A 57671-nucleotide genomic window follows, 5' to 3' on the forward strand; every position below is an offset into this window, starting at 1 on the left:
TGGATATTTCCGTTTACACATTTCGTTGTGTACGATTGAACAGGGTTCTTTTTCGATTTAAAACGAGGTTCCCCATTTTGTTTTTTGTAATAACGTGTATAGGCATCATTCACAATTTCAACTGATTTTTGGAGAGCGATACTATCTACTTCTTTTAAAAATGGATAGTGCTTCTTTAATTCTCGAACAGCCTTAATAGATTGGTTTTTATTGAAAAATTCACCTTTCCAATTGTTCGACACAAGTTGACCATTCTGTACCATTTTGTTAACAATATACCAATAAGCATCTTTGTTTTTTTGCTTGCCAACAAAATAATTGTACACAAAACGAGAGCAACCGATGGTTTTATGAATTAATTCCACCTGTTTTTGATTTGGATAGAGTCTGAATTTATATGCTTTTTTCACCAACATTGGCCTTCACCTCCTTGCGAACTGGTGTTCTTTACCTATTTCTATTTTATAACAACCTTCGAAAAAGTTACAAAAGAAAAAACACTCAAAATGAAAAAAAGTTTAAAAAACCGATTCATCCCCCACCTACTCACTGTGTTCCTTGAGGTGGGGGTCTTCTCGGTAAGAATGATAAAAAGTGGGCCATGACTGTTTTAGTCATGGCCCACTTTTTTATTTCATTCAATTAGCGAACTTCTACCCAACCGTTCTTAATTGCCACAACAACGGCTTGTGTACGGTCGTTTACGTTCATTTTTTGAAGAATGTTACTTACATGGTTTTTAACTGTTTTCTCACTAATATATAGTGCTTCACCAATGCCACGGTTACTTTTCCCATCCGCTAACAATTGAAGAACTTCGCACTCACGACGCGTTAATAAATGAAGCGGGCGACGAATTTCAATTGGTTCATTCGGATACGATGAAGATTGGCCTTGAGATGCTAGGCGGCGATATTCTTTTACTAAGCTGTGCGTGACTTTCGGATGTAAATATGATCCGCCTTCTGTCACCACTTTTACCGCTTCAATTAAAGCATCTGCATCCATCTCTTTTAATAGGTAACCACGTGCTCCTGTTTGTAGTGCATGTGTTACGTATGTTTCATCATCATGAATCGATAAGATGATAACCTTTGTTTCTGGATTTGCCTCAACAAGTTGCTTTGTTGCTTCTACACCATTTACTGACGGCATGTTAATATCCATAATGACAACATCTGGATGATGCTGTTCAACAAGCCCTAACGCTTCGCTTCCGTCATCACCTTCTGCAACTACTTCAAAATCCTTTTCAAAGTCTAAAATACGTTTAACACCTTCACGGAACAACTGGTGGTCATCAATAATAACAATTCTTGTTTTCATTTGTTATGCCTCCCCAAATCAAACAACAAAGTGGTTAATCTATATTGACCCCTTTTACATTTCTCTCTATCTCGTATCAGGAACATGTATAATTGGTACATGTATAATGACAAGGGTTCCTTGTCCAATTTTCGAATGGACCGATATGGTTCCATCAAGTAAGTCCACTCGTTCTTTCATTCCCATGAGTCCAAACGAGTTTTCTTTTTTCTTCTCAGGATCAAAGCCTTGGCCATTATCCTTTACTATCAGAATAGCATGCTTTTCATTAAATTCAATCTTTACTTGAATTTCAGTGGATTTTGCATGCTTTAACGCATTGGTCACAGCCTCTTGCACAAGACGGAATAGTGCTACTTCTAATTTTGACGGAATTCTCTTTTCCTGTCCAATGGAAATAAACGTAATTCGTGGATTTCCGTCATTGTATTCTTCAATTGTCGCAAGATATTTTCGAAGTGTTGGATTTAATCCTAAGTCATCTAATGCCATCGGTCTCAAATCATAAATAATGCGACGAACTTCGTATAGAGCAGAACGAACCATTTTTCGTAAATCACGAATTTCTTGCATCGCTTCCTCTGGACTACGCTCACGATAAATACGTTCGACTAATTCTGAACGCATCATTACATTGGCAAGCATTTGTGCGGGTCCATCATGAATTTCACGTGATAAACGTTTCCGTTCTTCCTCTTGCGCTTCGATGATTCGAAAACCAAAGTACTCTTTTTGAATCGCATCTTCGACAATCTCACCAACTTGTTTTAGGTCACTATTTAAATAATTCAACACGACTGAAATTTGACCAACAAGGTGATCGGCACGCTGAATGGTTTCTTCAAGCGTACGCAATCTTCGTTCCAATTCATCTCGTCGATTACGAAGTTGAAGCTCTTGTTGTTGCGTCATCAGTAGCTTTGTTTGTAGAGAATGTGCTTTTTCATATGCATCTTTTACTTCTGGCTCAGAATAAATCTTAAAGTGTCGACTCACTTCAGAAAGGCGTTTACGCGCTAAGCGTGAATGCATTTCTAAGCGTTCAGCTTCTTGAATCGTTTCAATGACTTTTACCTTTAATACTTCTAACTCTTCAAGAATTTTATCATATTCTTGTCTTGCATCTTCGGCTAAATGATAAATCTCACCCTTGCTTGTATCGACAGTCAAGATAATTTTTTCTAAAATTTCATCTAACGCTTTACTTGTTAACTTATTTTTCGACATCACTTCACCTCAAAGTAAGCCCGTAAATCTAGCGTAACTCTTACTATCCACTTTATATAGTTCGTATTTCCCCTTTTATTTGTGAGGATAAAACCTATTTCTTTTTATTATTCCAGGAATATACGCTTATTAGCCAAGCTTAATAAATATCCTAGCCAAATTCAACCCGTCCATTTGCCCCATTTTTCATTTTTTAACTCATTCTTCCTTTTTCTCTCTTTTTATAAAGGAATATTCATTGAAGGCTAAGGGTTGAAGCTTTATAATAAAGAAAATAGTGATTTGTTTACAAAAAACGACAATATTTTTGACATTGTCCTTTCATAACTTGTTTAAAAAAACATCAACAAATTCATTCGAACTTAGGAGGTTTGTTCAATTGTTACCTCAATACAATACAGTAAAACAATATGGTGAACACGAAATTGTGATTCAAAAATCACGTTTTATTTGCTATGCGCAGCGTGCAACAACGGAGGAAGAAGCGCAAGCATTTATTCAAGATATTAAAAAGAAGAATTGGGATGCGACACATAACTGTTCGGCTTATCTAATTGGCGAGCGCGATCAATTTCAAAAAGCAAATGATGATGGAGAGCCAAGTGGAACGGCTGGTGTTCCAATGCTTGAAGTGTTGAAAAAGCGGGGATTGAAAGATACAGTGGTTGTGGTTACACGCTACTTTGGAGGAATTAAGCTTGGTGGAGGCGGCTTGGTTCGTGCATACGGCAAATCGGTTTCAGAAGGCTTGAATGAAATTGGCGTCGTAAAACGAACATTGATGCAAGTGATGCATACGAAGGTGGATTATACATGGCTTGGAAAGCTTGAAAATGAGCTCCGCAACTCTGTTTATCAAGTAAAAAACATTCATTACCTTGACCAAGTAGACATTGAAGTGTACGTAGAGGAAGGCCAAGTTGCTGCTTTTTCAGAATGGATGACAGAGCTAACAAATGGTCAGTGTGACCTCTCTAAAGGCGACTTAACTTATTTAGAGGAAGACGTGAACTGATTATTTACGAAAGCATTAAAAAAAGGTACAATGAATTTTAGCGCAATTACTCGAATCCTCGCTTTTTATAGCGAAAATCAGTAAATAAATGATGAACGAAAAGACAATAACCGACTGAGATTTTTATACATCATCAGAAGTTACATATACTAACCACACTACGTTAAGCTTGAATCTGTCAAAAAGGAGAAACCTTATGCAGCAATACAGACGTTTCCAAAAAAAGGTGAACAGACGAAAGAGGCGCAAGCGTCTATTTTTGTTTATTTTACTTCCTATTTTAATTGTCGGACTTAGTGCAACTGCCTATGGCTCATACTTATTTGCTAAAGCAAAATCGGTTGTGTCTAGCTCATTTGAGGAAGTTGAAAATCGAAATGCTTCACCGATGCGTGATCGTAAAATTGATCCAAAAAAAGATAACATCTCCGTTTTATTTATGGGGATTGATGACAATGATAATCGAAACTATGGAGATTCCGCCCGTACAGATGCTTTGTTACTTGCAACTCTGAACGAAAAAGATAAATCGGTGAAGGTTGTCAGCATTCCTCGTGATTCGTACGTATATATTCCAGAACGAGATCGTGAAAGTAAAATCAACCACGCTCATGCATATGGCGGAACAAAAGCAACAATTGAAACTGTCGAGCATTTGTTTGATGTACCCGTTGATTATTACGTAAAGTTAAACTTTAAAGCCTTTATTGACATTGTGGATGCATTAGGTGGCATTGAGTTTGATGTTCCTTATAATATGAAAGAAAAAGATTCAAAAGATAAACATAACGGCATCGTGTTAGAAAAAGGCGTTCAAACATTAGATGGCGAAGAAGCATTAGCTGTCGCACGCACACGAAAATACGACAATGATGTAGAACGTGGGAAACGTCAACAGCAAATTATTCAAGCAATGGTAAAAGAAGCTTCTTCGATTGGTTCTGTCACGAAATACGGTAACCTCATTGAAGCAGTCGGTGACAATATGAAAACCAACTTAACGTTTGGAGAGATGCTTTCCTTCTATGATTATGGAACACAGGGAACGAGCATTGACGTTCAAACGTTAAACCTTGAAGGTGAAGATAGTCGCCAAGACGGTGTATACTATTATGAACTAGATGATGAATCAGTGGATACCATCACTGAAACATTACGTGAACACCTTGAATTAAAAAATAACGAACACCCTAGTGAGCTAGAAGAGCAATAAAAAAGATCCCGTTACCTCCAGAACAGGTAACGGGATCTTTTTAGTTTTAGTTCATCAGCTTAAGAAAGAAAAAAACACCTCTTGTCGCTCTATCCATTCACATGATGAAAGAGATAGAGGCAAGAGATGTTTTGATGTTTATCGACTTACACGGAACCCACGTACCATGTTTAGAAGTGGGCGATACGTTTTATCAACGAGTCCAATTTTTTCAACGATGATTTCAATCGCGAATAATAAAATCGCTAGGACTAAGAATGAGCCCCACATCGTTTCTACTTGTGAGAAGATAACTGCTGCTAGACCAAAGATAGCACTCATACCATAAATAATTAAAACCGTTTGACGATGGCTATATCCTAGTCTCAATAAGCAGTGGTGTAAATGTGACTTGTCCGGTGCAGATAATGGCTGTTTCTTTACAATACGACGAATAATTGCAAAGAACGTATCTGAAATCGGTACACCTAAAATGATAACCGGTACGATGAATGAAATCAGCGTAACGTTTTTAAAGCCTAACAATGAAAGCACAGCAATCATATAGCCTAAAAACAGTGCCCCGGTATCTCCCATAAAGATTTTTGCTGGATGAAAGTTGTACACTAAAAATCCTAGTGTACTTCCTAGCATAATGAAGCCCATACTTGCGACAAATGCATCTCCCATCATAATGGCCATTCCTGAAATAGTAATTAAGCCAATTGATGAAACACCTGCTGCAAGTCCATCTAAACCGTCAATTAAATTAATGGCATTTGTAATACCAACAATCCACAAAATCGTTAATGGAATACTAAAGTAACCAAATTCAAGCTGACCACCAAACGGCAAGTTAATGAATTCAACTTGTATCCCACCATAAATCACTACGATGAATGCAGCGGCTAGCTGACCACCGAGCTTGACTTTAGCGGATAATTCCATCATGTCGTCTAATACGCCCGTAATAATGATGATAAAGCTTCCAATTAGAATTGGTAATCCGTATCCGTATGGGCTTTCTGGTTGTAAAATGAAATAACCAATTAGAAAACTGATAAATATTGCTAAACCTCCAAGACGAGGCATAATTTTTTGATGAACTTTTCGTTGATTCGGCTTATCCGTTGCACCTATTTTAAACGCAAGCTTTTTGACAAGCGGCGTCAGTAAAATGGATGCAATAAAGCAAATAAACAAGGTCAAATACAGCATATAGACCCTCCTCAGGTTTATCTTAACCAAAACATATCACAATGCATACTGTATGAATCAAATGGATACTATTACATTTTATTTTTTTCTGAATTTTTTAAAAAGTTATCTTCCTTTTTCACTCACAATGAGGATTATAACACATTGATTCTATGACTTAAATAGAAATTTATTCTCAAACCTCCTAACTCTTTCAAACTATTGTCTTTTTCTACTTATCATTCATAATTCCTGCTTTTCTTCAAAAATAAGTCAAATTCTATCAATTTTTTGATATAATGCTAAATAGAAGAAATCTATCATTTCCAACTCAATCAGGAGGTATTTTCATGTTGAAGATGAGAAGAAAAGTCGCTGTAATTGCACTAGTATCCATCATTTCTATATCCGCTTTTGCCGTTCCTAAAACGTTAGCCAATAGCGAAACGATGTTAGCGAGTGTCGAATGGGTAACAAATAAACTCAATCCTTTATCGAAAAAAGTGACGGATCTTGAAACGAAAGTAAAAAATCTTGAAGCTCAAGTTGCAGAACTAAAGAAGCAAGTGAATCAATAAGGTGATGAAGATGAAAAAAATATGGATGATTTGCTTAACAATTAGTTGTTTCTTTGTTTTTCCTCACCTTTCATTGGCAGGTGCAACACCCATTACATACGAAAATGAAGTAAATGTCCGTTTACTAACGAATTCCACTTTTACAACTGCAGTGAATGGTCAATACACGCTTATGAACCTGGATACGAACGCACCGGTAAGCCTTGGTACAAACAAATCTGTACGCCTAGAGTCTAAATCTGGACAGGTTATTGTAACAGTTGGTACACAAGCCATTGCATCAACGAAAGGGTTCATGCTTCATGAAACCGTTCAGCAAGACACGAATGAATTGACCCTTACTGGCATGCATGCAAATGCAAAAGTATCAAATAATACGATGACAGTTCGCGGTTCTCTTACCATTAAGCCAAGTGAATCTACGTTATTGGTCATTAATACGTTAGACATGCAAAATTACTTAAAAGGCGTTGTTCCATATGAAATGTCTAATTACTTTCCAATTGAAGCGTTAAAAGCACAAGCCATCGTCGCAAGAAGCTATGCGCACGTTGACTTAAAAGGAAAGCCTTACATTGAAATGACCGAGCAAAGCCAAGTGTATAAAGGAAAAGAAGATCCTACTGCACATAACCGTACAACAGAAGCAGTAGAAGGAACAAAAGACGTGTATTTAACCTATAAAGGAAATCCAATTAAAACCCTTTTTTATTCAAGCTCAGGAGGTCGCACTGAGAACTCTGAAGATGTATGGGGTGGAACAGCCCTTCCTTATATGCGCTCGGTTGATGATCCTTACGATCGTCATGATAAGAACACTCACTATAATTGGAACCGAACGTTAAGTCACTCTCAGCTTGCTGATCGCTTAAAGCTATCGAGCTCTGAATTAGTGATTGGGTTACAGATTAATAATCGAACAACTGGTGGGAATACAAAAGAAATGAATGCCGTTATTTTCAATCGCCTGACGAAGACCACATCACAAAGAGCTCTTCTTGGCACCGATGTTCGCTACCCAGATGCGTATCGTAAATTCTTCCGAACAATTGAAAATGGTGTTGAACGCAGCTTACCTAGTAGTCGCTTTAGCGTGAAAGCTAGCACATCAAATGCCATTATGACTGGAAATGGCACAGTTGAACGCTCGGACCATCTTGTAGGATACAAAATCCAACAAGCAGACGGAACAGTGACAACGGTTAATGATGCAAACGTAAAGGTAAAAACAAAAGATAGCAGTATCCTTGTTCCATCCTCTCCTGTTAGCTTTACATTTACTGGTAGCGGAAACGGCCACGGAGCTGGTATGAGCCAGTGGGGTGCTTACGGCATGGCCGAAGCTGGTTATAAATATGATGCGATTTTAAAGCATTATTATACAGGAACAGAGGTTAAAAAAGTAAACTAAAAAAGGTTGAGTCTGGCAGGATTGGTTCCTGCTTGACTCAACCTTTTTATTTGTAAGGAAGTGCACGGTCGATAAACGCAGCAAATTGCTCACGATTCGTCGGTGTATACGGGTTAAACTTCCCATCGCTACCCTTTGCGATGCCGCGCTGTGCGATCACTTTAATCGCTTCATAGGCTTCCATTGTCGGTGATACATCTGAAAATGGCGTATAAGTCGTTCCGTTATCCGTTAGCTCAAAAGCTCGCTGTAATACAAGCGCCATATGGTGGCGTTGCATGGAGTTTACCGGCTTAAAATAACCATCGGATCCTTTAAAAAAGCCTGCTTCATAAGCTGTCATAATTTCAGCGCGACGAGGATCATCGTTGGATACATCTTTAAACACAGACGGTGAATTTGATAGCGGTAAATTGAATGTCTTTATCAACATACTTGCTGCTTGATAACGTGAAATAGACAGTGCTGGTCTAAATGTCTGGTCATCAAACCCTTTAATAATGTTTTTTTCATACAAACTCTTGATATGTATGTATGACCAATGATCTTTCGCCACATCTTTAAAAAGCGTTTTATCCGTTGCAGCTAATAACGCGTTAACTTCACGCTGTAATTCATCTGCTTTTGCATTGACGCTTGTTGCTTTTTCGTCGACTGTTTTCACTTGATCATCGACCCATTCTGTACTTGCTACTTCTACAGCTCCTTCTGCTTGTGCTTCGTTTTGAACGACCTCTTTACTGCAAGCCGATAACAAGACAAGTGAGCTAATACTCAGTATGAACCATTTTTTCATTGCCTTCATCTTACCCTCTCCCAAGCTTTCGCTACTTTCGTGCCAATTTAGCAAAGACCACTTCTATTTCAGAAATGCGACATAATTTACTTAAACCAAGAAAAAGAATGAGAAAACCGAAAAACCCGACTCCTAAATTAACAATCGTAATCGGACTATGTACAATCTCGACAAATACGAACATAGCTCCTGTCAAAAGAACCGATAAGAGAACGTATTTTGTCAAAAATAAAAATCCTTTTCTTGTTAATTTTAACACGAATTGACTAATGATGAATAGAAAAAATAGTTGTGCATACGCACTAATTGTTGTCGCTGCGGCGATAGCTTTTGCTCCAAAAGAATCGACAAATAACACAATGAACACGATGTTCAATCCAAAAACCGCCACAATGCCGCTTACAACTGGATAAAAAGGATGCTCCATTGCATAAAAGAACCGTGTCACATACACATTAGCTGCATGCGCAAACATGCCAATGACAAATAACTTTAATAGCTGTGCAGTTACAAGAGTAGATTCTGCTGTAAAAGAGCCATATTCAAAAATAAGTCGTACCGTATCTTCCGCGTAAAAATAAATAAAGATAGAAACAGGAACAATAAATAAAAACAATAAGCGTAAGCCCTTTTCATACATGATTGTGACTTGATCAAATTGCTTTTTCGCTACCTGCCCTGCAAGCTTTGGATAAATAACGGTTGTCACAGCAGTCATTAAAATGACTTGTGGCAATTGAACAAGCTTCGAGGCATAATTTAACGCTGCGATCAGTCCGTCTGTTAACTCTGAAGCAAACATTCGATGCAACAAGAAATAAAACTGTAACGTCGCTCCTCCAAGTAAAATGGGAATACCGATTTTCAGCATCCGTTTCACATAGTCATGTTGACTAAGGTAGAAGCGAAAACGAAAGGACATTAATCGATTTTTACGTAAATCATACACAAGCCATATAAACATCCCTATCGCTCCAACAAGTGCCCCAATGCTGTAAGCTTGAATGCCAATGAACGGATACAAAGCAACAGCTAATAGCACAAAGCCCGCATTATTTAACAATGTTGCAAGTGCTGGGCTAAAAAAGCGGTCGTGTACATTTAACACACCAGATAACCACATGGATGTCACTAAAAAGAATGTAGAAGGTGCCATAACTGCAAAGAGAATGGCCGTTACATTCACTTCATTCATTGATAATCCTGTAAAAAACAGCGATGTCATTTGTTTAGCAAACAAAACAAAGATAAGAGATAGCAGTCCCATAACCAAAACCGTATACGTGAAAATGAGCTCTTTGAATTGCTGTTGATGCTCAGGTGAATCTATTTTTTTATAAATACTAATGAATGCAGTTGTAATAGCTCCTCCGACAACCATATAAAGAAATGTTGGAATCGTATAAGCTAAAATAACCGAATCTGCCAGAGATGACGTTCCAAAATGATAGCCAATGATTGCTTCACGAATAAACCCAAATAATCGTGATACAATGTTGATGACCGTCACCACACCAATGATGGCAAATAAGGACTTCTTCGCCACTTTTCTCACCCCTTTTTTTACATGATGACATAAAAAAAGACGGCCTAAACCGCCTTCAACTAACTCTTTTCAATAAAATCCTTCAGAATGGAGATAATTTGTTTTCTACCGCTTTGAAAAGGAGCGGGTTCAAATGTTGTCATTTTAGAAATGGCTTCACTTAAGTCAATTCCATCATGCCACGCAATGAGATGACCCGTTGCTTCAAACTGATTCACAATCTCGAGCTGATGATTGTCATTATGCTCTCCATACTTGACTAAACGAGGCGCTGCAATCATCTTTTTACCCTTCTTCAAACCCGTTGTAATAGAGCCTGTTCCACCATGCGTAATGATATAGGCAGCTTGATCGTATAAGCGGTCCATTTCCTCATAGCTTGTGAACTTCACTAGCTTCATGTTCTGCGATTCAAAAGGTGTGTGACCTACTTGTACAATGACCTCATCACGAATGATGCCACGCTCCACCTGCTCATCAATTGCGTTTAACAAACGAGTAAATGGTAGTTCATGAGTACCTAACACAACTAAAATCAATAGATCGAACCTCCATGCACAGCTTTTGGATAATGCACCTTCATCGATTCCCACTGAACGATGAACAAGTCTGCAATAGGATACACCATTCTCCCTGAGATCGTTGGCGTCGTTGTTTTCGCAAAGCTCTCAATAAATACAACCTTTTTGCCAAACAGCTTTGCGATATAACACATGGGTACAGCTGTATGCGCACCTGTTGTAATCACAACATCAGGTCTTTCTCGTAAAAAATAATACAAAGATTTGATCGTATTATATGTAAATTTGAACAGATAACGGAACAAATAATTGCGCGCTCCATATACAAGAAAAGACATGTTATATTCTTTTTTCAGCGCTTCTGTAATGACCGATTTCTCTGTCACAATATGATAATCATATTCAGAAAAAAGTGGTTTCAACTGCAATAATTGCGTTAAATGTCCACCAAGTGAGGCAATAAACAACACTTTTTTCTTTTTCTTTTTATCCTTTTGCATGTTTCTACCCTCCAAGAGGAGAATAAACTTCCAATACTCGTTGTATTAACTGTTCTTGGTCGTTTTTCTGCGCTTGTTTCTCACCGTTTTCTATCAAGTGTTCCACAAATGACTCATTTTCTAACACGTTGATTATTCCTTCAGCTAACGAGTGAGGATTTTGCGGTTCCACAAGCACGCCTGCATCATCTGCTAATAGATAGCGTAAACCACCAACACGTGTCCCAACAACCGGTGTATGACAACTCATTGCTTCAAGTGCAACAAGACCAAACCCTTCGATATGCGAAGGTAGAACAAATAGGTCAGCCGCATTCATCCAAGTCGCAATCTCTTTTTGTGACAGCGCGTCCATGATATGTACATCATTTAATCCTCTTGCTTGAATAATCTCTTCTAGCTCTTTTCGAAAATGAACATCTTTTGTTGCACCGATTAAGTACAAGGAAGCTTCTGGCATACGCTCTTTGACTTTTTCGTATGCTTCGACAAGCTCTATTAATCCTTTTTGTCGAATTAAGTTCCCAACAAACAATATCATTTTTTCATCTTGTGAAAGAGTAACGATTTGACGAGCTTTTTGCTTATCCATTGGCGCAAACACTTGTCGATTTACGCCCATGTTAATAATCGATAGCTTTTCTTTGGATACACCAAACTCTTCATGAATGGTTTGATGAAGCTCATGTCCAACCGCTATGACATGGTCCGCCTCTTGTAAAATTTGTGTCGTTAAGCGGCGAATACGAGGTGATTTTTGAGCCATTCGGTCAATATCACCACCGTGTGCTGTCACAATCATTCGTTTGCCAAACAGCTTTTTATAAGCTAAAGCAAGCAAGCCTGTTGGAAAGACGTAATGTGCATGAACCACATCATAAGACTTCCCTCTCGATAAGACATTAGCAAAGGTTTGAAGAAGCCACGCACTATATTTTTTGATGACATTTGCTTTTCCCATATTTGGATTGTTAACTGCAACGACATCAACATCGATTCCTGCTTGTTTTAATGCTTCGACTTGGTTTTTCACAAAAATACCGAATGTCTTCGCCTCTTTACTTGGATACATATTACTGAGTACTAGTAGCTTAATCTTCTTCATTCCTCTTCACCATGCTTACATTAATTTCGTTAACTGCTCAAGACCTTTGGCGGCTTCTTGTCTAAATTGAGAAGATAGGTTCGTAAACGTCTCATTTGTCTTGTCCCATTCTTTGTTCATTTGTTCGATGAGTGAGACAAATTGCTGATTGTTTTGATGAAGCTTATCAATCTCTACAAAATTCGCCATTTGATTAATGGTTTTCATAAAATCTTTTACTTTATGATGATATCCTATACCCACAATCGGTGTTTTCGCTACAACCGATAAAATAAGAGAGTGTAATCGCGTGCCGATAACTACATCATGCTCGGCACAAATCTCTACAATCTTCTCTGGGTATAAATTGTCTTCTAACACTGTAACAGCCTCTTTATGCTCCATTAAACGAGCAATATCTTTTGTCACTTCGATGTCTTGTGGATATTTTGTTGAAAAGAAAGTCACCGTTACTCCTTTTTGCTTAACCAATTCATCTAAGTTCTTTGCCATGCCATGAATATACGATTGATAGACGTCTTCGTTAGAAGATGGCCAGTATTGCTTACTGAAGTATGGAACAGCTGTAACAGCCACTTTTTGAACCTCAAATTGGGTTTCTTTCTTTCGATTTGCTCGGACAAAAAAGGCAGGATCTCCAATTACCTGTACGTCTTTTTTGACGCCAATTGACTTTAATAGCGCTTTTGACTGCTCGTCGCGAACAGAAATCGAATCCACCTTCGATGATAGTGTCTTAATAAAGAAAGTACCTGGCTTTGTCGTAATAGGCCCTGCTCCTACTCCATAAATCGCCACCTTACATCCAGCATAATGCCCTAAAAGACCAAGGGTGCTATAAAGAGGTGCATCACGCTTATACATGTCCATCAGTAAGCCGCCACCACCGATAATAAGCAAATCAAGCTTCTTCATCGTCGCAAAATTTTCTTTTACAGTCGCTAAAATAGACGTTGCAAAACTTCCTTTTTTATGAAGTAACCGTACCGCTTGAACACCATAACGATTCATTGTGTTCTCAGGGTTGTTACTGAATACGATAATATTCTCTTTTTTAACAGAAAGCTCATCTGTTAATTGCGATAAAATGCCTGATAAAATGGCTTCGTCTCCATTATTATCATGCCCATAATTTCCAATTATGCCTACGTTCATGAGACACACCTATTCTTTGCGTAATACGTTCAATTCGCTTCAACTTATGAAACGTCAACTTTTTCATTATACTACTGTTATAACAATGATTAAACCATTGTTTATGGATTATATCAATTTTTTACCTCATATGAAAATAGACGTTTTACCTTTTAAGTGACGTGGTAAAAAGAACAATATACATCCATTTAGAAAAGGGACTATTTGATTAGCATGATAAACAAAATGCCCGTCACAATTAAGTAACGAGCATCATTATTAGTCAGCGATTATTTTTTATAATATTCAAGGATACCGCGGTAAATAGCTTCTGCGAATAAGTCTTTGTTTGTTAACATTTTCTCACGGTCACTTGTATTTGTAATGAACCCAAGTTCAACAAGAACGCTTGGCATATTGTTGTTTTTAATAACGAAAAATCCGTTATCTTTAATTCCACGGTCACGCATGTTTAATAAAGAAACGATTTGTTTATTAATTTCGGCTGCTAGTAGCTTACTTTCTTCACCATTTAAGTTTGAAGATGTGTCATAGAATGTTTCTGTACCGTTCGCACTTGCAGTCGCTGCGTTAGCATGAATACTCACAAACATATCTGCGTAGTTGTTTTTCGCAAATTCAACGCGATCGCCAAGTGTTGGATATGTATCACCCGCACGAGTCATCAATACGATTGCACCTGCTGCTTTGAGCTTTTTCTCTAACGATTGAGAGACAGCTAATACAATCGCTTTTTCTGTTGAGCCACTACTTACAGCACCCGGATCTTTTCCACCATGTCCAGGATCAATGACGATGATACGTTTAGCTACCGGTGTGCCTGACGTGTTGCGAAGCTTCGTATAAAGCTTATGTACGTAGCCTACTTGATTGCCATATTGAATTTTGACCCAATAATTATCAACAGAATGAACGGCGACTCGTTCACCTTTTGACAATGACCCAATCACACTACCCGTTGTGGATGGCGTGGAGCGAACATTTAACCCATTTGTCAAAATAACCGCTTCTGTCGTTGTTTGAATTGGCGTTGGTGTTGGTGTCGGTTCTTCTGGTTCACCTTGTGACACTTTTACACGGAATTTTGGATCCATTGCGCGCGCTAAAAACATAGACATTTGCGAACGTGTCACATTTGTCCACGGGCTATAATGAGTCGGTTTTGTACCTGTTGTAATTCCTTCCCAATATAAAGCAATGACATGTTCTCGGAAGTCATGGTTGACCCACACATCATCGAATGGTTCTCCTAGACTTACATCACCTTCAAATTTAAAGGCTTGTGCGATTACTTTACTCATTTGCGCACGGTTGAGCGTGTCCTCAGGACCGAATGTACCATCTTGTTTTCCTGAAAAGATACCCAATTGAACCGCACGCTCAATCCATCCAGCACCCCAATGACTTTTTGAAACATCTGAAAAGCGCTGTGTCGTAACCGTTGCTTCTTTTTGACCAATTGCTGTCAAAATCATTTTAGCGGCTTGTGCACGCGTGACGGTCTTTTGAGGTGCAAAGTAGCTGCCGCTTTGACCTTTATATCCTGTCACAATCCCTTTTGAGCTTAAATATCCAATCTCATCATATCCTACATGATTGGTTGGAACATCATAAAAATTTGTTGATGCCTCTGCTTTTAACACCGTAAAATCTTTTATGACTGCAACAGGCGAACTAACGACAATTGCACCTGCTATTGCGCAAGATAAGACTTTCTTCAACATCATTTTCCGACTCCTTCCAGCACGAACTATATTACTAGATTAGCAAATATCTTCCTGTGTTTCTATAAAATATAAGTACTGACTTTTCCGTCTACTACTCTAGGATGAACGGCTCTACGTTTTCCAAAAGAATGAAGATTGTCTACTTAAATTCCTTCAAAAAAAGAAATTTATAGAAATGAGCAATGAATCAACCCATTTTTATCCTTATTTCTTCCGGTCCTAAACAGAAATAAATCCCTATTCTCTCTATCAATCACATAATCACCTGACACTTTTTAAACAGTTAGGCCTCCTTGAAACCTTTTCTTGAAGATTTACCATGCAAATGAGACCACTCATGTATAGGGGATGACGACTGCTTAGAGTTACATACACCTTTATGTATCGACCTATTTTGGAAACCTTTAAGAAAAAAGACCCTTTTAGTCGACAAATAGGAAAATATGTCTATTCATTACCATTTTAGAACCAGTAACTTAAAGAAAGGCCTTCTTGCCAAAACGACCTTTCTTCTATTACTGAGGCTCCATCATTCTTACTTGTTTACACGATATAAAAAGGCACTAAATTGTGCTCGTGAAACAGCTTGCTCAGGCCTGAAGGTATGATCACTTTCATAGCCCACCGTTACTTTATTGGCTGCTAGAGCCGAAATGTCTTTGTATGCCCAATGTGTCGCTGGTACGTCGTTAAAATCTTTCGTAATCGTACCCGTTAATTTATATGCACGAGTCAAAATAGCTGACATTTGTGCTCGTGATAACGTACCAGTCGGATCAAATGTCCCTTTGCCTTTCCCTGTCATAATGCCTTTGTTAGCAACAGTCGCAATGACGTTATAGTACATATGCGTTGTTGGAACATCATGATAGTTCGGATTAACAGGAGTCGATGTATCTAGCTTTAATGCTTTCGCTAATAGTAACGCCGCATGCATACGTGTTAAAGAGTTTTCTGGTTTGAAGATTTGACCTTCATAACCAGTAATGACACCTTGTTGAACTAAATCACCAATCTCTTTATACGCCCAATGTGTTGATGGTACATCTTTAAATGACGTATTCACTGGAGCTGGCTTTGGCTGTGTGACGGTTGGATTTTGTTGATAAAAAGCTTGTAGCGAATCAAACGTAAGGGCTCCCTTACCTTGTCTTTCTTTATATACTTCTGCTACATAGATTTGTTTAAACGTCAGTGGCAATGGGAGGTTGTTCGGAATCGTTGCTCTTACATGCTTCCAACCTGTCCAATCAAGACCACCTTCTGCTGTAAAGTTAAGGGTATGCTCGTTGCCACTTCCATCTATGATCTTGCCACGCAACCAATGTTTCGCTCCGTCTCCATATACCCACACTCCTAAGCTTGAAGGTGCACCAGAAATGGCAATTGGTTGTTTTGCGTTTGCATAGCCAGCAGCAATTTCACCTTGAGCAGAAGTAAAATCATACTGTAGCTTGACTGCGCTTTTTCCTTCCGTTATATGCTCACTGCTTGTAATGGATGCTGTCGAACGAGCCGCAGAGCTTGTCCATTGTGTCACATCGTCAAGTGAGGAAACGAGTGTTGGCTGACCACCAATTGTGACTGGAATAGAAGCTGTATGATCACGATAAGTTGCTGTAATCGTTCCTGTTCCAGGTAATCCATTCGCTTTAAATTGACCCGCTGATGATACGGTTCCGATGTTAGTTGATATACTCCACTTTACAAGAGATGAACTTAACGGAATCGATTTACCTGCTTCATCAATTCCTGAAACCATCAGTTGAGCAGACGCATTTTCACCGATTGTAAGACGACTTGGACTAGCAGCAATTCCTTTGAGTGAATCAATAACTTTTAACGGAAGTCGCGCTGCTGTTTGGCCGAACATCACAACAATCGATCCTTCGCCTACTTTTGTTGGCGTGAAGCGCAACCCATTAAACGTTCCTTCTAGACTACCTTCTGTTTTTAACGTCACCTTTGATAAATCAACGGGAACAACATTGTTATAACGATCTAACGCATTTGTTATTTCAATCTCGACAGAGCTACCAAGAGTCAGTGGGCTTTCTTGCTTTAAGCTTGCATGAAAACGGACAGCATCTCCTACTGGTGCTGTACTAACAGCATGTAATGCCGTAGAAATGGCCCGCTCTGCTGTTTGAGATGGACGATTTGCTAACGTGGCATATTGATGACCGACTTGACGTACAGCCATTGTTGTAGACCCACCTCCGTCTAAATTCAACGCACGATCTGCTCCTAAGCTGACTAAGTAATGAGCAAACTCAGGTAATGTCATACCAGCTGCATACCCAGATTGTCGTCCATCGACCGTCACAAAGAAAACTTTATTACGCGTTTTATCCACCGCTACCGCTGTGCGAGGGTGACGTTCTTTTGAACGAGGACTATTTGGATCAATTGTCATTGATACCTTGCTGTCTTGGACGAGCATCGGTCCACTTGCTAAAATATATTCTGCGTTCTTCCACTTTGGTTCCATATCAATTGTTAATTGAATCGGATCTCCAGCCTTGATATCAGAAAGCGTAGCAGCTAAAGCACCACCCTGAACCGATAGAACAAAGCCATTTTCGGGAATGATTGAGTTTCCTTGGCCATATGACGTGACGGCTTGTACCGTTCCAGTTACGACTTCACCGAAAGTTAATCCTTGATCAACTGGCTTTGACACATTGGTTACGACAATTTCCATTCCATATGTATTGGTACGTGTACTTGTATAGCTAAACTGAGGTGTATACACAATAACTTCGCTTGCGCTTCGTTCTTTATTAATAGAAGAAACTCGCAACGGATTGTTGTTATGAGTAAACGTTGCTTCATAAGCAAACTTATCAATTAGCGGCTTTCCATCATTGGCAATACCAAAAGCAGTAGGTATACTCATGTACTCATCAAACCCAGTAGAAATGACACCGAGGTTCACAATTGTATTTTTCACAGCTAATAAGTAGGCTGGCAGGCCATTGCTCATATGAAAAAAGCTTGCGTTAATCGCACCAACAACAGCATGACCTTCATATGTTTGAGCCTTGGCGAGATTTGTAACGCTTGAACGCTTTGTCACAGGATTTGACAATCCGACCTCTACTTTTGTATAAGGATCCGCCATGTTTACTTCCATCACACGCACAGCTTGCGGCGTTGTACCTCCATGACGAATATCTTGATACTTCACTCCTGGTGTTACTTGAACATTCTCTTTCACCGTTCCACTTGACACATTCGCTTCCACTTCTTTTGCAGGAAGACCAACCGCGACAACCTGAACACTAAGTAATGTTGCAAGTAATGCTTTTTTCCACTTCATTCCCCTATTTCACTCCTTATTTCAATCTATGAAAATATAATTAAAAACGTCATTCTTCTATCACTTTTTGACAATAAATCCCTCATTTTGTCGTACTATTGTATAATACTATAAGACTATTAGGTAATGATAGGATTAATAGGATGATATTTACTTTTTAACCATGGTAATTTTTACAAGTAATTAAATAGCAGGAAACGTCTAATCAGGTAGGTTAAAAATCTGTGAGAGATTAAAATAGTAGTTTTGCGAAGCTCTTAGTTATAAAAACAGTGCGTTCTTTCTATTAAAATAAAGAGGTCTGTGTCAGATAAGACCTTTTCGCTCTTTTGACACAGACCCTGTTCATTCATTTTCAATCTTCAATCATGGAAGCAAATTGTTCAATGCTAATGCCAGGATGAACGTTTTGACGCTTTAGCTGATACACATCATCATTCGGCTGTACTCTTCCGTTAACTGTCGTGAATGACATTGTAAATCCTACTTCTTTTAATTGTTGAATCGTGGTGTCATTATACCTTCCGAATGGATACGCGAAGAAGCTTGTATCCGTAATGATTTCTCTATTTGTTTTTAAATCTTCCATTACGACTTCTTTTGGTTTTGATAACAAGTCTGATTCATTGCTTACAAGATTGTGCAAACCATGTGTATGACCTCCATAATCAAAAACGTCACTCATTTCAGCCATTTCTTGCTCGCTAAGAAAACGAAGCTTATTCGGATCAAATGGTTGCGGGTTCTCTGGTATTCTATTAGAAATAATGAATTGAATCGCTTTAAAACCATAGTCCTTTAACTTGGGATATGCATATTTCCCTGTACTATTAATTCCATCATCAAATGTAAGAACGACCGTTTTACCTGGTAGTGATTTCTTTTCCATGACAAATTCATATAATTGCTGAGCTGTAATGGTTTCATATTCGTTTTCTTTTAAGTAATCCATCTGAGCGTAGAATTCTTCATCTGTTACTGTCGTACTCGCATTTGCATAGACAGAATTGGCTTTTTCTTCTTGTGTGAGAATATGATGATACATGAGCACCGGAATTCCTTGATCTACCTTTACCTTACACTTGCAAACAAATGCTTTCGCTCCGTTATTCTCTACCTCATACCAATTGACTCCATAATTCCTTACATTTTGATAGCGTGTCCCTTTATCAACCTTCGCCACTTCTTTAAGAGTACCGTTTTCATTCATATAAATCGGTGTCTCCTTCACCGTGATGATGTTTTGATTTGGAACAATTGGAAGAACTGTTTCTAACACTTCTACCGGCTTTTCAGACTTGGGAGGCATCGTTTTAATATCCTTTTTTGCAATAAAAGCACGATAACCAGTAAAGTTAATTTCATACCAATTAGGTCCATAATCTCCAATAACGGCATAAGAAACGCTTTCATTAATTTTCCCTACTTCAACTACCTTGCCTCCCTTATTCCGATAAACGGAAATTGGAAAAGCAGAAGTGAGCGTTTTTTGACTGGCCGTTTTTTTACTGACCATTTTTTGACTTGTTTTAACGGTATTTGTTGGCGTAAATAGATCTTTTCCTACATAGCCATATCCATCTGAAAAGTGAATAATGTAATGACTACGTGTTTCTCCTACCGTTTGCACCATCTCTCCTTTTTTCAACCATCCAGCTTTTATTAACGAGCCATTGACACTTTGGAAAATGACCTTTTCTTGTTGAGCAACAAAAGCTTTCGAATGAGAGCTTGCTAGAGCGAGAGTATCGAATGAGCATAGAAGCACTAGAATTGCGATAAAAACGAGCTTTTTCATCATGTTTTTCATCCTTTTGTAGCATTTTGTCATAAACACTACATATATCGGATAAATGACCTATACTTTTAACAAATAATGTAATATTTTTTCATTTTTTCACAAATACTCTTTGAACCAAAAAGAAAACAAACAAAGAAAGGACCTTTGCAACTAAAGCCAAATGGCTTCTTTTGCAAAAGTCCTTTTAAGGTGTGTAAAAGTTTTGAGTGAAGTACGGTACATTATCAGGGTCAAACGATACCCCAATACCAAGGCGTCTCCACTTTGGTTGTAAAATATTGCGACGGTGACCGAGCGAATTTAAAAGTGCTTCATGAGCAAATACACTACTGAACTGCCCCATCGCGATATTTTCTCCAGCCATTTTATACTGGATGCCATCATCATGAATACGATCAAAAGGTGATTGACCTTCTAAATTAGTGTGGTCAAAGTATTGATTTGTTGCCATATCGCTACTATGACGAACTGCTGTCTTTGAAATGGATTCGTCCCACTTTAGAACAGATAACCCGTGCTTGCGTCTCGTCGCATTCACCAAGTCAAAGAGCTGCTCCTCAAAGCTTTGGCGAAGCTCTTCGCTTTTTACGCCATAAAACCCTTGTTTATTTTGTTCGATGTTTTTTTCAATAAGTTGCACAGCCGCTACCTTATTCTCATCATGAAGGTCATAAAAGAAGGTCATATAAAAATGGTTCACTAAATACGTATCATATTGCTCATCTTCAATGACATAGCTACCTGTTTGCTTTTCAATTGATGTAAGCGGTTCACCTAGTTGCTTATGAACCTGTTCTTTCGTTGAACCAAGTGTAATACCTTCGACACCACTAAATAAATCATGATTTGTATAAAGACCAATGACTTTCCCATGTGCGTAACTCACCATAAAAAATTGATCATACTCTTTGTGATATGTATGCCAATAGGTTCCATACTCATTCAACGATGTTCGCTTTGATGTACCAAACGCCTCTTCTACATCCTCTTGACGATCACCAATGGTAATTTGCTTAATCGAATGAGGTTTTTCCTTTTTGACTCTTTTTAATTCTTTTGGTAACGAACTGATATGAATTTGATATAAAAGCGTGGCACCTTCCGCTCTTGTTAACGATTGATTTGGTTTAAATGATAAATATGTTTTTAACTCATCTTGTGTCCCAGCCGATAATCCTTGATCATAAAGCCACTGAATGGCTTCTTTTTCAGGCATTTCTTTACCTATTAAGCCTTCGACTAGTAACCGTGCGGCATCTCCACGACGAATTGGTTGATTGCTTTTATGATTCTCCGTTCCCTTCACGGACAAATGATAACTCGTTGCGATTTCATAGGGTTCAGACGTTCTTTTCATCTTTTCAGGAATAAAATATGTCAGCATCATACTTACATACTGAGCTTCTGTTAAAGCAGCATCCGGCTTTAGCTTTCGTTCGTCTTCATCACCCACAATAAGGTTTTCACGAACAGCCCACTTCATCGCATCTGCCCAATACGCTTCTTCTAAAAAGTCTCGGTAATATAAGGCGCTATTCGCATGTGCATCGCGCGAATGATTACCTGTAATACTCAATATGATAGACATCATGATTACCAAACTAATGAACCGATTCAATCTCATTTCACCTCTGTCTATCTATTCGTTTTCTTATAGCTAGTTGAATAACTTACTGTCTTTATTATAACAAAGCTGGGTTTCATTTATGGGGGTGATTTATTTATTCAGGACTACAACTTCCACGGAATGAGGCTTAACAAACAGAAAACAAGAACTAATTCAAGGACAAAAGCATGTTTTTTTTGACAATTAACGGATAATATCTCCTTTTTCTTGATTATTCCTTATCCATTAACTCAAAACTATTCCAAAATGACTATTTTAATCAAATAAGCGATTTTAAATCGAAAGACCTATCTAAAATAAGAAGAGATCACGCATCTCAAACGCCCACTGCTCTAAAAAAGGAAAAAAGGCAAGAAAGAATGAAGCGAAAAAGAGAGCATCATAACCTACACATATGCTTAAAACCTTCCTAATTGATCCTAAAAAGGCCCTAAAACGCAAAAAGGCTGCTAGCGAAAGGCTAGCAGCGCAAATGCAAACAACCAAAATGATTATTTGCAATAAGAGGCTAAATATATATTTAACCTCGGTTGGTAACTTTACTGTAATATGAAATCGCTACATATTCAACCGGTAAAATCTTCTGTTTATAAAAACAGTTAGTAAGGCTTAAATTACTCTTTTTATTTACCAAGACTAATATCCCGCTAATTGGAATCATCTAGATGTAAAGAAAAAAAGTAGAAAATATACCATTTTTAACAAGGTGCAAAACAAAATGATCTCTCGTATAATGTCCATACGATAAGATTTTGGTTGGTAAACCATTTTGTGTAGGGCTTCTCACTTGGAGAACGCCCTCTTTTTTTATGTCAAATTTTCGACATGCATTTATCTTTCTTTCAGCTATTTATAGTAGAATGATAGGTAACAATATTGCTAGAAGAGGAGGGGTATGACCATGTCAAAACAAAGCCTAGTCGTTTCATTTCTATTCGTACTCTTACTTTGTTCACCTGTTGCAAGCGCAAGTGAGCATGATCAGAAAGATTGGCTTGTTTATCTTGATTCTGAAAACCACATTCGTCCATTTCTTCAACTTTATCCATCAATCGTTTTAGATACAACCAATCACGTCGTTAGCCTTTCTGCTCCCTCTTCCGTAATAGATGAAATAGAAAAGCTGCCATTTGTTAGCCATGTAGAGCCTAACTACACGAAAAGCGTGACAGCTCAAGATAACATTTACAATGATCCGCTTTTTTCACAGCAATGGGCCTTATCAAAAATAAATTCCACTCAAACCCTACAACGATATAAAAACAAACAAGTTAATTTAGTAAAGGGCCAACAGGTCATAAACGAGCATTCAGGTCAAAAGGCCACGTATACCGGACAATCATTGAACGCCTCTCATTTTACACTAACTGGAAACAAAATGTCACTCTCACGACTTTCAGTTACTTTAAAAAATGTTCACTCTTCATGGTCCCTTCATGTATACGATGAACAAAATAAGCTGATTGGTCAAAATACAGGCAGCCACGCTACACTTGATGTTTTGTTACCAAAGAATAAAACCTACTCTTCGTTAACAATCAAGCTAACTGGCATTGAAAAATGGCCGTCTATACCTACCATAAAGCACGTAGTAGGCGTTAATCATGTGCGAGTAGCAGTCATTGATTCTGGCGTGGCACAGCACGAAGATTTTTGTGAAAATGTGCTAGTTAGCTTAAGTAAAGACTATAAAGAAAGTCTTCCCTATGCAAACGATCAATTTGGACATGGTACACATGTAACCGGCATTTTAGCAGCATGCGGACATAATGCAAGAGGCATAACAGGCATAATTGGAAATGCTCCTGTTGATATTATTCCATTGAAGGTCCTTGATGGGTTTGGAAATGGAACAGACTTTGATATTAGTCAAGCCGTTGAAGACGCTATTGAGATGGATGTAGATGTGATGAACATGAGCTTAGCTGGTAAAGGTGAAACGACGATGCTCAGAGAAGCGATTATGGGTGCGATAAAGAAGAATATTCTCGTCGTAGCTTCCGCTGGTAATAACCGTTTGCCAACGGATGAAATCTACCCTGCCTCTTATCCAGGAGTCTTAACCGTAACGGGTACAGAGCCAAACAACGAAACGATTTCCATCGCCAACTACGGATGGGCTGTTGATATAAGTGCTCCTGGCTCTTCTATTTTAAGTACTCATCTAAATCAGCAATATAAAACAATGCGAGGGACATCAATGGCCACTCCTTTTGTATCAGGAACAGCCGCTTTAGTAAAAGCAACGTATCCTCACTTAGATTTCGTCACAATGCGACAGCACTTACTACGCACCACTGTCGATATAAAAGAGAACGGATACGACCAATGGACAGGTAAAGGACTCTTACAAGTGGACCAAGCTCTGTTACAAAAACCAGCTAGTTATGCTGCAGAATGGTTAAATTTAAAGCCTAACCAGCCGTTACGTAGTGGAGGAAGCTATTTACTCGGTACGAGCGCTTCGTTGCTGCAAAAGGATGCCCTACTCTTTGTCAATGAATCCCTCATAGGACGGAAAAAGATAGAAGAAGCGTTTCAACTGTTTACATTGACACACACATCATCGACTCGAAAGAAAATCGACGTTCATGCTCTATTCGTTACTCAACAAGATGACATTCTTTATGAAACGTATGTGCCTGCTCAAAACAGTCAAGCAAAAGCTGCGAGTACATTAAAAGACGTACATCCATCATTTTGGGCTTATGAAGAGATAAAAAAAGCGAATGAAGCAGAATTGATCAATGGATATGAAGATGGATCGTTTAAGCCCAACAATTCCATTACACGCCGTCATAGCGTCATGATGTTAAATCGATTATTTCAGTGGCCGTTGCCTTCATCATTATCTTTACCATTTGATGATACGCCCGTCAGCATACCTGGCTTTATTTCGCTTTTATCCACGTATCATCAAGGGATTGTGAAAGGGTATGAAAACAAATTTAAACCTGAAGAGAACCTAACACGTGCACAAATGGCCGTCATCTTAGCAAGAGCCTTAAAAATAGACCTCACTCAAGTGACTAAGGTTCATTCATTTCACGATGTAGCTTCTTCCCACCATGCCTATGCAGCTATTCAGCACCTAACAAAGCTTGGAATCATTACAAAACAAGATGCTTTTCGCCCTAATGAACAGATCACTCGTGCACAATTTTGTGCGATGTTAATAAGGGTAAAGCAGCAGATTGATTCATAGAAACACTAAAAAGGATGGCCACGTAGCCATCCTTTTCTCGTACCTTTTTATTTCACTGATTGCTCAAAAATAGCATTAGCTAATAAGCGATAGCTTTGCTGTGAATGAGCACGGAACGTTAAATCATTCGCAAAAGCAGTAATTTTATATCCATTGTTTGACCATGTAAAGGCAAGGTTTTGACCCTTAACTGCTTCCCGTCCTGGCCACCATCCTGCTCTATAATAGTCATCATCTTTACTCACTTGAAGAAGCACGTCACTATCTTTTGGAACACTTGTAAACCACGTTCCCGATCCTGTATATAGCCATTCTGTTGGCTCATAGCCGTTTGTTAACGGATGAGGATTTACATTTACTTTTAAGAGACCTTCATGATAGTAATCCGTTGTTTTTGCTTCTAAGCCTGGAACGATATTTTGTGACGTTAAGAACTGAGCCGCACTTCCGCCTGCATAGATGTAGGCTTTTCCTTGTTCAGGCTTCACGCGTCCTTGGTCGTCAATGACAACGACGCTATCTTTTGCTTCCCCTAATTCAAACCCTAGCTCTTTTAATGCATATTTTAACGCTGCACTTCCATTTGCTGAAACGATTGGTTTTTTAAGCGCCACTGTCGGAACCTTGCCCTTCTTTGGCTTCGTTTCTATAAAGAAGTCTTTTTTATAGTGAGATAGGTAAATACGTTTTAAAATAAAGTCACCTTTCTTGTAGCCATCTCCTGATTCCGTGATGACTTGTACTGGCTTACCATCCTTAAGTAGCTGGTTCACCACACGAATGACATCGTTATTTGTGTTTGGCACAATTAAGTCTGCTTCTTTGAATTTTGTATTTGTAACAGGCTTATCCGCTTCACTAACATCTTTTACATGCGATGCAAATGCACCTTTTTCAAAAATGGCATAGCGGTCAAAGCCTCTTAAATCAGGGAAGTTTGTAATAACAGAATCATACATTGCATCCCAATCTGATACATCTTCACCCTTTGATAACACCGCATTCGCTAATCCACGTTTTGCTTGGTGCAACGGAACGATGAATGTTCCTTTTGGATACGTGACATCTCCAATTTTCACTGATTTTGTTGTTTCTTCTACTTTCACTCCGTTACGAGTTAAATAGTCGACCATGTTATAGACTTCTAACTCATTTTTCTGTAAAGACTGATCAATTGGTAGTGCGTAGTAATCTGGGAAGAATTGTCCGTTCTCTGCGTAGTCACGACCAATGACATCACCTTTTTGGTTCACAAGCCACTTATCAACTTCTTTGCTTTCTGTTCCTTCAATACCTCGTTTGAAGATTTCAAGTTGGTTCGTATATAGGCGGTCTTTGTTTTCTAGTGAATAGTTAATCGCGCCTAAACTCGCATACACTAACGCTTTGTTCGACTCTTCATTTAAATCAGGAATCTCTACCGTGTGACCCATTGCGCCGTGAAACATTGCGTACATCGCTGTGTACGCTGTAGTTGCATCATCCCAGCCATTTTCATAGTCTAATAGCGGAATTTTGTAGCTGTCGTACTTTGTATTTGCGATACCTGCATTCCCCATTGCATGAGCGTGTTCAATCATTCCATCCATTAATAAGTCATATTCAAAGTTTGGATTATGTGGAGGTGTACAAGGCTCAATTAAAAAGTCTTTTACAAATCCATGTAAATCAATAAACGAAAGCGGTGTCCACTTTGCGATTTCTTCTGTTACAATGACAGATTCTTTCTGCGTTTGATAGCCATTGTCACGATTCAAGTCGAATCCATTTGCATTTTGACGTGTATTGTTAACACGCCCATCTGCGTTATGACCTGGGTTAAAGATGAAGATAAAGTGATCCAACGCTTCTTTCACGTTCATTTTCACTTCCTCTTCTTCCCCTTTTTCATTTGTTGCTTTATACGTGATTTCTTCTTTCGTCGCAAATTGCTGTAAAATATCCATCATCGCATCTACACCAGGGGATTCATCTGGATGAATGTTATTAAACCAAATTGGAATTTGATAGTCTTTTAATGTCCCAGATTTGATTTCCTTTTGTAGCTGTGCTGGATTTTCTAATGCTTTTGGTAAGGTGTCATTTAAATAACGATCAATCGCTTTCTTATCTTTTGCTAGTACAGCAAAATGCATGTCTCTTCCTTGGACAGACTTCCCAAGCGATTTATACTCAATGTAGCGACCTTTACCAGGGTTCGCCACAAGCTCATCCATTTCTTTCTTTATCTCATCATATGTACGATAGCTATCGTAAACATTGAGTTTAAGTGATGCACTCGCCTTTTCTTTTTTCTTCAGATCTGTTACGGCTAATTCATAGTTGTTTAAAAATTGAGGGTACTTTGTGCGAATAGAACGTGGAGATAAATCTGTTGTATTGAATAATAAATCAAAGTGAATCGTTGCTTTTACTTTCTTTGTTCCTTTCACATAGTGGGGCTCTTCTTTAAATGTAAGATACGGATCACCTGTAAAATCCCCCGCTTTACTGTCCCACTTCTTCCACTCATCAAACGTTTTGCCACCAAACGTCCACGTTAAATGCTTCAGGTTGGCTTTATAGCTTAGCTCTACCTCTACTTCCACATCACGTGCTTCTGTGATCGACAATAATGGTTGACTTACGGTCATAGATACCTTTGGGTTGGTTTTCGCTGTTGCGACACTTGTGAAATTAGGCAATAGAAGCGATAAAACAAGCGTAAGCGCCAACAAAAGTGACCATCTCTTTTTATTCATGAACATAACTCCTCTCTCTTTTCACTCTTATCTTCTACTAGGATTCTATCATATTCCTTTCGAGAACAGAAATATATTATCATATTTAAACATAAAATCGTATAAATATTATATAAAAATATTTTTCTTTATTTTCTGATAATAACACATCAAGACAATGATGACTATCCTTTCAAGTCCTACTTTACTTCTTTACCCATATAAATCATTAGCAATCTATCATGACCAGTTACATTTATTTTTTCTCTTCTTTCTAATCTAATCATTATAAATATAACTAACAGAAATTTCAGAAATAAAATGGAACCTTTTTACAATTTTGTCCGTATTAGAAGGTAGCAATCATAAAAAGGAAAGGAGCGCATGTAATAAATAAGAGTGTTTTATACAAGGTGGTGATGTGATGGAGATAGTTGGTTTACCGATTCAAACGCTTTATCTTTATATCCTTATCATTAGCGGGAGTCTGACACTTTTGTATCTTTTATTCGGAGATATGGTGGACGGGATATTTGAAGCGGTTCCTCTTTTCAATGTGGCGCTTATTTTCCCGTTTTTTACAATCTTTAGTGCAAGTGGCTATTTACTTGAAGCAGCTAGCTCCTTTTCAACAGTTCTTATTGCTATCTTATCGTTTGTAGTCGCACTTATTCTCGTGATCCTTCTTCACTTGTTTATTCTCGTGCCTTTACGATCGGCCGAAGAGTCGCTAGTTTTTACAGAAGAATCACTAAGAGGACGAATTGGAAAGGTAATTGTCTCAATACCAGAGGATGGATTTGGTGAAGTCATTATTGAAGGTGTAAGCGGAACGATTTCAAAGCCCGCTTTTAGTTATCGAAATGTACCGATTTCATCTGATACAAAAGTGTTAATCATTGAAGCAGAAAAAGGAAATGTGGCAGTTGTACCATATGAAGCTTAATTTAAAGGAGGAGTTGTCATGGGCATATTAGCATTTATTGTCATTGGTATCGTAGTCTTTTTACTTTTAGCATTTGTTGCGATCTTCATTATGAAATACCGAACAGCTGGGCCAGACGAAGCATTAATTGTTACCGGTAGTTATTTAGGTAGCAAAAATGTACACATTGATGAGTCTGGAAACAAAATTAAAATTGTACGCGGTGGTGGTACGTTCGTTTTACCTGTTTTTCAGCAAGCGGAGCCTCTTAGTCTTCTTTCTAGCAAGCTAGAAGTCTCCACACCTGAAGTCTATACAGAGCAAGGCGTGCCCGTGATGGCCGACGGTGTCTCTATTATTAAAATTGGTGGATCGATTGGTGAGATTGCCACGGCGGCCGAGCAGTTTTTAGGTAAAACAAAACAAGATCGCGAAACAGAAGCACGTGAAGTGTTAGAAGGTCATCTTCGTTCCATTCTTGGGTCAATGACGGTGGAGGAAATTTATAAAAACCGCGAGAAATTCTCTCAAGAAGTACAGCGTGTCGCTTCGCAAGACTTGGCAAAAATGGGGCTCATTATCGTATCATTTACGATTAAAGATGTTCGTGATAAGAATGGCTATTTGGATTCTCTAGGTAAGCCGCGCATCGCTCAAGTCAAGCGCGACGCCGACATCGCAACGGCCGAGGCAGAGAAAGAAACACGTATTAAGCGAGCAGAAGCCGATAAGGATGCGCAAAAAGCAGAGCTAGAGCGGAAAACAGAAATTGCAGAAGCTGAAAAAATGAATCAGTTAAAGACGGCCGAGTACCGCCGTGAGCAAGATATTGCGAAGGCCCGTGCTGACCAAGCGTACGATTTAGAGACGGCTCGCGCGAAACAAGAAGTAACAGAGCAAGAAATGCAAATTCGGATCATTGAACGTCAAAAGCAAATTGAACTAGAGGAAAAAGAAATTCTTCGTCGTGAGCGTCAGTATGACTCCGAAGTAAAGAAAAAAGCAGACGCAGACCGTTATGCCGTTGAACAATCAGCAGAAGCAGATAAAACGAAGCAACTGGCAGAAGCGGATGCGAACAAATATCGAATTGAGGCGATGGCTAAAGCGGAAGCCGAGCGAGTTCGCGTCGACGGCTTAGCCAAGGCGGAAGCGCAGCGTGCACAAGGTGAATCGGAAGCAGAGATTATTCGTCTTAAAGGTCTTGCAGAAGCTGAAGCGAAGCAAAAGGTGGCAGAAGCATTTGAACAGTTCGGTCAAGCAGCCATCCTTGATATGATCATTAAAATGCTTCCTGAATACGCAAAACAAATCGCAAGTCCATTATCAAACATTGATAAAATTACAGTTGTTGACACTGGAAGCAGCGGTGAAAACGGCGGAGCTAATAAAGTAACGAGCTACGCCACCAACTTAATGTCAACGCTTCAAGAATCTTTAAAAGCATCCTCCGGCATCGATGTGAAAGAGCTTATCGAAAACTACTCAGGTAAAGGTAATATCCGCCATAGTATTGATGACTTAACTAGCGAAATGAAAAAGCAGCAGCGTCCATCCATTGACGAGTAACACGTTCAGCTAGAATCACACCTTCATTCTTTGTATACAAAAAAGGCAAAGAGCTCATTCTTTGCCTTTTTATATAACCTGTTATTTGACCTTCACTTCCATCCCAGCTTTTACTTCTGGAGAAGCTTTTGGGTTTACTACATACGTCTCACCATGCTTTAAGCCTTCTAACACGCGATACGTTTTCTCATCGACTTCTTCTAAGACGACTTCGCGATTTTTTAGCTTACCTTGACTCACAACATACACGAATGTTTTCTTTTCTTTTTCACGTACACTTTGCTTTGGAATCGTAATTTCCATTTCAGAAGGAATTTCTACACGAATGTCTGTTGGATAACCTAAATACAGCTTATCTGTTGAATTTAGTGCGATACGGAAGCTAAACGTTGACTGTTGCTTCTTTTTCTTCTCTTCTTCTCCTACAATGGAAAGAAGCTGATCAAGCTGCGGATAGTTATCAATTGTAGCAAAGCTACCTGACCACAATTGCTCAGGAGCCGACTTTGACGTTACTTTAACAGGAAAGCCTTCTTCAAGCTCACTGCGTTGGCGTTCTGTTAACACACCTTCAATTTGATACGGCTCTTTTGACAAAATCGTCATAAGAGGTGTTTGATTGTCAGCATTAGCTGCGTCCTCTACGTGCGTCACAATTCCATCGATTGCACTTACAACCGCTAACTCATTCTTTTGTGATTCAAGTGCTTGCTGCTCTGCTTTTGCCTTTTCAAGCTCTAATTGTGCGAGCTCTTTACTATTTTCTTGATCATCTAGCTCTCTTTTTAACATAAAAACGCTCATTGTCGATTCTGATTCGACTAACACATTGCTTTCTAACGTTGCCATTTCGCTTCGGATGTCACTGATTGAACTATCTGCTTGAGAAACACGTAATTGTGCGAGCTCTTGAGCCGCTGCATTTTGACTTAATAACCGCTCAAGCTCTCCATTTTCATAAGAAAACAGTTCATCTCCTGCAGCAACCTCTTGTCCTTCTTCTACTAATACTTCTTGGACATTTCCTTTTTTAGAATCAGCGTATACAACCTGTACCTCGCTCGGTACGACTTGACCTTTTAACGTATTCAGTTCATTTTTCTTTGGTTTAGCAATCGTCGTAAATTGTAGCTTAGGCTGACTCGTCATTTGTGCCGCAATCACTCCACCAACAGCTGCCATAACGAACAAACCAACAATAATGCCTACAATCCACTTTCTACTAAACGCTCTTTCATTTTCAGCCTTGACCCCTGGCCCTTCCATGTATTAGCACCTCTTCTATTTATTAAAAGTATTTTCATATAAATTCCATACTATTCTATTATAGTCTGTTACCTACTACCTGTCACTTCATGTCTGTAAGATTTCATGTTAAAGATTTACAAATACTCTTAAAACAAATAAAAAAACGTTAAACCAAGAAAGTATCCACTCTCTCAGTTTAACCGTTTTGTTCTGTCTATTTCTCTGCTTCTGGCAAATCATGCGCTTGTTTATAATCGTTAATGAGTCTGTAGTGTTTATCACTACCTACCACATTTGCTGCTTTTTCTGGATCTACATGGATCTCTTTTTCTGTTGAAAACTTATGTTTCAAAATACGTTCGACTGATTCATTAATACGTTCTTCCGTAATATCACCAGCCTTTACCGCTTTTAAAATACCATTATAGACTTCTAGTTGGCTTTCATATTCATGACAAACAAGCAACAAATCTACCCCTGCTTTTACAGCTTCAATTCCCATATCTTCATATGAGTAATACTTGTTAACAGCGCCCATTTCCATATCATCTGTTACAACAATTCCTTCATATCCAAGTTTTTCACGTAACAAATCTTGAATAATAACAGGAGATAGGCTCGCTGGATTTTCTTTATCGTAGGCAGGATATTTAATATGCGTTACCATGACAAAGAATTGCTGTTTGTTCATTTCTTCAATCATTCGCTTGAATGGGTAAATGTCTGAGTTCTCAAGGTCAAGTTGATTTGCTTTTACCGAAGATGTCTCGACGTGAGGGTCAACATTACTTCTTCCGTTACCTGGAAAATGCTTTAACGCACCTGTCGTTCCTGTATCATTTAAACCTTTAATAACTTGAGAGCCAAATTGATATATCTTTTCACGGTCATCACCAAATGAACGGCTATCTACTGATGATAAATCAAGAACTGGTGAAAAGTTGATGTCAATCCCCATTGTAGAAAGCTCTTCTCCGTTTAATTTAGCAATATTGTACACTTCCTCAGCAGTCGCATGTTTTCCTAGCTCTTGTTGAGCAGGAAGTGGCGCAACTTTGTCTTTCATGCGAACAATGTCCCCACCTTCTTGATCAACCGCTACCATTAGTGGGATACCATGATTGCTTGTTGCAGCTTGGTCTTGTAACGAATTTGTTAATGTTGCCACTTGCTTTGGTGTTTGCATATTTCGACTAAATAGAATGACACCACCAATTGATTTCTTTGTCACAAGCTCTTTAATTTCAGGACTCATTTCTGTTCCATGAAAACCTACCATCACCATTTGACCAATTTTCTCTTCTAGCGTCATATCTTCAAGTACAGCGGATACTTTTGCATCCACTGTTTCATATGCTGCGTGTGTGACAGATTGTTCCTTTTCAAAGGATTCTTTATTGTCTTTAGCAGCGGTTTGTTCTTGTACAACTTTTTGGTTAACAGTGACCTGTGCTTCCTGATTACTCTTATCAGATTCCATGAACTGTTTGTATATAAAGAACACAATCAGCACACACAAAATAGGTAATAAATAAAAAATAATAGTTGATTTTCGTTTTGTTCTTTTTCTCATTATTCTACTCTAGAATCTAGCTTTTCAATTTCAGGTGTTTCTAATTTCCAACCACTTGCTTCCTTCACTAGATACCATTGTCCTCCCCATTCTTGAACTAAGGTTGAACCATCTTCTTGCTCATCATATGATGTCATGCTGAAGCTAACAACCGCTTTGTTCCCATTTACTTCTTCTAAGTCCGCATAATGAACGATATTATTATAATTGGCTTTCAAACCTTTTTGCCATCCATCAAAAGCCACTTTTCCTTTGCGGCTAGAAGCAAACAAATCGTACGCATTGCTATAATTACCATTCGAAATATTCATATAATGATTATTTACTACACTTGTAATATCTGACGAGTCACTTTCTTCGTCAAATTCTTCTACTTCCTCCGGTTCAGCAATAACTTCTTCATTTTCATAAGGGAATTCTAAATAAATATCTTCTTCTGCTGCTTCAATAGCCACGACATCACTTTTCTTCCCTTTATACTCAGCATGTAGTTTTATAGATCCATCCGTTTTGACTGGACCAAATTCATAAATATCGCCTACTTTTAACTTTGTATTTTTGTCGTTTACAAATAAAATAGCATCGTCGTAATCAGAGTAGACATACACTTGATCACCTGTTAAGTCTAATTCAACAGATTGTTTATCTTCTTTTGCGTCTTCAAAGCTAACAATTTGCTCATCTTCAACCGCTGCATATTCATCCTTATACGTTGCTTTTATCGTGTGTTCCCCAAATAAATAAGGACCAAATGTGGAAGCTTTTTCTGACTTAACACTGCCCACTTTTTGGCCATCAATTTCTACCGTTACCTTATCTTGATTTGCTGTCACTTCTATGTAAAATAGTTTAGACGATAATGCATATTGGTTAAAAATCAGCCACTTTTTCTTTTCTACTTCCTCTATCGTTAAAAAACTTTCTTTACTAGGTATAACCGTTTGTCCTTGCTCATGAGCAATCGCTTCACTTCGCAACTGCTTCAATACATCAGACAAAATATCTGGATTTTCTTTAAAATACGAAATGACTTGTTTCGCACTTTGTTTGTCAACTTTTAAATCTGAATGACTTTGGTTTAACAGTACAGCTACTTCTGCTGCATCATTTGATTTCAAAGCTTGCGCAAAGTTACTCACTATTTTCGTTGGTTTATTGGATGACTCAACAAATTTATATCCTCCAAATAAAGCAATGGCCACAATGACAAAGGTAACAAGAAGCGCTTTTTTACCTTTCGTAAAAAATCCTGATGATTTTGCATTTCTAGCTTCAGGTTGAACAGTGCTCGTTTCTTTTTGTTTTTTCGCACCACACTTTGTACAAAATGGTTTATTCGGGTCCATTTCTTGACCACAATTTTGACAATAAGACACAATGACTCCTCCTATAATCCCAAATCTCTCCATCGGGAAATTTTGACTATTATTATAGTACGAGAAAACCCACACATGCACAACTACTTATCTACATAAACTTATTGTGAAATTACTGTTCATTATGTCTATTTATCTATTTTTCCATCTATCCAAATAACCATATGTATGGTAAATTAGTTAATGTTTTGAAAAAATGATAGAGGTGATACGATGAACGACTTACAAACAAAATTAGGAGGCGGATTGAATAAGATTCAAGATAGCCTTCAACAAGGAAAACAAAAGATCCAAGTTGCTCAAGAAGTTAGTCAGTATAAAAAAATCATTCAAGATGCTGGTATGCAACGCGCTGAGATATTACTACAAATTGGTGAAAATGTGTATCAGAAAGTGCGTAGTGGTGAGCTTCAACATGCAGAGCTTCTTCAAGATGTACAAGCTATTTCAACACTAGACCGTAAAATTTATCAAGCTCAACAATCGATTTCTCAATTAACACAGGCATCGGCTTTAGGTGCGCTATGCAGTTGTGGCGCAGCCATTACACCAGCGGATAAATTTTGTGGATCATGTGGCAGTCAAGTAGAGCTTCAACAAACAAGTATCGAAGAAACGAAATCGTGCTCAACATGCGAAGAGCAAATTGCTGTTACAGCTAACTTCTGCACTTGTTGTGGCGCTATTGCGCATTAATTGCAAGAGGAGGATATCATTCAATGTATTGTCGAACATGCGGAACATCTAATTCAGATACAAGTAACTATTGTATGCATGATGGTACTGCTCTATCGAAAAAGGAATACCAAACAAAGTTACAACTTGTCAAAAAGGATGCAGCATTTTGTTCAAAATGCGGACATAAAACAGCGGACATAGAAAATTATTGCTCTTCATGCGGTAACGTCTTACATACATACGAAAAAGCAACGTCAGATTCCCTCGGAAAAGCGGCTTCCTCGTTTACTATGAAAGAATCTACACAATTACCAACATTTCATTGGCCAAAATTTGAATTGTCTTTCTTAAAAAATGCACTTATTCCAGCTATTGGCGCATTTGTCATTATGCTATTACTAAACTTAGCTGTCTCCAACAGTACAGAATCTTTTTACACAGACTTAATGAAGGATTTTCCCGAGGAAGCAGATTTTGAGATGTTAATTCATGAACTATCAGAAGAGCTGGATACAAACATAAAAAAGCCAGATCCCTTATATGGATTCACCGACAGTGTGATGCAGTCTCACTTAATTGCACCTCATTTTGAAACATCTGTCAAAGGTGTAATAGATGAGGATGAAGGAAGCTTTAAGGTGAAATTCTCTCTCTCTTTCATGCTTATTATTTTCATTTTTATTCCAATCATAGCCACATTGATTGCAGGTATTATTTATGGCCAACGCCACAAAGAAGCAAGTATACCAACTCGCCTTTATTCAGCTCTTTGTATTGGATTAATCTATGGCCTATTTTTAAGTATTTTCTCATTATTTAGTGGCTTCTCTTATGATTTAAACTTGGTTAGTGAAGGTGACAAAATAAACATTGAAGCAGCAACTTCTTATTCATTTATTAAAAGCTTTATACTCGCTGCTATCCTTGGTACTATTTTTAGCTTTGTTGGAACACTTTTTGCGGTTAATTATCGTCACTTTACTCGCACACTAGCAGAGACAGTTCCATACGGCCAAGTGATTCATCAAAGTTTTTCAACATTTGTTCGTGGTCTTATTTTAAGCATTGCAATTGGAATAGCCTTTATTATAAGTAAGGCTAACGAGCTAAAAGAAAACGTACTTTTCATGGAATTTGCTGACCTTGGTCCTTTAACAGCATTAATTGAAAAAGCAAACACGCTTAGTCTCATGCTTGGTACACAAATTGGCTCAACCCTTTGGGGAATGGTTCACTTCACACCTTTAACGCTGAAGGTAGCTAACGACGATGAAAATATTGATATTGCTTACTCACTATTTTCTGGACTTGAGCTAGGAAGTGTACCTGACTATAGTGACTTTTTATTCGATAGTATTAGATTAGAGGGACTTGGCACTTCATTTACCGTTAAACTACTTGTGATGATTCCAACTTTATTATTTGTTTGGTCGGGTTATAAAATTGCCAAATCTGGACAATTCTCATTTGTATCTATTGCCTTATACAGTGCTATTTATAGCTTACTTGTATTAGCGCTTGGTTCTTTATCTCTATTAAGTGTTGATTTCTCTATGATTCAATCAGCATCTGAATACGGTGATAAAGCAAGCTTCTACCTAGGTATGGGGGCCCTAGGCTTATTTATTCGTAGCTTTATTTTCTCTTATCTTGTTACGTTTGCAAGTGGATTTATTACAAAATTAAAAGGTTAAAAAACATAGAGGGTGAATCAAGAGGAAATCTGTTGATTCACCCTTTTTATAAACTCGTATCATAAAAAGAACATTTAATAATCACAGCACTCACACTAAAACCTTTTTACTAAAACAAAAAGAATAAAAAAGAAGATAAAAGACCTAAAAAGAGCCTTTTTGCTCATTTTACTAGACTAAATATGTAGTACTATATATGTAGTCACATAAGTCGACGAAAGGGCAAAGCCATTGAAAAATGGTGACGCAAAGCTAAAGGGGCTAACGTCTCATAAAGACTATGCTCGCCAGTTGCCGAATCACTTCCTCTCTTCGTCTTATGGATAGTCAAATGATGAAGGAGGATCTATAAGGTGAATGTGCGGTGGCTGACACCAGAGCGAAAAGAACAGTTATTTTGTGCTGTTTTATCGTTAGTAATTGCTTCAATTGTTGTAATGATGGCTCAATCGTAAACATGTACATAGCGAAAAAGGAGAGACGTTTCATTTTAGATGAACGACTCTCCTTTTCTTTTATTTAGCCACTCTTTAAAATTGGTACAGCCCTCTTCTTACATCTCTCATTCCTTAAAAGCATCTAAGCATCGTTGAATATCTTTTGTTACTATGGGCTTCAACAAGCAGCTGACTCTTTTGTTTTTAAAGTCATCGAGAATCGAGTGACGATGAGCTGTTGTAAAGATAATGATGAGATTTTGTTGCTGATTAAGCAATTGATGAGCTAGCTCGATACCCGTCATTTCAGGCATTTCCACATCTAAGAAGACCAAATCAGGCTGTTCTCCTTGTTCAAATGCACGTAGTACCTCTGTTGGGCTTAAAAAGCTTCCAATTAATTCAAGATCTTTTATCGGCGCAATTTTACGCTTCATATAGTTTAAAATATGAGGCTCATCTTCAACAATCATGACGGTATACATTTACTTCACCACCTCTACAACAGAAGTACATCGTTGTTTTGGTAACAACAAGGTGCACTTCGTTCCTTTGCCTTGCTCAGAATGAATATGAAACGAAGCATTGTGATAGGATTGCACACGTCTATCTATATTTTTCACGCCTACCCCTTTTCCTGTTTTCTTTAGTTCTTCTATTTGCTGCTGACTCATCCCAATTCCGTCATCTTCAACAGTCATGCAAATAAACTCTCCTTGTTCTTCAATGGTTAACGTGACCGTTCCTTCTCCTCTTTTATGAAACAGTCCATGTCGAATCGCGTTTTCCACTAACGGTTGAATTAATAAAGCTGGTATCATGATTTCTTCTTTTAACATCGAAGTCACGTGTACTTCATAATGTATACGCTCAGAAAATCGTAGTTTTTCAAGCTCAACATATTCCTGGATTAACTCTAGCTCTTGATAGAGTGGAATTCTTTGATGAGGATGGTCCATTTGAAATAAATAACGCAAATAATGGCTAAGCGATGCAAGGAGTTCTGCTGCTCTGTCTCCATCTTCATAACAAATCGCAATAATGTTGCTTATCGCATTATGCAAAAAGTGTGGATTAATTTGGGCCTGTAAATAAGCAAGCTCATGCTGAAGGGCTTGTTCCATCGAATCGTTTAGCTTTAAGAGCACCCGTATACGAGATTGAATTTCTTCTTCCGTAAACGGCTTTAAAATGTAATCATTTGCACCCGCTTGATAAGCTAACTCAATGTCTTTTTCTCCATTTCGAACAGTGGCCATAATGATGGGCAGATCAAGAATAGAGTGATTTTCTCGGATAAGCTGAACAAGCTCAATACCAGACATTTTAGGCATCATGACGTCTGTAATAACAAGATCTACTTTATGCTCATTCAATAATTGAAGAGCGTGATCTCCTCGATATGCAACAAAAAGCTCAAATTGATCTTCTAACATTAACGTCAGAACACGAATGTTTGTCGGTTCATCGTCCACAAGTAAAATTCGTTTCTTTTGTTGCTCATGTTCGCTTTTTTCATATGAAGACGTTTTGATGTTTTGTCGACAATTGATTGAGTTGCTTTCTTTATCAAGTTCGTCTCCTTTTGCGCTTAAAAGCTGAATTGAAATGGTTGTTCCTTTTCCAACGATTGAATGCTCTACCCATACATCACCGTTCATTTTACGCGCTAGTTGCCGACTAATATAAAGTCCTAATCCCATTCCATTATCTGAAAACTGCTTTGGAGAAACGACACGATAGGAATCTTCAAAAACCATGTCCCATTCCTCTTTAGGTATCCCTATACCAGTGTCGGTAATAGACACGAAGAGATTCTCACCCTCACGCTTTGCCGTAGCCGTCACCTGTCCAGTATCTGTATACTTAACAGCATTGGCTACTAGGTTGTATAACACTTGACGTAGTCTGTTTTCATCAGCCTGCACAAAGGTCATCGGCTTAATGTCATTAATTAACCGCACTTCTTTTTCTCGTGTGTTAAATGATAGTAGTTGAAAAACGAGTTGAACGACAACCGATATGTCTACGCTCTTCATTTGTACATGTATGTCTTCATGTCGTAATTTAATCGCATCAGTTAAGTCATTTACAAGAAGCGAAAGCTTCATCGATGTATCTTGAATAAGTGCAATATTTTCTTTTTGACGACTTAGGTTTTCTTGCTTTTCTTTTAATAGATGATTTGAGATGTTAATAATGCCGTGAAGAGGGGTTTTTAATTCATGCGAGGTTCGAGCTAGAAACTCATCTTTGATGTCATTTGATTTTTGCAATTGATCGGATAATAATTGCACTTCATTCATTTTATTTGTAAAACGGCGTGCTAGAAAAAGGTTTAAGGCCGTTAGAAAACCAATGGTGCTAAACTTCCCAATGACATTCGAATTTGTATAGCCTGTATGATACAGAATGCTATTCACCATCAGCGCCATAATAAAGAACACAATGCCAGCTACGTACCAAAATTCATTAGAAGAGGATTGTCTCTTTTCACTTTTTATGAGAATCGTTAACAAACGAACAATGAACCAACCAAGCATCACAAAAATGTACAGTGTCATAAAAGGTTTCATATGTGTATAGAACTGATAAGGTAAACCTACAACGGCTACACAAAAACAAAGTATAGGCGACGCAATCATGCGGATCACCTTTTTACTAAGCACTCTTGGCTCTAGTGATTGAAGAAAAAAGATAAGAACGGTCATACTTAAGAAAATACTTAAATCTTGTAATTTGTAAGTTATTTGAAAAGATAAATAACCGTCTAATAAACGCATCAAAAGCTTTTCACCCGTTGTCGCCACTAAAAGAGAAACTAAAAGTAAATGAAGTCCACTATATAAATAAATCATTTCCTTGTTTCTCATTTGATACAAATAGAGATGAAAGATACCAAACACAAGAAATAAATAAACGCCTGCCATGTCACTTCCAAACGAAAGAAACGAATTCATCGTCATTTCTTCCATGCTACCTAGCTGAATAGGATGAGCAATCCCCCCATCATAAAACAGATAGTTAGACACTTGAAGAACGAGCTCTACTTCGCTTGCGGGCTGAATCGGCACCGTATATGGAATATTTTTCGCTTCGTGCTCCTTAAAACGCTCATGAGGCTTCCCCATCTCTTTGACTAATTCACCATTCACATAAAGCCGGTGAGACATCCATACATTTTGAACTTTAAGGAGTAGCTCCTCAGAATCTGGTAAACGAATGGATAAATGATACGTTCCATTCCCTCGGTTCTTTTGCTGATAATTCTCCTTCTCACTCCATCGCCCAGGAACTTTAATGGATACGGGTGTGTGGTTGGCTAATTCACTTGGTTTCAACAGTTGGTCTGGGTAGAAATCCCACTCACCGTTCAACAAACTCACACCGTCCTGATCAAACATCCAATTTGTTAAATTCAGCTCTCCTCCCACAGCTTTTGGCGATTGATGAATGGATGCTGTTGGATAGTACTCTAACCATAAAAGAAGCAAAATCGCTCCAATTGTCAGCACACGACTAAACCAATGCGTTCCACCCTTTTTTTTCAATTTTTTGCACCTCAGTTACGATTAATTGTTCAAAAAAACACCTATTCACCTTGCATACATACGATTAATGAATGTAAAATGCACAAAATCTATTAACCTACTCTATTCTACTTATATTCTATGTTTGCTTCTTTTTATGACGGAAAATACAACTTTATTTTGGCAAGAGAACGATGTTTCCATATGTAAACTTATATCTCAATACAGTCTACATTTTTACAAATACTCTGTAGAGCCAATTATCCATGGTAACTGTTTCACCATCAATAAGTGCTCGTATTCTAATTAGTGATCGATTTTGATTATCTATAAATTTTTCCCAATTAGTCGATACAATAGATAGATATTCCCTTCCCCATAAAAAAGGATGAGAATGTACATATAATTAATGAAAGAACGAGGAGAAAAACAACATGAGGAAAAGAGCATTATTTTTATTCTTATTTCTAGTATTAGCAGGTTGTAGCAGTGAATCCACCACTCAATCTGAACCGACTTTCAACTCAGAAAAAGAACAGACAGCTATAACGACAAACGAATCAACCGAAAAGAGTACGGCTGAACAAAACAAACAAGTAAAAAATGAAGAAGCCTTTGATTGGTCAGGAGAATGGGTATTTTTAAGTGATGATAACCTTGGAACTCTTCGTATTGAACAAGAAGATGATCATACTATTCGTTATCACTTAGGTGGCTCCTCGATTAGTGCGGTGAACCATAGCTCCTACGGTAACTTACTAGAAGGAAAAGGTACCATTCAAGATGATACCATCCTATTTACTAATGACCTACAAAAAGAATGTGGTGGGACCATGGTCCGTGATGGAAGCAGGATAACCGTTACTGTAAAAGATGAAAACTGTCACACATCTCGAGTACACCTAGATGGCGAATATAAAAAGCTTGACCATATCAAAAAACAACCTCTTTTTAATATGAAAGATGGAAAAATGGTCGTGTGGGGTATTTTTCTAGGTGATAATCCGTCGGCTGTTAAATCGCTTCACGGTAATCCCGACTATGAAGGACCTGATGAAGATGGTTTTTACGAATGGATTCAAGATTATAAAAGAAAAGAACTATTTGTTTCCTATTCTAGTAATCAAACCGTCTCTATTCATGGAGTAGCGCCTAAGAAGCTTTTCTTAAAAGCAGCAGAAGTGAAACTTTCGGGAGAACGCTATCGAAGCGAAGATGGAGCAAACTATATCTATGTTCCTGAAACAGAAGAGCTTCTAATTTATCGGACTGACAGTGAAAACCCATCAACCATCACCTTTTTTATGACATATGCTGACGGAAACTTCCACGCTGGTGTGGAAGGTGGGTGGATTATACCTGTTAAATAAGCAAAAAGGAGAGCTCTAAAAAGAGACTCTCCTTTTCCTACGTGCACGTATGAAGAAATGCACAGACAGAACAACTGCAAGCGTCATACTAGACAACAGGATTCCTTCTCGTAAATAAGGTGTGTGATACGTAAACTCTACGATGTGAGTACCTTTTGTAAGCGGCACTCCAACAAAAGCATGATTCACTTCAAGCGGTTCAACAGCCTGTCCATTCACGCGAACATGCCAGCCTTTGCTGTAAGGGATCGAGGTTGTGAGAATGCCCTCTTCAATGACCTCTATCTTCCCTTTTACTTGATTGTTTTCATAGTCAAGAACATCAAGTCGTTGCTTATTAAGTTCTTGCACTCGATTAGCATAATGCGTCACATCATGATGATAAACTGCTAGCTTTTGTATTTCATATCTTCCTGGAGTTAGCGTGACATCAATGGAAGATAACCGATCGTGTATACCTGCATTGATGACAAACGTCTCCTGCGGAACAGAATAAATATGATCAACCGCTCGCTTTAAAAAGGATTGATTCCCTACTTTAATCGTAAACTCACCGCCGTCTATACGCGTTAGCCTTAACTCAACAAGGATTTCTCCTGTCGTTTGCGTAGGAGGAATTGGAATAGAAAGCTTTCCTTCGCTGTTTACTTGATACTGATGAGAAGTCGCCTTTTCCACTTCATACAGCTTCACTTTTGGCATGCTATCAACAAGCGTCGTAACGAATTGCTCACTTCGATCAACCTCGTTCAGCTTTAATGCATTCATTGATTCATCTATCACTACTGCTTGCAACAGCATATGGTCACGCTCTGCCACATTTAACTCTTTAAACTGTTTTGAATCAAGGTAATTCGTCATCATATAGCCAAATGGAACGCTATGCTGATTTTCATAAATGGTATACCTACCAAGCTGTTGAAGCGGTTGGTAGCCGTATGGCTGAAAAGCGACACCTTTAGGAACAACATAATATTTAGCTCCTAACGCTGTTTCCATAAAAAGTCGCTGATTCACTTCACTGAATTGACTCAACGAATCGAGCTGAAGCGTGAGATAGTCTTGCTTCAAAAAGCTAGAAAGATTTTCAGGAATTAAGCTTTGATAACTACTAAAGCCATGATAGTGATACAACATCGACTTATTATGCTGACTAAAGTTCAGCTGTTGATAATGATTGGCTTGAGGATGCCAAAGAACTCGATATAAGCCTTCATCTCGTTTCTTTATATACTCGATGACCTTCTGTTCTTCTTCATCATCTATTGTTTCGATAGGTGAACCCTTACGAATAAGGCCGCTCCCTCCTCCTGGAAGCTCTCCTATTTGCTTAAAATAAATAAAATGGTTCGTTAAAACCGAAAGCGACACTACACTGACAAAGAGAACGTACGCAATTTTTGACGAAACTCTATTAAGTAGGAGTAAGCAGCCAAATGTGACAAACGTCATCATAAGAAGGATTTGCCTTATTGAATTCTCTCCTATTTGGTTAAAGTAATCATTCATACATGCTAGAAAGCCGATAATAAGAAGCAAGAAGCCAATCACATACACAGTGAGAGATTTCTTCTTTTGCACAAGGTAATCAATCACAAATGGCGTATAAAGAGCAATCGAAAACACAAACAAGTACCGCCAGCGACTCTGCATCGCAGAAAATCCATTAAAAGCAGAATAGGCAAACGGCAAACTATAAAGAGCGAACATAAACACGACAAACAAAAAGCGAAGGCGAAGCTCTCTCTCTTTGATGAAAAAGCCAATTAGAAGTAAAAATAGCGTTAACGCTGGAAACGTAATCGTTGTCACATTGAAAAATAATCCGTACAGAATGTCTTTATAAAAAGAAGACTCAAAAAGCAACGGAATGTGTAGGTCCTTCTGAAAGCGATCGGCCTGTAAAAATTGATAAACTGCCGGAAGAAAAGACCAAGCCCCAAGTAAAAAACCAACAAGATAATGAAACGAAAGCGTAAATCCATAGGATAGAAACGCTTTCCAACGAAAGCTTTGATGAGTGAAAAAGAAGCGCCAAATCGCATAAAAGATTAGAAACACAGTTGCGATGTAGGCATAATAGAAATTCATCATGACAATAATGGCCATCACTACATAAAAGAACCACTTTCTTTTTCCCTTTACTAACTGTTCAAATGACAAAATAAGCAGAGGAAGGAAAACCATCGAATCCGTGACGAATTCCATATAAAGCGAAAACGACAAAAAAATAACGGACCCCACATATGTTAGGGCTCCTATGATCGAAGCAGCTGTTGAGCGATTTAGTTGTTTTAATAAGACATACATAAAGCTCATCGCCAAAAACGACTTAAACACACTCATCGCTAGCTTCATATAAAGCGTATCAGTCAAAGAATCGATTGGAAAAAGAACACTTAACCAAAAGAACAACGACGAGGAATAATAATAGAGAAATGGCCCAAAAATATCGCCACCTAACCCGTATTCCCACGACCACCATAAATTCCCATTTTGATACTGCTCATGTAAAAATGAGTGAAAGATCAAAAACTGATCAACCGAATCCCCACCCGTAACCGAGAAGTGAAAATCTCCTAAAAAGAAGTAGATATGTATCCCTACAGCCATTAGTAGAAAATAGACGAACGGCAGCAGTTGCTGTTTATTCTTATGTATCAACCATAACATCCTTTCGCGTAACAAGAGGATGAGTCTTTTAGTCACTCGCTCGTCTCGTTACCTATAAATGTATAACGTTATGATTATATCATGGTTGTTTTATAGATTACTTAGGAATAATGGAGGAGGGAGAGTTGTATAGGGTTTTTATGTAAAATATTGGAGGGGGATTTAGTAAGAGTTATATCTTGTTTAGTGATCTGTTCATTTATTGGACGTTTATTTAGTTGTTTCTTAATACGTTGTATGAGCAAAGGTTAGCATCTCACAAAGCTTTTATTTATCGCCTTTTTATTATAAGGATAGTTAGGTCATAGTATAAATTAAGTACGTACAAAAAATTCAAAAACAAAAGAGCCCAGCAGAGATTTCTCTCTACCGGGCTTTCTCTCATCTAATAATCTTCGACAAGATTTGAAGAGTGATGCTCACTCTCTATAATTTTATTAGTTACCTTTACTATCTTTCGTAGTTGTTGATGCAACTGCACTTCCTGTACCTTTATTACCTTTTCCGTCTACTACACTTAATGTAGTATTCACAGGATTTGTAGATCCTTCTGGTACAATTTCAATTGTAGAAGATTGAGCAATATTTACTGCATTAGCTAGGCTAATTACAACATACTCATCAGTTGTATTTAAATTAGAGATTGAAGAAACTGTCTGAACTGAACCTTGAAGCACTACTTTAAAGTCATCTGCTTCAGGAGTTCCAGAAAGAACTTCTGAGAATTTAACTAATAAAGTGTTTGTAGTTGTATCAGTATCATTAACAATTACATACTTAGCTTCTTGAAGTACTGGTTTAACATTGTCTTCTAGTGTCAGTACTGTTTCGTAAGAAGATTTAGTTTGTAAGTTACCAACAACATATTCACCTTCTTTAGTTGTTACACTTGACTTAATAGTTAACTTATATTGAGTAGTTGTGGCAAACGATTCTTTAGGAAGAGTAATTTTTACATTCTTCTTGTTTCCTACAAAATCAATTGTAGTACCTGTAGGTAAAGCTTTGCCATCTAAAGTATAATTCGCTACATTTAAAGCTGAATTGTCCATATCTACACCATAGTTAATAGTAATTGCATTTGAAGTAACTGTAGGTGCAGAACCAGCTGCTGTAAATTCTACATATTTAAAGAAGTTATTAGCTGTTGATTTTACAGTTGCCGTTAATTTATCATTTTTATTTGCATTTAGATTGTAGCTAGATACATCATTCTTTACAACTGCATATTTAACTTTTTCAGCAGCAAATTCTACCGTATATGGCTCATCTGTAACGCTTGAAACTGTAATTTCAACTACAGACTTATCGGTACCCAAAGCTACATTGTTAGGTGCGATAATTACGCCATCTTTATCACGAACTACAATATCAGTAGAAGCAGGTGCTGCATCTAATTCACCATCAAAATCAACTAATAGCTTTTTGTTAGCTACATCAATATTAGTTTTCTCAATAGCTGGCTTGTTAGTATCTTTAGATAAAGTGATAGAGCCTTGATACTTAGCACCAACAAAGTTAGAAGAATCTTTATAGTTTTCAAAAGTTACATCTAAAGTAACATTACTTTGACCTGATCCGTATAATGGATTTAATTCACCAGTAGCAGGTTCAGTAATTGCTACATAATAACCAGGCTTACCATCTAAAGAACCAGCTTCGTAATAAACTTTATTCTTTTCAACGTTTGTACCTGCATCCGTTGCTAATTGAGTATTATCTCCCCCAACAGTGAAAGTATAGTTACCTTTTTTAACTGTAAATGATGCATTAGTTACAGTTGTAGCTCCTTCACTAAGTTCGATGAAGAATTTGTTTGCATTTAAAGCTTTAACCGCCTTAACAGCAGGTGCTTCGTTATCTTGAGTTACCGTGTAAGAAGACGTTGCTACACTCGCACTATTAGCAACTGTACCTTTTGTATCCTGAAGATCGAAAATAACAACTTCATGAGAGCCTAACTTACTAGCAAGTTTCTTCTCATCAGGAGTTAAAGTTACAGTGTATACATAATTTCCAGGAGCATCGTCATCAGCAGCTACTAGAGTTTTAGAGTTTAACGCTATGCCATCTAATTTAATTAATGTTGTTGTTGTATTAACTGGTCTGTTAAATTCTAATTCAAGCTTATCTCCATTATAGCTAGATTTAGTAATAGCAGGAGCAGTTGTTACATTAAAAGCAATCTCTTCAGATGCGAATCTTTCAATTTGTTTACCTGAAACATCTTTGATTGAATCTTTAGCTTGTAACACAAACTTGTCGCCACTTTTGAAAACAACTCCATCTTTAAGACGAATTAAAGCTGTTTTATTTTTAACTACGATTTTCTCTATATCTGCAGTTTTACTTACTCCATTGATTTTCAGCTCATAATTAGTTGGTTCAGAAGCATTTGAGCTCATATCTTTGTTAAAAGTAACTAAGACTTCTTCTGCATTAATTGCCTCAACAGAGCTAACTACTGTTTTTACTTCTACAACAGTAAATTCAGCTTCTTTCTTAGCTTCGCCTGCTGTTACACGTACAACGTGTTTACCTACTGGAAGGTCAGCAAATGAAGTAGAGATTTTACCGTCTTTAACTTCTACTTCTTTAGTAGCTGCAGCATCTTTCGAAGTATCACCGTTAGCAAATACTGCTACAGTTGCTTTTTCAGCGTTACGAACATCTGCAGTTACTGTTGTTACAGCATCTGTAGTTGATACAGCAACATTTTCAACTGACTCTTCTGTTGCATTAATTGTGTTGATGATGAAAGTTGCGAATTGTGCACGAGTTACTAATCCTTTTGGATTGAAGTTTTCTTGGTTAGTGATACCTAACTTAGAAAGGATTTCGATATTTTCACGTTGATCTGCATCTGCAGCATCAAGGTCTTTTACTTTAGATACGTCTGATTCTTTTACAAGATCAGCTAAGTCGAAGCCACGAACAAGAACTTTTGCCATTGCTTGACGAGAGATTTTGTTACCAGCTAGAAGTTTGCCGTTAGCACCTTCAAATACGCCAGCAGCTTTTACTTTTAATGCAGCTTCTACTAATTCTGCATCAGTGTGACCTACTACGTCTTCAAAGTTTTCTGTTTTAGATGTGTCTACATCTCCTACTTGACGAGCAAGAATTTTAACAACTTGACCACGAGTGATTGTTTCGTAAGGCATGAATTTGCCGTCTTTACCTTTAACTAATCCTAATTCTACAGCTTTTTCAATATTAGCTGCATGAGAATCCTTAGGATCCACATCTGAGAATGATGCTGCGCTTGCTACTGGAGCTAGTGCAGAAGCAACTACTGCTGCTGTAACAGTACCTGCTACAAATTTACGATAAGACTTTGGTTGGTAAGCCATTGAGTTATTTCCTCCCTTGGTTGTTTCAAAATATTTAAACTAACATTAAGAGATTTGTACTATATGTATATCGAAAGCTCTTAACACTAGCTGTTAACAATTACAAATTATAGTATAGTTATTGCTAGTTTTATTGTCAATATCTTTCATAAATGGATTTATAAGTTATATTTTTGTCTGTGTTTATTCCATTTACATGACATTTTAGCAAACTCTACCTTTTATTCTACATGTTTCTATGTAAGTTTCAACACTTTTTTACATAGATTTGTAGAAAAATAGGTTTTTTTATTCATAACCTAAAGAATCAACATTTTTACAATATGAGACATTAGAATTAATTATTCTCACTATTTGTTACATAATTGTAAAATAAGATGCTTCTTTTTTATGGTAGACTATTTTCAGAAAATACGTTAAATAACTACAAATTTCGGGAATAACTACTATTTATGAGGTGTCATTACGATGTTTAGACGTTTACTATTCGGAATACTTTCATCAATCTTTATAGTTTTATTTACCTATCAACCTACTAATGTTAGTGCGAATTCGACATTAGTGAACTATGATAAGATTATCCCAGCTGCTAAGAAATACATGGGTGTTCCTTACCGTTATGGTGGAACTGCTCCAACTGGGTTTGATTGCTCTGGCTACATACAATATGTGTTTAAAGAAGCTGGAATTAAGCTACCACGCACCACTGTTGATATGTATCGAGTGGGACAAGCCGTATCAAAGCATAACTTACGTGTTGGAGATCTCGTCTTCTTTAATACAACAGGTCGTATTCCATCACACGCAGGTGTCTATATAGGAGATAACCAGTTTATTCATTCCTCTTCTTCAAAAGGAATTAGCATCTCAAACATTAACGACCCGTATTACTGGGGAAGTAAATACATAGGAGCTCGACGTGTTCTTTCATATCCATTAGCTCAAGGTCAATTTCGTGACGCTGGCACATCTTATTGGGCTCATGACGAAATTAAAACATTAGCGAATAACGACATTATTCAAGGATATGAAGGAAGCTATTTTAAACCGAACGAAAGCATTACAAGAGCGGAAGTGGCTGCACTTCTTGCCAAATCTTTAAATCTATCGATGTCGAATCGTAAACAAACATTTAAAGATGTATCATCAAGTCACTGGGCAGTCGGTGCCATTAACGCACTTCGTTCAAAAGGTATCATGAGCGGTGATCAAAGCGGAAACTTCCGTCCAAACGAACGCTTAACTCGCGCGCAACTATCAAAAGTATTGGCAGAAGCCTTTCATTTACAAAAAGCAGCATCAACAGACTTTAACGATGTGCCTTCAAATCATTGGGCCAATCAATACGTCAATCAATTGGCGGCATCCGGTATTACAACTGGTTACCAAGATGGTACATTCAAGCCAGAAAATAAAGTGAACCGCGCACAGTTTGCGACATTCTTATACCGCGGTCTATAATGAAAAACCCCACGCTACTACTAGATGCGTGGGGTTTTTCATTCATTCATTTAGCTGAGCTGATCTCGTTAAGAACAGCGCAAACTGTCCGCGTGATACAGAGTCGGTTGGTCGGTAGTAATCTGTTACAGTTGTCACTTTGTTGAACGCTAATTGATTAATAGCTTCGTAGCTATGATAAGACGTTGGAACGTCTTTAAACGTTCGTTGCTCTGATGCTGACTTATACGTCCCTTCATACGCTCGCGTTAAAATGGATGCCATTTGAGAGCGACTTAAATTCGCTGTAGGTTGAAACGTCCCTCCTACTCCCATTAAGCCGTGAGCTTCAACAATCGCCATTTGTTCATAGTAAAGGTCAGTTGGCTTAATATCTGTTGCTTTTACTTGATACCCCTCTGGCAATTTTAAATTTAGCGCATCCACTAACATTTTCGCGACATGGTGACGTTTAATGATCGAATGCGGCTTATACGTACCATCACCGTAGCCTGTAATAATGTCATTTACTTGTAGGTACGCTGTTGCTGCAGAAAGCTCTGGGTCGTCACCGGTCATATCGGTAAAGAACGTTACACTTCCTTTTTGAAGATGTGACTCTCCTACATATCCTTCAAAGTTATAGCCCTTCACTTTATACAATGAAACCGTGTCTGATTGTTGATGAGGACCGCTGATGACTTGAAGCGGTGTGTACATCGGTAGCGTTCCAATTTCTTTTCCATTCACTCCACTGAAATATGGAGTTGCCTTTTTCAAATACGTCATTTCTCCAGCATAATAAGCACGGTTCTCTTCTTCCTGAATCAATTCTTCTTTGCTTCGCTTGGCTAGATTCAAGTTTTGATACGATAAGCTTAACTTAGAAGAGCCACGGTTAAAGCCTCGTTCTGAATGTTGAACGGCTTGTACGCTTACTTGATCAATGCTTGTTTTATCCACTAACCAGCGATTCGTGTGAAGGTCACTTTGATTCAGCCATTGCTCACTACTTGTCCCACCTGTAACAGAGCCAAGAGACAACGGAGCATAACGCCCTTCATAATCTTGACCAACTAAATAAGCTTGTTTGCTTTGAAGGTTTTGATAAAAAAGCTGTAAATCAACGTAACGGCTATTTACACTGTTTGGTCGATAATCGATTAAGTTTAATGCAATAGGTGTTTGAATCGTATATTCCGGTGAAGACACATAGTTTTGCCAATATGCCTGCATTCCGCTCGTTTCGAACGCTGTTGGTAGCTGTGCGTTCATTTGCATATGTTGAGATAGCGCCTTTTCTGAACCAAAAAGCTGTACATAGTCTTCTGCTAAAAGCTCAGCAAGCATCCATATGTATTCTCCATCTCCCACATTTGCTTTTGGATATTGTGCTAATTCACGCACCTTCGCATAATCTGACTTTAACCACTCGTCCGGAAGCAGACGTTCACTATTCAACAAGTGATAAAACGTAAAATGATGGCCATATTCATGTGACAGCGTTAATGCGAGTGATTCGACCGTTTCATTTGTGTTTCCGTTATAGAGGTGAATTTTACGTCCTGGTAGAAGCTGCTTTCTGTTTAGCTCATATTCAGCAAAATACTGTCCTAACACACCTTTACCCGCAGGTGCGTTCGGAAAAATAATGACTTCTTTTAAGAGAGAGATTTCTTTTCCATATTTGTTTTGGCGTAGCTCTTGCTCTAGTTCTTTTAATTTAGCTGTTGTGCCCCACTCAGAGCTATAGCTTTTAATGGTTACGCCACTTTCACCTTTATATGTAGCAATGAGTTGATAATACTGTTCATAATCTGACTGTGCACTTTTTACCTTTGTTTCGTCGACAACGTGTGCATGTGCATCATTTGCCTGTACCACGAAGAAAAGTGCTCCTACTAAAATAAGAGACTTTATAACTCGTTTCATTCATGTCCTCCTTCTCTATACACCTACTAGAACCCAATTCTCTTCGATTTTATCATAAACTTTCTTTTATTGAAGAACAAAAAAAGACCTCTACCATTAATAGTAGAGATCTCTTTTCTATCGGGTTACTGCTTTTGAATTGTTAATGTGTACGGATTGCTGCTTGAACGTAAATCAGCATCTTTTACTTCTACAAAGTATTTTCCTTTTTCTAATGATAACGTATCAATTTCTTGATCACCCATCATATAATGATCAAGCTTTTTCACGACTTGACCTTTCGCATTATACACCGTCACAACTCCATCTAACTCAACTGGTGTTTGGAACGTAAATGTGTAGTTTCCTTTTGCAGCAACATCAAACTGATAGTAGTCTTTGTCACCAAATGGTACACCTGCATTTAAGAATGCTTTTGCTTCCCATTTCTTATCATTGATTTTCTTTAATGATAATGGTTTAGATGGAATGTTGTTCACCACTTTTGAATGAGCATCTTCATCTTTTGTGTTTAATGCATTCAACGATAACTCATAGCCATTGACGTTAGAACCTGTCCAGCTTTCTAAAACAAAGAAGTAGCCCACATCTTTTTTCGCTTTAAACGAGCCAGCTTCAGGTTCATTGCCCCAGCCTCGATCATAGTACATAGCACTATTAATCTCACTACCATCCATACGCATGTTACCATTTGTATCTTCTACAATGACCGCAAGTGGATCTAACGGTAATGTAAAGTGGAATGGTAAGCCTGCTTTTTCAGACGCACTTGCTTGTAACGGATTTAAATAAAAGCCATATAAACTGTCTGCTTGACGATGCTTATAATAGAACATATCCACGTCGCCTTGCTTCATAAAGTTGCCTTTCACTTTGCTTCCTGTCTTTAATACTTTTGCTTGAATGTCTGTATCGTTATTTTCATGTGCATCTGGAAGCTCGTCTTTTAGCTTTTTCGATGTTAGTTTATATGGATCAAATGACAGAGCGCCCATATTGTCTGTCTTAACAAAGTATTGCTTTGACTTATCTAAATGAAGTGTCGCATGTGCTTTTTCTGCCGAATTTGCATGAAGAATTGGATTTTCTTCAAACCATGAGCTGTATACTTCAAAAATGCTATCTGACTTTTCATCATATTCGTAAATGGTCATGCTTGGCTGTAAAGTTTTAGACTTATCCATCGCAAACTGATAAACAGCAGATTCATCTAGATTTAACTTGTACCAATCTTGGTCACCCATGACTTGGAAATATCCTTCTTGGGTCTGGCCAATCGTCATTTCTTTTGCATTTTCCTTAATAAGCGCAAGCTCTTCTTTTCCGTACTCGGAGAAGCCAAAGAACATTTCCATATTATATGGATCTGCTAGTACGTTCGTTGATTTTCGATCAAGCTTACTTTGTGGGTTCATCTCTTTCATCATTTCTTCAATCTCTTCAGGTGTTAGCTCTACCGCTTGAACTGGGAATCCATCTTCATCCTCTGGTAACTCTTTCGTGTCTACTTTTAATTCATATGGTAAAAGTGCGCCTGCTGATGCAGCTCCTTTCGTGCTCATCATACCGCCAAAGAATAAAAAGTCAAAGATGGATGCAAATGATGTCGCTTCTGAAGAAACTTCTAATACGTATTCCATTCCTGGCATTGCTTCAAACGCCAATGATTCTCCCTTACTATAGCCATTCATATTACCTACATATTCAGGATAAGGCCACATTTCTTTCTCAAACTCTGGTAAATCAGCCGGTGGTTCCTCATTGAACATGTCAGCTGTATAAATTCTTAATTCTGTGTCTAGACCAGGAAGAGCAGACAAATCAACATTTAGCTTTGTTGGCTTATCAAATGTAAAGGTGTAATAGTGCTTATCTGCTGCATCTTGCTCGCCTAATAATTGCAAGCCTGATTGTTTAAACGGTAGCGATTCAATTTTAACTGGATTTTCTTTTGTTGCTTTCTCTTCTTGGTTTGGCTGATCTTTCATCACCTTTAATTGGTACGTTGATTTTCCTTCTTTGCTGTAGTTTTCATTTCGATCGGCTACGCCAATGACTAACGTTCCTTTGCTATCGGCTTTATACAGATATCCTTCTACTTCGCTTTGTTTTACTGTTTGAATTTCAACAGGTTTACTGCTTTCTGTTTTCCCTTCTGGATAGAAGCGTAGCTCTAGCTTATAGTCGTAGTTTGCCGCTCCTTCTAAAATAGACTGAACATAGTCACCTTTATTCACATCTACTTTATACCAATCTTTTTGCTTCATTTCTTTTAACGAACCTGTTTTCGTTACACCCTGCTTTGAAGCGTTAATCGCTACAGCTGTTTTTAGCACTTCCGCTGCTGTTTTTTCTTTAAACGAAGGAATGTTTTTGGCATCCATCTTTAAAGCAGCTACTGGATCGATTAATCCATGACCATAATCTAGGTCAAACCCTTTACTACCTAAGTCCTTCGCTGTTTGTTGTAGAATGTAATTCACTTGATACGAATCTAGCTTTGGATATTTTGACTTAATAAGTGAAGCCACACCGGCTACGATTGGAGATGACATCGATGTCCCACTCATGTTAGCAAATGTTGAACCTTTGAATGGTGTGTAAAGCGATGAATAGACATTTTCACCTGGTGCCACAACATCAATCCCTGGACCATATGTTGAAAAGTATGCTTTTTGGTTTTTATCGTTTGTTGCCCCAACACTAATGACCCCGTCAAACGATGCTGGATATTCATATTCCATATTTCCACTATTCCCCGCAGCTGCAACAACAACAATTCCTTTATCAACAGCCTTTTTAACAGCGCCTTTAATAATTGGAGACTCATAAAAGCTACCAATACTCATATTAATGACGTTCGCACCTTGTTCAATGGCATGCAAAATCCCATCTGCCACTACATAATCACTTGCTCCTAGCATTCCACTGAATACATCAATTGGTAAAATGGATGCATTAGGGTTTACACCTTTTCCACCTACTCCATTATTCGCTTCACTGGCAATAATGCCAGCTACATGAGTACCGTGTTCAGCTGGAGAGCCTGGATTGGCTGGATCAGAAACGTTGTACGGAGCTAATACTTTATTTTTCAACTCAGGGTGATTCACATCAATTCCTGTGTCAATAACCGCGACTTTCACTTTGTTTTCCCCTGCAAGTGTTAGTGCTTTGTCAATTTGAAGCAAGGATAAGTGATACATTTCTTTTGCTTTCGGATCTGCTTGCCCACCTAATAATTCAACCTTCACACTCGGTACTGCACTGTGTACACCACTTGCCTTACGATAGTTTGTTAAAGTAGATTCAAGCTTCTTCCCTTTTTGTAATTTCACCACATCATACCCAAACTCAGGATATGTACGAATAACTTGTCCACCAAGGCGACGGTGATCAGCTACTGACAGCTTTTTGCTGTATTTAACGATGATAGTGTCTTCGCTATATTTTTTCATTTCTTCTTGCTTTTGTTTATAAAGTAACTTGCTCTTTTCTTTTGCGGATAAGCCTAATCGCTCTTTCACATCATATTCTGGCTTCTCCACACTAGCTGGTGCGGCTGATACAACACTCGGAACAACTAATGATGAAGCGATACTAGCGACAACAGCTCTCTTTTTCCAGTGATTCATTTCTCAAAAGCCCCCTGTTAATTACAAAATTTTTCCTACTCTACTATAGACGTATATAATAGGTAAAAGTTTCATATAAATATATTTTTTTCTAATTAATAGTTAAATAGAACTAAATCGCTCTTCTATTCCTAAAATTGGATATGGAATTACAGATAGACTTTGCCAATTTAAGATGAAAGTGGAATTGAACAATGCTATACTAAACCTAGAAAATTAGTTAGAAAGGCTAGGAGAAGAAAGATGTTATCTTACATCAAAAAAATGATTGGTGACAGCCAAGAAAAGCGCATCAAAAAATACTACAAGTTAGTAGAAGAGATTAACGCTCTTGAAGATCAGTTCGCTGCGCTCTCAGATGAAGAGCTACAACATAAAACAGTGATGTTTAAAGAACAATTACAGAACGGTAAAACGATTATTGATATTCGCACAGAAGCATTTGCCACTGTTCGGGAAGCCGCAAAACGCGTGGTAAATATGAGACACTTTGACGTTCAGCTCATTGGAGGTCTTGTTTTATCAGAAGGAAACATTGCGGAAATGCCTACCGGAGAAGGTAAAACGCTCGTCGCTTCTCTTCCTAGCTACTTACGTGCGCTAGAAGGAAAAGGTGTGCATGTTATCACAGTGAACGACTACTTAGCAAAGCGTGACCGAGAGCTAATTGGACAAATTCATGAATTTCTAGGCTTAACGGTTGGACTTAACTTACCAATGATGGGGCTAGAAGAAAAGCAGCAAGCGTATCAAGCAGATATTACATATGGAGTTGGGAATGAGTTTGGCTTTGATCACCTACGTGATAACATGGTGTATGAAAGCACTCAACGCGTACAACGTCCTTATCACTTTGCCATTGTCGATGAAGTGGATAGTGTGTTAATCGATGAAGCCAAAACACCTCTAATCATCGCCGGAAAGAGTGGAGTAAGTGCAAACTTCCACCAGCTATGCACTCGTATTGCGAAAACGTTTAAACGTGACGCAGACTATCATTTCGATGAAGAAACAAAGGCGACAAGCTTTACAGATGAAGGAATTGAAAAAATTGAAAAAGGGTTTGGCATTGAAAATCTTTATGAGCTTCAGCACCAAACGCTTTATCATTACATGATTCAAGCTCTACGTGCACACGTCATGTTTACACGTGATGTGGATTACATCGTACAGGATCATAAGATTTTACTCGTTGATATGTTCACAGGGCGCCCAATGGAAGGACGCACATTAAGCAACGGTCTTCATCAAGCCATTGAGGCAAAAGAAGGCGTGGAAATTACAGAAGAAAACAAGACACAAGCATCCATTACCATTCAGAACTACTTCCGTTTGTACCCAACTCTTTCTGGGATGACAGGTACAGCAAAGACGGAAGAAAAAGAATTTCAAGAATTATATGGGATGGACGTTATCCAAATTCCAACCAACCGCTCCATTCAACGTGAAGATCAAACGGACCGTGTGTACGCAACAATTGATCAAAAGTATCAAGCAATGGCACTTGAAGCAAAACGTGTTCACGAAACAGGACAGCCTGTTTTAATTGGGACAACGTCGATTCTTCAGTCTGAGAAAGTAGCCGACTACTTAAAAGAAATTGGCCTTTCGTATCAATTGCTTAATGCAAAAAGTGTCGAGCAAGAAGTTGATCTCATTTCACGTGCAGGAGAAAGGCATCAAGTCACGATTGCGACAAACATGGCTGGACGTGGAACAGATATTAAGCTTGGTGAAGGTGTCGAAGAGTTAGGTGGTCTATTCGTTCTTGGAACAGAGCGCCATGAGTCTCGTCGCATTGATAACCAGTTAAAAGGTCGTTCTGGCCGTCAAGGTGATCCAGGTCGCTCACAATTCTTCATTTCAATTGAAGACGAGATGTTCCGTCGCTTTGCCAAAGACGAAACCGAGAAATTTGAACAAACAATGAAAACAGACGATACAGGACTGATTTTAAATAGCAAGATAACGGAGTTTGTTGACCGTGTTCAACGTATTTGCGAAGGGAGTAACTATGCCGTACGCGAATACAATCTAAAGCTAGACAATGTGATTAACGAGCAGCGTGGGGTTATTTATTCACTTCGCGATAAAGTACTCGCTTCTGATGACATCGTGTCGATCGTAGAGCCAATGGTTTCATCACACGCAGACTACATCACAAACGAGTACTGCCCAGAGGATTTACTTCCGGAAGATTGGGACGTGCAAGCTTTAGCACAAGAAATGAACGATATTCTTGTTCATCAAGAAGTGACATTACCACA

General features: G+C 38.2%; 36 protein-coding genes and 1 riboswitch (1 of these 37 running past the window's edge). Of the genes, 12 read left to right on the forward strand and 24 right to left on the reverse strand.

Going from position 1 to position 57671, the window contains the following annotated elements:
• The 3 genes from JOC83_RS13895 to JOC83_RS13905 all read right to left on the reverse strand — a co-directional run.
• Window positions 1–416: helix-turn-helix domain-containing protein (locus JOC83_RS13895; protein WP_205187991.1), on the reverse strand; the 416-nt coding region annotated here is incomplete at its 3' end.
• 226 nt (window positions 417–642) lie between these two features.
• Window positions 643–1326 (reverse strand): response regulator, encoded by a 684-nt coding sequence (locus JOC83_RS13900; RefSeq protein ID WP_205187992.1) that lies wholly within the window; start codon window positions 1324–1326, stop codon window positions 643–645.
• A gap of 66 nt (window positions 1327–1392) precedes the next feature.
• Window positions 1393–2553 (reverse strand): sensor histidine kinase, encoded by a 1161-nt coding sequence (locus JOC83_RS13905; RefSeq protein ID WP_205187993.1) that lies wholly within the window; start codon window positions 2551–2553, stop codon window positions 1393–1395.
• 379 nt (window positions 2554–2932) lie between these two features.
• Here JOC83_RS13905 and JOC83_RS13910 point away from each other — a divergent pair, with 379 nt between their 5' ends.
• Both JOC83_RS13910 and JOC83_RS13915 read left to right on the forward strand, forming a co-directional pair.
• Window positions 2933–3568 carry a YigZ family protein gene (locus JOC83_RS13910; protein WP_205187994.1) on the forward strand — a complete coding sequence of 212 codons (636 nt, stop codon included), beginning with the start codon at window positions 2933–2935 and terminating at the stop codon, window positions 3566–3568.
• Window positions 3569–3764: 196 nt separating this feature from the next.
• Window positions 3765–4781 carry an LCP family protein gene (locus JOC83_RS13915; protein WP_205187995.1) on the forward strand — a complete coding sequence of 339 codons (1017 nt, stop codon included), beginning with the start codon at window positions 3765–3767 and terminating at the stop codon, window positions 4779–4781.
• 138 nt (window positions 4782–4919) lie between these two features.
• Here the strand turns inward: JOC83_RS13915 and JOC83_RS13920 are convergent, their stop codons facing one another.
• On the reverse strand, window positions 4920–5978 hold the full coding sequence (locus JOC83_RS13920) for a glycosyltransferase family 4 protein (RefSeq protein WP_205187996.1): 1059 nt from the start codon (window positions 5976–5978) through the stop codon (window positions 4920–4922).
• 329 nt (window positions 5979–6307) lie between these two features.
• On the opposite strand from JOC83_RS13920, the gene JOC83_RS13925 reads away from it, so the two are divergent.
• Window positions 6308–6535 (forward strand): kinetochore protein SPC24, encoded by a 228-nt coding sequence (locus JOC83_RS13925; RefSeq protein WP_239583545.1) that lies wholly within the window; start codon window positions 6308–6310, stop codon window positions 6533–6535.
• 10 nt (window positions 6536–6545) lie between these two features.
• Window positions 6546–7946, forward strand: a complete 1401-nt coding sequence (locus JOC83_RS13930) for a SpoIID/LytB domain-containing protein (RefSeq protein WP_205187997.1) — start codon at window positions 6546–6548, stop codon at window positions 7944–7946.
• Between the two features lie 46 nt (window positions 7947–7992).
• On the opposite strand, the gene JOC83_RS13935 is transcribed toward JOC83_RS13930, so the two are convergent.
• From JOC83_RS13935 to JOC83_RS13980, 10 genes are all read right to left on the reverse strand, one after another.
• Window positions 7993–8751: an S-layer homology domain-containing protein gene (locus JOC83_RS13935; protein ID WP_205187998.1), complete on the reverse strand. Its 759-nt coding sequence runs from the start codon at window positions 8749–8751 to the stop codon at window positions 7993–7995.
• A gap of 22 nt (window positions 8752–8773) precedes the next feature.
• The gene (gene murJ / locus JOC83_RS13940) at window positions 8774–10288 is read right to left on the reverse strand and encodes a murein biosynthesis integral membrane protein MurJ (protein WP_205187999.1); all 1515 of its coding nucleotides are present in this window, start codon (window positions 10286–10288) and stop codon (window positions 8774–8776) included.
• 59 nt (window positions 10289–10347) lie between these two features.
• On the reverse strand, window positions 10348–10827 hold the full coding sequence (gene pssE / locus JOC83_RS13945; protein WP_205188000.1) for a PssE/Cps14G family polysaccharide biosynthesis glycosyltransferase: 480 nt from the start codon (window positions 10825–10827) through the stop codon (window positions 10348–10350).
• Window positions 10824–11309, reverse strand: coding sequence for a PssD/Cps14F family polysaccharide biosynthesis glycosyltransferase (gene pssD, locus JOC83_RS13950; protein WP_205188001.1), 486 nt, complete (start codon window positions 11307–11309; stop codon window positions 10824–10826). Before pssD ends, pssE begins: the two co-directional genes overlap by 4 nt.
• A 4-nt stretch (window positions 11310–11313) precedes the next feature.
• The gene (locus JOC83_RS13955) at window positions 11314–12414 is read right to left on the reverse strand and encodes a glycosyltransferase (protein ID WP_205188002.1); all 1101 of its coding nucleotides are present in this window, start codon (window positions 12412–12414) and stop codon (window positions 11314–11316) included.
• A 15-nt stretch (window positions 12415–12429) separates the two neighbouring features.
• Window positions 12430–13569, reverse strand: coding sequence for a polysaccharide pyruvyl transferase family protein (locus tag JOC83_RS13960; RefSeq protein WP_205188003.1), 1140 nt, complete (start codon window positions 13567–13569; stop codon window positions 12430–12432).
• Window positions 13570–13838: 269 nt separating this feature from the next.
• Window positions 13839–15293: an N-acetylmuramoyl-L-alanine amidase gene (locus tag JOC83_RS13965; protein ID WP_205188004.1), complete on the reverse strand. Its 1455-nt coding sequence runs from the start codon at window positions 15291–15293 to the stop codon at window positions 13839–13841.
• 538 nt (window positions 15294–15831) lie between these two features.
• A complete protein-coding gene (locus tag JOC83_RS13970; RefSeq protein WP_205188005.1) occupies window positions 15832–18618 on the reverse strand; it encodes a phosphodiester glycosidase family protein in 2787 nt (928 codons plus the stop codon).
• Between the two features lie 355 nt (window positions 18619–18973).
• Window positions 18974–20416, reverse strand: coding sequence for a polysaccharide deacetylase family protein (locus JOC83_RS13975; protein WP_205188006.1), 1443 nt, complete (start codon window positions 20414–20416; stop codon window positions 18974–18976).
• Between the two features lie 187 nt (window positions 20417–20603).
• Window positions 20604–22037, reverse strand: a complete 1434-nt coding sequence (locus tag JOC83_RS13980) for a CAP-associated domain-containing protein (RefSeq protein WP_205188007.1) — start codon at window positions 22035–22037, stop codon at window positions 20604–20606.
• 910 nt (window positions 22038–22947) lie between these two features.
• Between JOC83_RS13980 and JOC83_RS13985 the strand changes: the two genes are divergently transcribed.
• Window positions 22948–25251 (forward strand): S8 family peptidase, encoded by a 2304-nt coding sequence (locus JOC83_RS13985; RefSeq protein ID WP_205188008.1) that lies wholly within the window; start codon window positions 22948–22950, stop codon window positions 25249–25251.
• 47 nt (window positions 25252–25298) lie between these two features.
• Here the strand turns inward: JOC83_RS13985 and JOC83_RS13990 are convergent, their stop codons facing one another.
• A complete protein-coding gene (locus tag JOC83_RS13990; protein ID WP_205188009.1) occupies window positions 25299–27992 on the reverse strand; it encodes a M14 family metallopeptidase in 2694 nt (897 codons plus the stop codon).
• 403 nt (window positions 27993–28395) lie between these two features.
• Between JOC83_RS13990 and JOC83_RS13995 the strand changes: the two genes are divergently transcribed.
• Together JOC83_RS13995 and JOC83_RS14000 are read left to right on the forward strand one after the other, a co-directional pair.
• Window positions 28396–28917 carry an NfeD family membrane protein gene (locus tag JOC83_RS13995; protein ID WP_205188010.1) on the forward strand — a complete coding sequence of 174 codons (522 nt, stop codon included), beginning with the start codon at window positions 28396–28398 and terminating at the stop codon, window positions 28915–28917.
• 18 nt (window positions 28918–28935) lie between these two features.
• Window positions 28936–30465 (forward strand): flotillin family protein, encoded by a 1530-nt coding sequence (locus JOC83_RS14000; protein ID WP_205188011.1) that lies wholly within the window; start codon window positions 28936–28938, stop codon window positions 30463–30465.
• Between the two features lie 81 nt (window positions 30466–30546).
• Here the strand turns inward: JOC83_RS14000 and JOC83_RS14005 are convergent, their stop codons facing one another.
• From JOC83_RS14005 to JOC83_RS14015, 3 genes are all read right to left on the reverse strand, one after another.
• Window positions 30547–31731, reverse strand: coding sequence for an efflux RND transporter periplasmic adaptor subunit (locus JOC83_RS14005; protein WP_205188012.1), 1185 nt, complete (start codon window positions 31729–31731; stop codon window positions 30547–30549).
• Window positions 31732–31927: 196 nt separating this feature from the next.
• Entirely contained in the window at window positions 31928–33286 is a 1359-nt protein-coding gene (nagZ, locus tag JOC83_RS14010; protein WP_239583546.1) for a beta-N-acetylhexosaminidase, read from the reverse strand.
• Window positions 33286–34662 carry a TcaA 3rd/4th domain-containing protein gene (locus JOC83_RS14015; protein ID WP_205188013.1) on the reverse strand — a complete coding sequence of 459 codons (1377 nt, stop codon included), beginning with the start codon at window positions 34660–34662 and terminating at the stop codon, window positions 33286–33288. Before JOC83_RS14015 ends, nagZ begins: the two co-directional genes overlap by 1 nt.
• A gap of 213 nt (window positions 34663–34875) precedes the next feature.
• Between JOC83_RS14015 and JOC83_RS14020 the strand changes: the two genes are divergently transcribed.
• Both JOC83_RS14020 and JOC83_RS14025 read left to right on the forward strand, forming a co-directional pair.
• Window positions 34876–35358: a zinc ribbon domain-containing protein gene (locus JOC83_RS14020; RefSeq protein ID WP_205188014.1), complete on the forward strand. Its 483-nt coding sequence runs from the start codon at window positions 34876–34878 to the stop codon at window positions 35356–35358.
• 23 nt (window positions 35359–35381) lie between these two features.
• Window positions 35382–37034 (forward strand): zinc ribbon domain-containing protein, encoded by a 1653-nt coding sequence (locus JOC83_RS14025; protein ID WP_205188015.1) that lies wholly within the window; start codon window positions 35382–35384, stop codon window positions 37032–37034.
• A gap of 211 nt (window positions 37035–37245) precedes the next feature.
• A riboswitch (cyclic di-GMP riboswitch) is annotated at window positions 37246–37333 on the forward strand.
• Between the two features lie 263 nt (window positions 37334–37596).
• On the opposite strand, the gene JOC83_RS14030 is transcribed toward JOC83_RS14025, so the two are convergent.
• Together JOC83_RS14030 and JOC83_RS14035 are read right to left on the reverse strand one after the other, a co-directional pair.
• On the reverse strand, window positions 37597–37956 hold the full coding sequence (locus JOC83_RS14030; protein WP_205188016.1) for a LytR/AlgR family response regulator transcription factor: 360 nt from the start codon (window positions 37954–37956) through the stop codon (window positions 37597–37599).
• The gene (locus tag JOC83_RS14035; protein ID WP_205188017.1) at window positions 37957–41022 is read right to left on the reverse strand and encodes an ATP-binding response regulator; all 3066 of its coding nucleotides are present in this window, start codon (window positions 41020–41022) and stop codon (window positions 37957–37959) included.
• A 413-nt stretch (window positions 41023–41435) separates the two neighbouring features.
• Here JOC83_RS14035 and JOC83_RS14040 point away from each other — a divergent pair, with 413 nt between their 5' ends.
• Complete coding sequence (locus tag JOC83_RS14040; RefSeq protein ID WP_205188018.1) at window positions 41436–42371, forward strand: hypothetical protein; 936 nt, start codon at window positions 41436–41438, stop codon at window positions 42369–42371.
• Window positions 42372–42386: 15 nt separating this feature from the next.
• On the opposite strand, the gene JOC83_RS14045 is transcribed toward JOC83_RS14040, so the two are convergent.
• Together JOC83_RS14045 and JOC83_RS14050 are read right to left on the reverse strand one after the other, a co-directional pair.
• On the reverse strand, window positions 42387–45035 hold the full coding sequence (locus JOC83_RS14045; RefSeq protein ID WP_205188019.1) for a YfhO family protein: 2649 nt from the start codon (window positions 45033–45035) through the stop codon (window positions 42387–42389).
• Window positions 45036–45481: 446 nt separating this feature from the next.
• Window positions 45482–48397, reverse strand: a complete 2916-nt coding sequence (locus tag JOC83_RS14050; RefSeq protein WP_205188020.1) for an S-layer homology domain-containing protein — start codon at window positions 48395–48397, stop codon at window positions 45482–45484.
• A 468-nt stretch (window positions 48398–48865) separates the two neighbouring features.
• Between JOC83_RS14050 and JOC83_RS14055 the strand changes: the two genes are divergently transcribed.
• On the forward strand, window positions 48866–49858 hold the full coding sequence (locus JOC83_RS14055; protein WP_205188021.1) for a C40 family peptidase: 993 nt from the start codon (window positions 48866–48868) through the stop codon (window positions 49856–49858).
• A 42-nt stretch (window positions 49859–49900) separates the two neighbouring features.
• On the opposite strand, the gene JOC83_RS14060 is transcribed toward JOC83_RS14055, so the two are convergent.
• Entirely contained in the window at window positions 49901–51769 is a 1869-nt protein-coding gene (locus JOC83_RS14060) for an S-layer homology domain-containing protein (RefSeq protein ID WP_205188022.1), read from the reverse strand.
• Between the two features lie 125 nt (window positions 51770–51894).
• Complete coding sequence (locus JOC83_RS14065) at window positions 51895–55404, reverse strand: S8 family serine peptidase (RefSeq protein ID WP_205188023.1); 3510 nt, start codon at window positions 55402–55404, stop codon at window positions 51895–51897.
• A gap of 243 nt (window positions 55405–55647) precedes the next feature.
• Here JOC83_RS14065 and secA2 point away from each other — a divergent pair, with 243 nt between their 5' ends.
• Window positions 55648–57671, forward strand: partial view of an accessory Sec system translocase SecA2 gene (gene secA2, locus JOC83_RS14070; RefSeq protein WP_205188024.1) — the 5' portion only. The gene runs 346 nt beyond the window's last position; 2024 of the gene's 2370 nt are visible here — the first part of the coding sequence; the start codon lies at window positions 55648–55650; the stop codon falls past the right edge of the window.

It is taken from the genome of Priestia iocasae, assembly GCF_016909075.1.
GTDB classification, from domain to species: Bacteria; Bacillota; Bacilli; order Bacillales; family Bacillaceae_H; genus Priestia; species Priestia iocasae.

Excerpts from the sequence above, each read along its gene's own strand:
- JOC83_RS13900 (WP_205187992.1), bottom strand. The coding sequence starts at position 1,326 with ATGAAAACAAGAATTGTTATTATTGATGACCACCAGTTGTTCCGTGAA.
- JOC83_RS13905 (WP_205187993.1), bottom strand. The coding sequence starts at position 2,553 with ATGTCGAAAAATAAGTTAACAAGTAAAGCGTTAGATGAAATTTTAGAA.
- JOC83_RS13915 (WP_205187995.1), top strand. The coding sequence starts at position 3,765 with ATGCAGCAATACAGACGTTTCCAAAAAAAGGTGAACAGACGAAAGAGG.
- JOC83_RS13920 (WP_205187996.1), bottom strand. The coding sequence starts at position 5,978 with ATGCTGTATTTGACCTTGTTTATTTGCTTTATTGCATCCATTTTACTG.
- JOC83_RS13925 (WP_239583545.1), top strand. The coding sequence starts at position 6,308 with ATGTTGAAGATGAGAAGAAAAGTCGCTGTAATTGCACTAGTATCCATC.
- JOC83_RS13930 (WP_205187997.1), top strand. The coding sequence starts at position 6,546 with ATGAAAAAAATATGGATGATTTGCTTAACAATTAGTTGTTTCTTTGTT.
- JOC83_RS13935 (WP_205187998.1), bottom strand. The coding sequence starts at position 8,751 with ATGAAGGCAATGAAAAAATGGTTCATACTGAGTATTAGCTCACTTGTC.
- pssD (WP_205188001.1), bottom strand. The coding sequence starts at position 11,309 with ATGCAAAAGGATAAAAAGAAAAAGAAAAAAGTGTTGTTTATTGCCTCA.
- JOC83_RS13955 (WP_205188002.1), bottom strand. The coding sequence starts at position 12,414 with ATGAAGAAGATTAAGCTACTAGTACTCAGTAATATGTATCCAAGTAAA.
- JOC83_RS13960 (WP_205188003.1), bottom strand. The coding sequence starts at position 13,569 with ATGAACGTAGGCATAATTGGAAATTATGGGCATGATAATAATGGAGAC.
- JOC83_RS13965 (WP_205188004.1), bottom strand. The coding sequence starts at position 15,293 with ATGTTGAAGAAAGTCTTATCTTGCGCAATAGCAGGTGCAATTGTCGTT.
- JOC83_RS13970 (WP_205188005.1), bottom strand. The coding sequence starts at position 18,618 with ATGAAGTGGAAAAAAGCATTACTTGCAACATTACTTAGTGTTCAGGTT.
- JOC83_RS13975 (WP_205188006.1), bottom strand. The coding sequence starts at position 20,416 with ATGAAAAAGCTCGTTTTTATCGCAATTCTAGTGCTTCTATGCTCATTC.
- JOC83_RS13985 (WP_205188008.1), top strand. The coding sequence starts at position 22,948 with ATGTCAAAACAAAGCCTAGTCGTTTCATTTCTATTCGTACTCTTACTT.
- JOC83_RS13990 (WP_205188009.1), bottom strand. The coding sequence starts at position 27,992 with ATGAATAAAAAGAGATGGTCACTTTTGTTGGCGCTTACGCTTGTTTTA.
- JOC83_RS13995 (WP_205188010.1), top strand. The coding sequence starts at position 28,396 with ATGGAGATAGTTGGTTTACCGATTCAAACGCTTTATCTTTATATCCTT.
- JOC83_RS14000 (WP_205188011.1), top strand. The coding sequence starts at position 28,936 with ATGGGCATATTAGCATTTATTGTCATTGGTATCGTAGTCTTTTTACTT.
- JOC83_RS14005 (WP_205188012.1), bottom strand. The coding sequence starts at position 31,731 with ATGGAAGGGCCAGGGGTCAAGGCTGAAAATGAAAGAGCGTTTAGTAGA.
- nagZ (WP_239583546.1), bottom strand. The coding sequence starts at position 33,286 with ATGAGAAAAAGAACAAAACGAAAATCAACTATTATTTTTTATTTATTA.
- JOC83_RS14020 (WP_205188014.1), top strand. The coding sequence starts at position 34,876 with ATGAACGACTTACAAACAAAATTAGGAGGCGGATTGAATAAGATTCAA.
- JOC83_RS14025 (WP_205188015.1), top strand. The coding sequence starts at position 35,382 with ATGTATTGTCGAACATGCGGAACATCTAATTCAGATACAAGTAACTAT.
- JOC83_RS14030 (WP_205188016.1), bottom strand. The coding sequence starts at position 37,956 with ATGTATACCGTCATGATTGTTGAAGATGAGCCTCATATTTTAAACTAT.
- JOC83_RS14040 (WP_205188018.1), top strand. The coding sequence starts at position 41,436 with ATGAGGAAAAGAGCATTATTTTTATTCTTATTTCTAGTATTAGCAGGT.
- JOC83_RS14050 (WP_205188020.1), bottom strand. The coding sequence starts at position 48,397 with ATGGCTTACCAACCAAAGTCTTATCGTAAATTTGTAGCAGGTACTGTT.
- JOC83_RS14055 (WP_205188021.1), top strand. The coding sequence starts at position 48,866 with ATGTTTAGACGTTTACTATTCGGAATACTTTCATCAATCTTTATAGTT.
- JOC83_RS14060 (WP_205188022.1), bottom strand. The coding sequence starts at position 51,769 with ATGAAACGAGTTATAAAGTCTCTTATTTTAGTAGGAGCACTTTTCTTC.
- JOC83_RS14065 (WP_205188023.1), bottom strand. The coding sequence starts at position 55,404 with ATGAATCACTGGAAAAAGAGAGCTGTTGTCGCTAGTATCGCTTCATCA.